Below are 56,995 nucleotides of genomic sequence, written 5' to 3'. Positions count from 1 at the left end.
GCGCGATCCGCCGCGGTTCGATCGACGTCGGTGGAGCGGTCACCGCGACCGCGGGCCTCGCGGCCCTGGTGTTCGCTGTGGTGCGTGCACCGGAGGTCGGCTGGGGCTCGTCCTCCACGCTTCTCATCGGTGCATCCGGTGTCGCCCTGCTCGCCGTGTTCGTGCTCCTGCAGGCCCGGGTGTCCGCACCCTTGATGCGTCTCGGGATCTTCCGCGCACCCAACCTGGCTGCGGCCAACCTCGCCCAGTTCCTGCTGGGGGCAGCGTGGATCCCGATGTTCTTCTTCATCAACCTCTACCTGCAGCAGGTCATCGGCCTGGGCGCCTTCGAAAGTGGCGCGGCCCTTCTTCCGCTGACCGTCACGATCATGGTCGGGATGATTTTCGCCGCTCCGAAGCTCATCGAGCGCTTCGGTCCCAAGACGATGACCGTCACGGGCCTCGCCGCACTGGCAGCCGGACTCGTCTGGCTGTCTCTCGTCCGGCCTGACGGGACGTTCACCGTCGACGTGCTCCCCGCCACGCTCGTCACGGCCGCTGGCATGGCGATGGCCTTCATCCCCTCGCTGGGCACCGCGCTGTCCGCAGCTGCGCCCGAGGAAGGCGGTCTCGCCGCCGGGATCGTCAACACCAGCTACCAGATCGGCTCGGCCCTCGGCCTGGCCGCCATGACCGCGGTCGCCGCCGCGGCCGGCGCGAACCAGCTCGGTGACGCGGTCGCCATCACGGACGGGTTCTCGGCCGGCCTGCTCGGAGCTGCTGGCATCGCGCTCGCGGGTGCGCTGCTCTCCGGCGTCCTCCTCAGAGGCCAGCCCGCCGCCGCGCCCACCGAGTCCGCCGAGCGCGTCAACGCCTGACCCCAACTGAAACAAGCTGCCGGGACCGTCCCGGTCCAACGAAAGGAACAACCCATGTGCACCGAGACCTACTCCGTCGTCGGAATGACCTGCGACCACTGCGCCCGTTCCGTCACAGCCGAAGTAGGCGCCCTCCCCGGGGTGACCGATGTTCACGTGGACCTCGCCTCCGGCCGGGTCACCGTGGCCTCCGAGGGCCTGAACCCCGACCAGGTTCGTAAGGCGGTCGAGGAGGCCGGCTACACCCTGGCCCCCTGAACCCCGTGCTCCGGTGGGTGTGAACCGCCGATCGGAGCGCGGACTCCACGAGAGAGCCGTGCCGGCAACAAGCCGGCACGGCTCCGTGGCGCGATCAGACAGACGAAGACTCCCGACTCCATGAAAGCAACAGACATGACCACGATCATCGACCTGAGCCACCCCATCCACTCCGGTCTCCAGACCCACCCGGGACTCCCGGCCCCCACCACAACACCGTTCCGCACGCGCGAGGACTACCGCGCCGCCTCCGGAACGGAGTTCCAGATCGACCAGGTCACCATGGTGGGCAACACCGGCACCTACTTGGACAGCCCGTTCCACCGGTTCGCCGACGGCGGCGACCTCGCCAGCGTCCCGTTGGCGTCCGTCGCCGACCTGCCCACCGTCGTCCTCGACGTACGCCACCACCGTGCGGTGGCACTCGAGTCCCTCTCGGGGCTTCAGCACGAGGACCTCACCGGTGCCGCCGTTCTGCTGCACACCGGCGGCGATCGACACTGGGGCACCGACGCCTACTCGGAGCAAGCGCCGTTCCTGACCGCGGAGGGCGCCGAGTGGCTCGCCCAACGTCAGCCCGCCATGGTCGGGATCGACTCGGTCAACATCGACGACCTCGACGACCAGAGCAGGCCCGCCCACACCGCCCTACTCGCCGCCGGCGTGCTGGTTCTCGAGCACCTCACCGCCCTGGGAGACCTTCCAGCGCGCGGCACCCGTCTGCACGCGGCCCCTCCGGCCTGGCGTGGCGTGGGAACCTGGCCGGTCCGCGCGTACGCCCTGGTTCCCGGTGCCGGGCGGTGATCCAGCTGTCGATCGAGCTCGCCGGATGGCTGGGGGCTGGAACTCTCCTGAGCGCCTACGTCCTCGTCTCGTCGGGGCACCTGAGTGCCCGGGGCCGCGGCTTCCAGCTTCTCAACGTGGCCGGCGCCGTGGGCCTGGTCGTGAATGGGGCGTGGCACCACGCGTGGCCCTCGGTAGGACTGAACGTCGTATGGATCGCTGTCGGAGTCGCGGCCATGGGACGGGTGCGGAGACCGGAGTCCACCGAGCTCTGAACCCGGGCGAGGTGCACACCAGCCGGACAGCGACAGGACAGCACCGGTGAACAGGCTTCCTCCAGATGCCAGTCCAACCTGGAGGAATCCATGTCAACGAACACCATCACCGAGGCCGAGACCGCCACGGAGGTCTGCACATTCGACATCGGCGGCATGACGTGCGCGTCCTGCGTCGGCCGCATCGAGAAGGCCCTGCTGAAGCTCGACGGCGTCGCAGATGCACGGGTGAACCTCGCCACCGAGGTCGCCTCCATCACCTATCAGCCCGAGCGCATCGAGATCGACGCGCTCACCGCGGCCGTTACCAAGGCCGGCTACACCGCGACCCCGCGGCACGGTGGCGACGGCCCCGCCGCCGCTCCTGCTACAGACGGCGTCGGCGAGCGCGACCGCGACCACGAGCTCTCGAGGATGAAGCGGAAGTGGCAGGTCGCCCTGGGGGTCGGTCTCGGCCTGATGGGGCTCATGTACGTCCCGCTCTACATCGACACCATGGACTGGCTGATGCCGGCGATCTTCGTGGTCGCCACGGTGGTCCAGTTCTGGGCGGGCAAAGACATCTACGCCTCAGCCTGGGCCGCGGCCAAGCACCGCTCCACCAACATGACCACGCTGGTCGCACTCGGAACCGGAGTCGCGTACGGCTACAGCACGTTCGTGACCCTCTGGCCCGGCCTGGCGGAGTCCTGGGGACTTCCGCTGCACGTCTACTACGAGACCTCGCTGATCATCGTGGCCCTCGTGCTGGCCGGCAAGTGGATGGAAGCGCGCGCCAAGAAGCGCACCGCCGAGGCGGTCACAGCCCTGGTGGGGCTCGCGCCCAAGACCGCCCGGGTACTGCGCGGTGAGATCGAGAGCGACATCCCGATCGACGAGGTCGTCGTCGGGGACATCGTCCGCATCCGACCCGGCGAGAAGGTGCCGGTCGACGGGGTCGTCACCAATGGCACCAGCAGCGTCGACGAGAGCATGCTCACCGGTGAGAGCTTCCCGGTCGAGAAGACCAACGGCGACACCGTCATCGGCGCGACCATCAACACCACGGGCACCCTGCTGATCCGCACCACCGCCGTCGGCGACGACACGGCACTTGCCCAGATCATCCGCCTGGTCGAGGACGCCCAGGGCTCCAAGGTCCCCCTGCAGCGACTCGCCGACAAGGTCTCCTCGATCTTCGTGCCCGCCGTCATCCTCACAGCGGCCGCCACGTTCGTGCTCTGGGCCGTCTTCGGTCCCCAGACCGAGAACCTCACCATGGCGATCACGACCACCATCGCGGTCCTGATCATCGCCTGCCCGTGCGCCCTCGGCCTGGCCACCCCGACCGCCATCATGGTCGGCACCGGGCGCGCCGCCGAGCTGGGCATCCTGATCTCGAACGGCGAGGCGCTCGAGCAGGCACAGCGGCTCACCGCCGTGGTCCTCGACAAGACCGGGACGATCACCCAGGGCCGTCCTGCCATGACCGGTATCAGCACGGTAGGCACGTGGGACGAGAGCGACATCCTCGCGCTCGTCGCCGCGGCCGAGACCGGCAGCGAGCACCCGGTCGGCCAAGCCATCGTCGAGCACTCCCGGTCACGGGGCCTCGAGCTGCCCGCCCTCGACGGGTTCGAGGCGGTGCCGGGTCACGGCCTAGAGGCGACGGTCCGCGGCCACGCGATCCTGGTCGGGAACCAGAAGATGATGGACCGGGGGTCGATCGACGTCTCCGAGCTGACCGGCGTGGCCCAGTCCGCCGCCTCGCGAGGTGCCTCGCCGATGTACGTCGCCATCGACGGCGCAGCCGCGGCCGTGATCACCGTTGCCGACACCGTCAAGGCGGAGTCCGCCGAAGCCATCGCACAGATGGAGGCACTGGGCCTGGAGGTCTGGATGATCACCGGCGACAACGCAGCCACCGCGCACGCGGTCGCCGCCCAGGTGGGCATCACGCACGTGCTCGCCGACGTGCTTCCCGCCGAGAAGGCCGCGAAGGTGGCACAGCTGCAGGAGCAGGGCCACGTCGTGGCGATGGCCGGCGACGGCATCAACGACGCCGCCGCCCTCGCCCAGGCGGACCTCGGGATCGCCATCGGCACGGGCGCCGACGTGGCCATCGCCGCCTCCGACGTCACCCTCATCGGTGGCGACCTGCGCGGCATCGTCTCCGCTATCGCCCTCTCCCGGCGCACCGTCACGACGATGAAGCAGGGGCTCGCCTGGGCCTTCGGCTACAACGTGCTTCTGATCCCGGTGGCGGCCGGTGCGCTCTACGGCTGGGACAGGCTGATGCTGGACCCGGTGCTCGCCTCCGCGGCCATGGTCATGAGCTCGGTCAGCGTCCTGAGCAACGCGCTGCGGCTGCGGCGGTTCCGCCGGCCCGCATCGATTGAGGAGATCCTGCACCCGCCGCTGCGGACCAGGGTCGGCCAGTACGCCTACCTGACCGGTGTTGCCGTCCTGGCGCTGGCCATCGGAGGAGGGTTGACGGCCGTGAGCCGGATGGACTTCGCCGAGCGCGGCATGAACGGGCAGCTCGCCTGGATCCAGACGACGGGCATGCCGATGCGCCCGGCGATGAGCGTCATGATGACCACCGACGCACCCCCGGCTGAGGCGGCCGAGGCAGGATTCGACGTGCAGCTGCACGTCCCGGACGACACCCGCGCCGGGAGCCCGACCACCGTGACCGCAACGGTCCTGGACGCCGAGACCGGCGAGCCCGTCGAGGACCTGTCCCGCAGCCACGAGGCGTGGATGCACCTGATCGCCACGAGGGAGGACCTCGGCAGCTTCGCCCACGTCCATCCCGAGCCCACAGGACGCGCCGGTGAGCTGGCCGTCGAGGTGACCTTCCCGACCGCCGGCCGATACATCATCAACACCGAGTTCCGGCAGCGCGGCGAGATGCGTGACGTGCACCAGCGGCAGCTCATCACCGTTCGCGGGACCTCGCCCACTCCGATCTCCCTGCAGGCTGGTCCGAGGTCCACGGTCGTCGACGGAGTCGAGGTCGAGTTGGGTGGCGAAGCCCGTGTCGGGGCCGCGAGCGACCTGCACTTCGAGTTCACCGACGCTGCCACCGATCGCCCGATCGACGACCTGCAGCCGTTCTTGGCCGCGGCTGGCCATGTGGTGGTCATGAGGGCGGACGGCGCGACCTTCGCCCACGAGCACGCCGAGGTCGAGGACGAGCGCGGGCGGCCTGTGTTCGCGGTCCCCGGTCAGACCTTCGGACCAGAGCTCGACGTGCACGCCACGTTCGACGCCCCAGGGATCTACCAGCTGTGGGGACAGTTCCGTCTCGCCGACGGAGAGGTCCTGACCGTGCCCTTCACGGTCGAAGCGCACTGACAGCCACGGTTGCCGGCCCGCCTCGGCGCGGGCCGGCGGCGACCTCTCCCAAAACACGGCTTCACCCCTTTCGCACCACCTCTTCCACACCATCCCTTCGACACCCGAGGAGCAACCATGACCAACGTTGACGTCGTCGTCATCGGCGCCGGTCAGGCCGGACTCGCCGCCAGCCACGCACTGATGGACACGGGCCTGAGCCACGTCGTGCTCGAGGCCGGCGAGGCAGTCGGCGGATCGTGGCCGCACTACTACGACTCGCTCACCCTCTTCTCCCCGGCTCGCTACTGCGAGCTGCCTGGGCTCCAGATGCCCGGCGATCGGGATCGGTATCCCACCAGGGACGAGGCAGTGGCCTACCTCCGGCGCTACGCCGAGCACTTCGAGCTGCCGATCCGCACCCGTTCCCGGGTTGTGGGCGTCCGCCCGACCGCTGGGAACCTGTGGGAGGTGGAGCTCGCCAGCGGGGAGACCGTGCAGACCCGCGCGGTGATCGCCGCGACCGGCAGCTTCGAGCGTCCCCACCGGCCGCAGCTGCGTGGTCAGGATCGATACGGCGGCCGGCTGATGCACGTGTCGGAGTACCGACGCCCGGCGGAGTTCGTCGGCCAGCGGATCGTGGTCGTGGGTGCAGGGAACTCCGGGGTCCAGGTGGCCGTCGAACTCTCCGAGGTCGCGGACGTCACCCTGGCCACCCGTGCCCCCGTCTCCTTCCGGCCGCAGCGACCGCTGGGCATCGACGTGCACTACTGGGTGGCGAGGTCCGGCGTGGACCGACTGCCGCTCGGGCGACGCGCTGGCTCGTCTGTCGGCGTGCTGGACGCGGGCCACTACGCAGCGGCGATCGCCGCCGGCCGGCCGGACAGGCGCGAGATGTTCTTCGGGCTCACTCCCGACGGGGTCGAGTGGTGGGAGGGACCGCGCGAGCGCGTGGACACCGTCATCCTCGCAACCGGCTACCGGCCCTCACTGGACTACCTGCCCACGGCGGCCTTCGCCGCGGACGGCTATCCCCTGCACCGCCGAGGAGTCAGCACGGCACTGCCGCGGCTGGGGTACGTCGGGCTTCCCGGCCAGACGAGCCTCCCCTCGTCCATGCTGCGCGGGGTCGGGCGGGACGCCGAGAAGGTGGTCCGCCACCTTCGGCGGGAGCTGCGCACCCCGCTGCCCCTTCGCCTCGAGCGGCCGCTCGCGGAGGTGAGGTCGTGACCGAGGTGGACGCCACACGGGGCTCCGCAATTCACCCGGCGGTGGCCAAGATCATCGGAGGCAAGCGGGGGATCATCGACGGGGGGCTGCCCCCCATTGTCTTCGTCGCGACCAACGCACTCAGCGGACTTGCGACGGACCGGTCCACTTCCCTGACCGTGGCGGCATCGGCCGCCGTAGGGGTCGCCGCCGTGCTGGTGCTGATTCGCCTCGTACGACGCGAGTCGCTCAAGCAGGCTGCCCAGGGACTCGCCGGGCTCGCGATAGCCGTGGGCTTCGCAGTCTGGTCCGGTGAAGCGAGGGACTTCTTCCTCCCCGGCATGTACGTCGACGCCGTATACGGCATCGCGTTCGCGGCCTCGGTGCTGGTGGGCTGGCCACTCGTCGGAGTCATCTACGGCCTGTTGTTCCAGACAGGCAGCTCCTGGCGTCACGACCGACGGCTACGGCGGATCTTCACCGTCGCGACTCTCGCATGGTCCGCCGTGTACGCGCTGCGGACCGGTGTCCAGCTCGCCTTCTACGGCGCCGACCGCCCCGAGCTATTGGCGGTGGGCAAGCTGCTCCTGGGCTGGCCGCTGACCGTCATGGTGGTTGGGCTGACCCTGGCCGCGGTCAGACGGGCAGAACGCTGAGCCATTTTCTCTACGCGGGCCGCTGACGGTCATAGCATCGAACCTATGAGCGCGAACGGAGCCCCGGACGTGAGCTTTCGGCTGCTGGGGCCGATGGAGATCGCCGTGGGTGGCACGCCGGTGGCCGTCCCAGGTTCCGCCGAGCGCGCCTTGCTGGTGCAGCTGTTGCTCACCCCGGGCCGAACAATTCCGGCGACCATGCTGGTGGACCGGCTCTGGTCGGAGTCCGCGTTGCCCGTGGACCCCATGAATGCCCTGCAGATCCGGGTGTCGAAACTGCGGCGGAGCCTCAAAGCCCACGGCGTCGAGGACCTGGTCAGCCGCGAAGGCGTCGGCTACCGAGCGACGGTGGATCCCTCTGCCGTCGATGCCGTCGACTTCGCCACCCGGATCCGAGAGGCTCGCGCCGGTGCGACAGCGGCTGGGGACGCCTACCGCAGCGACCATCTCCAGGCGTACGACGACGCGCTGTCGTTGTGGCGGGGAGAGCCGCTCTCGGAGTTCTCCGGCGATCAGTGGGCCAGCATCGAAGCGGCCAGGCTCACCGAGCTCCGACTGGCGGCGCTGACCGAGCGCGCCCACATCGCTCTCGCGCTCGGGCGGCATCACGAGGTCGTCGGCGACCTGGAGCCGCTGGTCGCCGCAGATCCGACCCTGGAGTCCATGGCTGGACTGCTGATGATTGCGCTGTACCGCAGCGGCCGTCAGGCCGATGCGCTCGAGGTCTACACCCGATCCCGCACCGTCCTCGACGAAACTCTCGGACTCGAGCCGTCCGCGTCGCTGCGCTCGCTCCATGAGCGCGTGTTACGCCAAGACGGCTCCTTAGGCACCCAGCCGGAACTGACTCCGCCCACCCCGGTCGTGGTTTCCAGCGGGAAGCGGCGTACCGAAGAACAGCAACGAGCTGCCACATCGAACCTGCCCACGGTGGTACGTCCACTCATCGGGCGGGACGGGCAGCTCGACTCTCTGCTCGAGCTCCTTGCCGGATCGCGGCTGCTGTCGCTGATCGGTCCTGGTGGAGCGGGCAAGACGTCACTCGCCGTGGCGACCGCAGTCCGTGTCGGGGAGACCTTCGCCGATGGCGCCATCGTCGTGCGGCTCGCCTCGGTTGATGCTCCCGACCAGGTGCCCCTTGCCGTGGCAGACGCGCTCGGGGTCCCCCTCGACGGCGCGGCCGCGGACCGGGACGTCCGAGAGAGGGTCATCGCCTACCTGTCGCGACGCCGCATGCTGGTGCTCATCGACAACTGCGAGCATGTCGTGGACGCTGCCGCGGCTCTCATCGACGCGGTTCTCAACCGGTGTCCCGACGTCACCATCATGGCCACAAGTCGTGAGGCGCTGGCCGTCCCCGACGAGGTGCAGGTCACGGTCGGTCCGTTGGAGACTCCCCCCGAGGGCACCGAGCCTGGTCGCGTCCTGGATTATCCGGCCGCCCAGCTGTTCGCGGAGCGAGCCCGCGCAGTTCGATCGGGCACCTCCTTCTCTGAACCGGACCTCGAGGCCGTCGGACGGATCAGCCGCGCCCTGGACGGGATGCCGCTGGCCCTCGAGCTGGCCGCCGCACGGGTCGCGGCGATGTCGCCCAGGGAGATCTCCGAACGCCTGACGCAGCGGTTCAGCTTCCTGACGTCCGGCGCCCGAACAGCCGAAGCCCGGCAACAAACTCTCCGAGCGACCGTTGACTGGAGCTACGCGCTACTCAGCGAGCTGGAGCAAAAGGTGTTCAACCGGCTGGCGGTCTTCCAGGGTGGATGGACGCTGACCGCTGCCGAAGCGGTCGTCAGCGACTCAGCAATGGCACTCGGAGAAGTGCTCGACACGATCGGTCGCCTGGTCGAACGGTCCATGGTGGTCGTCGAGCTCGGCCCGACGACGCGGTATCGCATGCTCGAGACGCTGCGTCAGTACGCCGTGGAGCGACTGGCGGCCACGGGCGAGGACGAGACCTTTGGCCAGCGCCATGCGGAGTACTTCCGCGACTTCGCAGAGGCCTCCGAGATGGAGCTGCGCGGGCATGGACAGCGAGAGGCCTTGCAGAGATTGCGCCAGGAACAGCCCAACGTGCGGGCCGCATTGGCCTGGCTGGAGACCCATCCCGGGAACCTGGACTCAGCACTGACGATGGCCGGTTCACTCGGTCTGTTCTGGCACCTGGGGCGGCACCTCGAAGGCCGCGAGATCCTCGCCAGACTCCTCGAGGAAGGTGGCGCCTCGCCGGGGGCGAGGGCGCGCGCCCTTCAAGCGGTCTCCGTGGTGGAGCGACCCCGCGCCTGCCTAGTTCATCCCAGTCCGCGCTGCGCGGAGACAGCCCACGAGAGTCTGGCGATATTCGAGGAACTCGGCGACCGTTCGCGCGCGGCACTGTCGCGAGTGCTTCTGGCTGTGGAGGGCGTCACGGGCGTCAATGCCGAGCAAGCCGAAGAGCTCTTGGATGAGGCGGAGGCCCAGTTCAACCGGGACGGAGACCATTGGGGAAAGGCAGTCATCGGGTTCGTTCGCATGGAGACTGCGCTCAAGAGCGGCGACGAGGAGACCGCGATCACGGTCGGCCGTGCGACAGCCGCTGCTTTCCGACAGCTGGACGACCCGTGGGGACTCTCCGCGATCCTCTACCACCTCGGCTGGGGACTGAGGCAGTTCGGGCGGTACGAGGAGGGTGCCCGGGTGCTGGAAGAAGCGATCGACGTAGCCACGAGCGCGGGCCTCTACAACACCGTGCAGTGGGCGCTGGCCGACCTCGGCGTAGCACAGCTGCACCTGGGCAATCCGGACCTGTCCGTGGAGCTCTTCGAGAGAGCGACTGCGGCTTCTGAGTACATCGGCGATGGTGCCGGGGCTGTCCTCGCTACATACGGTCATGGACTCTTGGCGCAGGTACGCGGTGATTGGGTCGAGGCGCGAACACGATTCGTCTCGGCCCACAAAGGTTTCCGGACCCTGGGCACGCCGGTTCCCGAGGGACTCGCCTTGGCCGGCGTGGCCCGCTGCGACGAAGCTGAAGGAGATGTGGTCCTTGCCCAGCAGCGCTATGAACAGGTCCTTGCCACGGGGCGGTCGGTGGGAGAGCCAGCGCTGATCGCGACCGCACTCGAAGGTCTCGCCCGGTCGGCGGCCTCCAAAGAAGAGGGTGATGAGGTCCAGCGCCTGCTGAACGAGGCGCGTGCTGTCCGGGAGCGGACGAGGAGACCGCCGCCGCCCCATGAACTCCGCGATCTCGAAACGCTGAGATCACGCTGAGGTGTCTGATGATCTACAGGCTGTGGACCACCGGAGTCGACCCGACCCAGATCGACCGCTACCGCGAGTTTGCCGATTCGCGATCCCTACCGATGTTCCGCGAACAGCAAGGTTTCAGGGAGGCGTTCTTCCTGCAGGACGGCGACGAGCACTGGGTCCTGACGGTGTGGGACTCCCTTGAGGACATCGAAGCCCTCGGTGCTTCCGACACGTACGCCGCAACTGTTCGCGCCCTAGGTGAGAGCGGGATCCTCACCGGGAAGCAGACCGTTCGCATCTTGCGCACGGAAGTGGTCTGAGCCCGCGCGATCGTCCGATTGCTCGGCGAGCGTGGGCTCGTCCAGCTGGCCGCGGAGTGCGCCAGCGCCCTCCACCGCAGCTTCGGCGGCGACTTGCCTGCGACGTAGCTGTGGCAGCACACCTTGGGCCGCAAGAACGCTACCGAGCGCTAGAGCTAAGCCCAGCATCTGAATCAGCGTCAACGCCTCGCCCAGAGCCACCCAGCCGACAACAGTGGCCGTGATCGGTGAAAGAAGCCCAAGATAGGTGAGCTGCGTTGCCGGAAGTTGGCTGATACTCCGCATCCAAACGACGTACGCCAGTGCGGTGTTCACCAGGATGAGATACCCGAATCCCATCGCGTTGCGTCCGTCAATGGATTCAGGCGTGCCCTCCAGTGCGGCGACGATCGGAACGAGGACGGCGCCCCCCAGCGTGAGCATCCATCCCGTGTGCGCCACGTTGCTCATGCCGGGCGGCGGTCCCCACCTCTTTGCCAGGACGACACCCGTAGCCATCGAGGCCGCGCCCGCCAGTCCGGCGACTGCCCCGGTGACGTCGAGCGCGGCATCCCCCCGTAGCACCAAGATGGCGATGCCGAAGATCCCGACGACTCCGGTCACGAGAGCCCTCCTCGTGATGCGTTCGGCGAGGACACCGTGCGACAGCGCGGCGACCATCAGGGGCTGAACGGCTCCCAGCGTGGCAGCTACGCCTCCCGGCAAGTGGTACGCGGAGACGAACAGCAAGGCGAAGAACGCCCCGATGTTGAGCAGCCCGAGCGTTGCCACACGGAACCAGGAGATAGGACTGTCAGGAAACTGCCGCGTAGCAACGACGAGGAGAAGACCGGCCGGAAGCGCCCTCACGGCAGCTGCAAGAAGGGGCCGATGACTGGGCAACCACTCGGTCGCGACGTAATAGCTCGTCCCCCAGGTCAGGGGAGCAAGTGCGGCGAGAAGGACTGCCGAGGAACGCAAGGTGGTGGCCATGACTATCGACCCGGTGCTTCCAGGACCACGAATGGCCCGTCCACCCGAGCGGTAGCCCGAGCGCCCGGGACGTCGCACAAACCCTTGACGATCGGACCACTGAGGTCGATGCCGGCTCGAGGTGCGTACAGTCGCATGACGTCCTCCGTAGGTGTTGGCTGGGACTTCGAGGTATGTCGAGGTTGCTGGCCATACCTGTCGAATCTCTGTCGCGCTGCTGTCAGCTCGTGGGGCGAATCGGATGAAGGGTGGTCATCGGCTCGGGCGAGCCCTAGGCCCTGGACCAGATAGGCGCCCTCGCCCTCATGCTGAGCGCCGGGCACCGCGACCTACCAGTTGGTGCTGGGGCCGCAGTGCCCGGCTCGCGACTATCGCGCGATGAGCAGGTCGTACGTCGACCGTCAGCGCCGCCAGAGAAGCGCCTCGGGCCAGTCGTACATGTCTCCATCGACCAGGTTGTCGGCGTAGGTGACGTAGGCGAGGGTGTGACCGTCGCCGCTGATGGCAACGAAGCTGCTTGCGCTGCGGTTGTTGCCGCCAATGCCATCCGGGCGCTGGGACGCTCGAGTGATGGTCTGGGTCTTCAGGTCCGCAACGAAGGCGTCCGACATGCCCACGTCTCCGCGAACGACGTTGTCGGCGTCGGAACCGAAACCGACGTAACGTCCACTGCGCGACAGGCTGGGGAGGTACGAGTGACCGATGCCGGCGGTAACCCGTGTGATCTTGCCGCCGTTCAACTCCAACCGGTAAACGTCGGTGGAGGTGTGGTCCTCGCCCGGGAGGTGGGTGGCGCACGACGCAAAGGCGACGAACCTGCCGTTGCCGGAGATCGTCGGGCGGCCAGCGCTGCCGGCGGGGAACGGCTGGCAGGGCGGCATGTCCGGCTCCCGGTGGAATCGGATGGTGGTGCCCCGCGAAATGTTCCTCACCCAGAGTCGGTTGTCGTTCCCGAAGGTGATGAGGTTGCCGTCGTCGGAGATGTCTCCGTTGAGCACCGAGCCCTTGACGTCCTTGCTCGTCCCCGGCAGGAGGGAGACCTGCTTCGTCTTACCGGCGACGAGGTCCCGCACGTAGACGTCTTCCGCGACGTCGTCGTCCTTGGCGCCCAGCTTGCCGAAGGTCTGGAAGGACACGAAGCGGCCGTTGCCGGAGATCACTGGGGAGAAGCTATTGCGGCCGACCTGACTCCCGTTGGACTTGACCGAGACGCGCCGGAGCCTGTCCGTGTACATGTCCTTGACGAGAACGTCCAGCGTGCTTCCGTTGGCATCCTTCTTGAGGTTCGTGGCCCACGTAGTGAACGCCACATAGCGCCCGTCGGCGGAGATAGTGGGTTCGAGACTGTGATCATTCCCTGGAGTGCCGCGCACCGAGCTCACCAGGATGGTGATGCCATCAGCGGTGTCGCGCAGGTAGATGTCGTCGACACCGTTCGTGTCCCAAGGGACCAACCCAGCGCCGGTCGAGAACACGGCGAACTGGCCGTTGTGGGAGGTCACCTGAGCCGTCCCGTTCAGCTCGCTCTCACCGTCTGCCTGCCGGCCGGACTCGTTGATCAACGCGATCTGCTCGTTGAGTGGGGCAGCGCTGGAGGTTGCCGGCGGTGCATGGAGGGCTGTCGCCGCAATGCCGGCGGTCAACAGTGCGGTTCGCGCGATGCGCGGCAGTTCGATCTTCAATGCGGTGTGCTCGTTTCTGATGATGGGTGGACGCCAGACTCCGACACGCTTCGAGTCGGTATCGCCGTATCCCGAGGCGGACGCTGGGTGCTTCGCCGGCACCGCCTGCGTCGGCATTCGGTGATGATGTTCTGGCGGCCCGTGGGGCGTTCGCGAGGCCGGGCGGACTCGGGGCGCGTTGACAGGGCTGCTGGCGAGGAGTTGCAGGAGACTCGAGGTAGTGCCGAGTCTGCGGCTGTGTGACTTAGTTGTCGTCGTAGTCGCGCACGAGGTAGTAGTGGTACGACATGGCACGTGCCCCTTTCGGCTAGTTGGTAGGACCACGTTCCGTTGCCCGCCTGTCGACGGCCTGTCTCAACGCTGTCCGCCCGCGACGACCAACCGTGTAAGCGACGCGGCTTCATACGTTGTTCAGGTCGAGAAGCGACCAGCCGCACGTGGGGAAGTCGACCGAACCAGCGCATGGTCGCAGCGCGGGCGAAGCAGCCATGGCGCCCGTTGCCGACAAGCAGGATGGCCGGCTGCGGGCAGGCAGGGAGGGGCGCCGTGGGCGCGCGCGGCGGGGTTCTTCGCGTGGGGGCAGCACTTGAACATGACGGTGGCGCGGCGCCGTGGTCGAGCCGTATGTGAGTCCCGGCTCGCACGCCACCGAACGAAACACTCGAGCCACCAATGTCTTCGGTACCGAACCTATGTGCAGCCGCCGGCGCGGCGGACGGTCGCGGTCTTCTCTTCGCCACGCCTCGGGCGGATCCAACGTCCCTCATCGAAACACCCTGCGGACAGCAGTTCGACAGACGGCAACGAAAGCGTATGAGCACTACACCCCCAGACACGCGGCGCGAGCCACCGCATAGCGCAGCGCCAGGTCGCGTTACCCAAGGAGCACCCATGAAACGAACCGAAGAAGACGAGCACCCCCGTCCTGCCATCAACGTCACCAATGTCGAGCACCTCGCCCGGCACATGTTCCAGCGACAGGCGGACAGTTATGACTCCGACCCCGCGCTGGTCGAACTGGCTTGGGTCGATCCAGACATCCGCGCCTTCTGGATGGCCGAAGCGATCTCCGTACTGGCTTACCTCGAAGAGCTGGCCGCTTAGACCGGATTCCACAAGCTTGGGTCTGCTGCACGAGCTGGTGACAAGTCGACCTGGTGGCAGACGCCGCCGGAACAAGACGTCCGACCGGGGGAATCGAAATGCACTCAACGTCCCTATGTTGTCGCCCGCCAAAGTTCATTAGGGAGAGTGCAAAGGCCGCCCCAACTCACGCAGAGCCTGCCTCACCGTTATCTGTCACCCGTTCGTGCAGCAGTCCCGACCGGGAGGCGGGTGTTAGCGGCGCCAGGCGGCCATAGACGAGGCCGCGATCGCCACCTGTACGCAACGCCTGTGCCGCGTGCGCCGCAACGACGTTCGTCAGTAGTCAGCCTGGACGCTGATGCCGGCGTCGACGACGAGTTCCTCTCCCGTGATCCCGCCTGCTTCTGCCAAGAACAGGCATGCTCCGCCGACTTCGTCAGGCTGGATGGGTACGCCGAGGGGGGCCTGCCGCCGCCACGACGCGACTCCGTCGGGCCAGGCTGTATCGAGTCCCTCGCGCCATACGAGGCCAGGGCTCACGGCGTTGACGCGGATCCCCCGGTCGGCGAGCGCGAGCGCCGCGCTGCGGGTCAATGAGAGGAGCGCGGCCTTGCTGGCTGCGTAGGGGCCATGTTCGGCCGGGCTTCGGTGAGCGGCGATCGAAGCGATGTTGATGATGGCGCCGCCATGCTGCATCAGGAGCACAGCCTGCTGGATGCAGGTCACGGCCGAGACCACGTGCAGCGAGTATGACGCCAGCCAGTCCTCTGGCGTGGAGGCAAGAAAGTCGACAGGGGCATAGGTGCCGGCACAGTTGACAAGGACATCGAGCCGGGAATCTCCAAGGGTCGCGAACACGCGACGGATCTCCGCAGGTTCCCGGAGATCCGCCTGCACGCTCTGAGTCGCTGCGCCGCGCCGTCCGGCCTCCTCGACGAGCGCATGGAACGCTGGGGACGAGGCGCGGTGGTGCAGCACCAGGTCGTAGCCCGCGGACGCGAAGGCCAGCGCGATCGCCGTGGCAATGTTCCCTGCTGCCCCGGTGACGAGCGCGACCGGGCGTGACCCTTCAATCACCGGGGCATCCCAGCTCGTACGGACCGGCGTCCGGATCGGCCGGGTCCCATGCTGCATGGCTGAAGCCCTCGAAGCGAGCGCCCTCGAGAATGCACTCGCCCATGAGCGATCGCTCGTAGAACTTCACGTGGGTGTAGTCCTCGAAGAGCCGGTATGCCGGACGGCATCCTCTGCTCTGGAACTGGCGCCCTGTCAGCACCTCGACGTGCCGATCCACGAACCGCTCCAGGTCCGGGCCCACGACCAGGCCGACGTGTTCGGGCCCCATCGCGTAGACCCGTTGATGGAACGGCGGGATCAGCTCGATGAGCTCGACCTCGTGCGGCCCCAAGTCCAGCGGTGTACGTAGCACGATCTTCGAGATGGGCCGCCCGTTCCAGACGTTCTCGACATTCGATAAGGCGAACTGCTCGAGGCCCGCGCGGGCGAACACATACTCAGTCCACGTCGGTGCCCGGACAGCCACGTGACTCACTGCGTAGCCGCCAGCATCGATTCCGAGGTCGGCGAGCCGCGCGATCTGTCGCAGGTAGAAGCGCCTGCCCAGCGTCGCGAGCACCGTCGGGTCTACGAGATCGCGCGACCAGCCCATGGTCCACTCCTTCCTCTCAACAAGGTCGCATCGAGGTGGTCGATGACGCGGCGTTCGTATTCCGCGACTTCCTCGGAGATCGCGGTGATGTGGGTCGCCCGCGGGAGGGTCCACAGCTCGACGCGGTCCCCGGCGTCCTCGGCGTAGCGCCGGTTGAGCTCGATCTCTCCTGGAATGGAGCCCGCGGCGATCAACAACAAAGGCGTCGGTCCGACGCGGGTGACCAGGTGACGCAGCGGTTTCCCTGGAACGGCACCGGAGAACACCTGTGCCGCAGTGAACATGGGCCAGGCGAAGGCCGCGTTGAGCGCACCTGGGAGCCGGTCGGCGAAGGATCTGCCCGTCGCCCCGTCCGCGACGACCGCGCGCAGAGCCCGGTTGGTCGCGGCGACCTCGATGAGCACGTCGGCGCCAGTGGACAGACCGAGACCGCCGAGTCGGTCGGGGTCGACGTCGGGTTGTCGTTGGAGGAACGCGAGGGCGCCCTCGATGTCATGTCGCCAGTCCCAGCCCCAGCCGTTCGGGCTTCCTTCGCTCTGCCCGGTGCCCCGCGCGTCGTAGAGGAGCACTCCGTACCCATGGGCTGCCAGAAGTGCGGCATGCCTGCGCGAACCGTTCCGGTCGCCCGCGGCACTGTTCGCGATGACGACGGCGGCCCGGTTCTCAGAGGGGTGGTACCACCCGGCAAGCTCCAAACCGTCCGCTGAACCGAACGTCACGTCTCGGAACGCGGTTGAGGGCGGATTCCCTACTGCCCGCCGCGAATGATGAGTCTGGACCAGGCCGACCCCGACCGGGATGACGAAGAACTGCGCCACCACGGTGAAGGCAACGGCAGCGGTGACACGATTTGCCCATCTGCGTCGCGATGTGACGCCGCTTTCGCCTCGATGCAGCACCGGGATGGCTGCCCCGAGCCCGATCAACAGCAGACCGCTCGCCGCGGCCAGGACCCCCGTGAGGTCGCTGTCCGTGGCGCGCACGGTGGCCACGTGCATGACGTGCATCGCACCGTTGGTCAAGGTCACGGCCCCGATCACGACGGCGAGCCCGGCGCGCAGCCCCGGGCGCAGCCGCGTGAACAGCACTACTGCTGCCAAACCCACCACAGTGACGGCCGCCAAGGCCGTCAGATGCTGGGCGTGTGCGACGCCCGGCTGACGGTTGAGCACCGAGTCGTCTACCGCATGCAGGAGCCCCACCGCCACCGCACCCCGGAACACCCGGCCTTCAAGGACGGCTCGGGCGGACGTCGTCCTCGTGACGGCCCCTTGACGACCTACACCGCCGCGACCTGTCGACCGACCGGGCGCCCCGGGGCCGGTCACCTGGACCTCGGCAAGGCCTCGATGAGGTGGTCGAGCTCGTCGTCGGTGTTGTAGTAGTGGACCGACGCCCGGACGAGGTCTGGCAGGCGGCGCGTCGGCAGGTCGAGGCGGGCATAGTCGACGAGGGACACGCTGACGTTGACACCGCGCTCGGAGAGCTGGCGCTGGACCTCCTGGGCGGTGACGCCCTCGACGGTGAAGGTGACGATGCCGCACTGTCGCTGACCCTGATCGTGCACGCGCACGCCCTCGAGCCCGTTGAACTGAGCACGCAGGCGGCCCGCCAGACCGATCACGCGTGCCTCGATGGCATCGACACCCCAGGAAAGGGCGTAGTCCACGGCAACGCCGAGGCCGATCTTGGCGGCGTAGTTGGTCTCCCAGTTCTCGAAGCGCCGGGCATCGCGGCGGATCTCGTACGTGTCGGGGGCCGTCCAGGTCGCCGCATGCAGGTCCAGGAATGGCGGTTCGAAGTTCTCGATGAGGTCTCTGCGCGCGTACAGGAATCCGGTGCCCCGTGGACCGCGCAGGTACTTGCGTCCCGTAGCCGAGAGGAGGTCGCATCCGATTTCCTCGACGTCGACAGGCATCTGGCCGATGGACTGGCAGGCGTCGAGCAGGTAGAGGACCCCGGCCTCTCGCGTGAGGGCGCCGATCTCTGCTGCGGGGTTGACGAGGCCCCCTTGGGTGGGGACGTGGGTGACGGCGACGAGCTTGACCGGGCCAGGCCCGTCGTCGAGGCGGCGACGCAGGTCAGCGATGGACAGCTGGCCCGTGTGGTCGTTGTCGATGACCTCGATGGTGGCGCCGGAACGTTTCGCTACCTGGAGCATGGCGATGACGTTGCTGGCGTACTCCGCATGGGAGGTGAGGATGCGGTCGCCGGGCTGGAAGCGTGTTCCGTAGAAGGCCATGTCCCAGGCACGGGTCGCGTTCTCGACGACGGCGATCTCGTCGCTTCCGGCGCCGATCATCGTGGCAATCGCGTGGTAGGTGCGTTCGACCTGATCGGCGGCTGCTTCGGCTGCTTCGTAGCCGCCGATGTCGGATTCTCGGCGCAGGTGTGCGATCACGGCGTCCGTCACCTGGACCGGCGGTAGCGCCGCGCCCGCGTTGTTGAGGTGGGTGACGTTGCGGGTGCCCGGCGTGTCGCGCCGGGCCCGTTCCACGTCGAAGGTCGGGTTGGTCGGTCTTGTTGCTGTGGGGGCTGGGTTCAGTGCCATGTCAGTTGTCCAATCTGGGTGAAGAGCTTGTCGACGTCCCATGCGGCAGTGGTGTTGGTCATTGCCACGATCGCCAGGCGTCGTTGTGGATAGATCCGCATGGCGTTCCAGTAGCCGCCGCCGGTGCCGTAGTGCTCGACGAACGTAGGCGAGCTCGCGGAGTCGGCGGGCTTGCGGAACCACCCGGTGCCGTGATCGAACCGCTTGCCGGGGGCGGTGATCGTCCGCATCCGGTCGATGTCGGCGTGGGGCAGCAGCTCGGTGACGTCCGTGGACGCGGCAGCGTGGGCGGCGGCGAGCGTTGCGGCGTCGGTGACGGTGCCGATCAGCCCGCCATAGGCGGCACCGTTGATCAGGAACGGGTGGAGCTGGGTCCATCCCTCGACCTGAGGACCTACCAGGTCACCGGGCAGGAACCTGCGCAGGATCGGTCGGAACACCGCGGGCAGGCGCACGTGGCCGGTGGCCCTCGGTCGTTCCTGGACGTAGCGGTATCCGGTGGCAGACATCCCAAGGGGCCGAAGCACGGTCGCGGTCACGCGGTCCTGCACGCTCTGGCCGGTGACTGCCTCGATGACGTCGCCGACCAGGAGGTAGCCGACGTTGGAGTAGTGCGGCTGGGCACCGACGGTGTGGCGTGGGGTTCCGTACTTCGCGACGATGCGTCGGTGCTGTTCCCGGTCCTCGGTTTGGTCTTCGGGGCGGACCCAGCGCACCGGCAGGGGGTTGGGCAATCCGGCGGTGTGGGTCAGCAGTTGCCGGGTGCTCGGGTGACCGTGCACCGGGTGGGGTCGGTAGGAACGCAGATAGGTGCCGATTGGTGCGTCGACATCGAAGTGCCCTGACACGTGCAGCTGCATGGCAGCGGTCGCGGTCGCGATCTTGGTCATGGAGAACCACGGGTACTGGTCCGTGACCGTGGCTGGTCGACGGGCTGCCAGGTCGGCGTACCCGGCCGCCACGGCGGACAGGTGCCCCTCAGGGCGCGCGATCGCCAAGGACATCCCCGGGATCCTTGACTCGTCGACGAACTGCTGGACGACGCGTCGCACGCTTTCGTCCGCGGGGTCGTGCGGAGCACTTGTAGCGGCTGCGTCGGGATTGATGGTGGTCATGACTGATCTCCTGTGCGGGTGATGTGCTCCGGGTCGGGAGCCGGGGTGGGTCGCGTTGCGGAGCTCCAAGGGCTGGGTCGATGACCGAGCCGGCGGCGGGTGCCGGCGATGACGAGGATCCCCACCACCGCGAGCAGGGGGATGGTGATGCCACCTTCGCCGGCGCCTGGGTAGAGCCGGTCCAACAGTCCGGTTCCAAACGCGCTACCGACCCCGGTGGCGTTGGCTGCGGCGTGGACCAGGCCCACCAGGAAGAGGCTCGCCGTGCTGTTGTAGACCCACCCGAGCAACGCCCGGAACGGGATGCTGATGATCAGCAGGAGGATGAGGAAGGTGATGACGGTCGAGGGCGAGTCCTCGATGACGAGGGAGACGTGTCCGAAGGCGAAGGGCACCCCGGTGATCGCGGCGGCGCGCATGGGCCCGTGTCGTTCCTGCAGTCGCGCCTGGACGAAACCCATCCAGGCGGTCTCCTCCCACCAGTTGACGGTCACCAGCACGAGGACGAGCTGCAGCAGATAGCCAACGGCGATGACCGAGCCCCACATCGTCGCGCCCGTCTCCGCCGGCGGGCCGCTCTTGGCCACGGTGGCGGCAAGGGCGATCAGCGGGGCGCCAGCCACAGCGAACGCGTACCACCGAAGCGGAGCCCTGAACGTCAGTGCCCGTCGGCGCAGGGCCCGCAGCCCGGCCGGCCCGTCGGTGATCGAGGTGATCACCATTGTGGGCAGCAGCAGCCCGATCGGGGTCGCTGCAACAAGGAACGGCAGCGTCGGCAGGTCGAGGCCGAGCTGGGTCCGCCCGATCACCGGTGTGAACGCGATGGCCTGGCCGACGGTGAAGAACCAGACGTAGAAGGCGCCGAGCGGGTGACGGCGAATCCGCGCCTTCACTCCTTCGAACCGGGACCGCCCGGGAGTCGTCGACTTCCCCGGGAGTCGAGCCGTGCTGTCGATGGTCATGGTCCCTGACTTCCCGGCCCTGGTGGCCCAGGGACCTGTCGAGTGCTGCGAGTTCGCAGTACCCCGATACTGCGACTTCGCACTAACTCTGTCAAGGCCGGTCCAGTCCTCGGCAGACAAGTGCTCAACCCCATTGGGGGAGCCGGGGCAGTCCCCGAGCACCAAGGCAGGGCCGGGCAGCGCCAGCAGAGAGGGCGGCGTATGCCCTTGCTCGTGGCGGTCGTCCGACGCGCGAGGCGAGGGCTACTCGAGCGCGCCCGGGGGGGTGTGACGGATCTCATCCAGGACCGATCGGAGGGTGAGCAACGCTTCCCGCACCTCGCTCCCCCGGGGCCCGAGTCCTTCCTCGACACGCGTTCGCATCGGGATGAAGAGCTTCGCGGCGGCACGGTGCGCTCGCCGTCCGGCGGGCGTCAGCTTGATGCGATAGGAGCGACCATCGTCTGGATTCGGCTCCCGTTCCACGTGTCCGCGAGCTTCGAACCGCTTCACGTAGCTGGACACGGTGGTGGGCGGAGCTGCCATCCAACGCGCGAGCTCGGTCGGGGTGATCGAGGGTGCCGCGGTGAGCACCGAGTAGATGGCGAACTCGTCGCCGTCCAGGCCTGCGGGCGCCAACACGGAATCGACGAGATCAGTCGTCGCCCGGGATGTCAGCCACACCATGAAGGTCACATCGACGTCCTCGTCGCGCACGTCAGCTGGAGTCAGGCCCTTGACAGACGTACTGCGTTGTCGCACCATCCTTCCATGGTACTACGATATCGCAGTTTTTCGTCGGAGGCATGCGCCTCGGTGAGTCGCACGAGTGCCACAACGCTGGTGGACGGTGGCACTGATCGCCTTCTCACGGTCCGGCACCTGCGGGTTGCCGGCAGCAACCGGTACATCGGCCAGATGATGGCTCAGGCGGCTGTAGCGGTTCACGGCGCAGACGCTGGCCCGCACGCAGCTCCCGACAACACTGTGCAGCGAGCACGTGCCCGCTGGTTCAGCACCCACCATCCGGTGCTGGACGAGCGAATGCGCGGCATCGGTGACGTCTTCGGCGTGGATCCGGACGATGAGCGATGGGATCTCGGGCGGCTCGGGCCGATAGAGACGTCACCCGGATGCTCCGCGGTGTTCCACCCCGGGGACCGGACCGCGACCGGACACGCTCTCCTCGGCCGCAACTTCGACTTTCCGACAGGCACCTACAGCGAGATCACCGGTGGTCCGGCGCGAACCGGGGAACGCCCCTTGGCCGCCGACGTCTGGGTGACCGAGCTTCGCCCCGACAACGGCTACGCCACGATCGTCGTGGGCATCATGGACATGCTCGGGGGCATCGACGGACTCAACGAAGCGGGACTTGCGGTCACCCTCCTGGCGGACAACGAGTCTCCGGCACCCGAACCGTCGGTAGTACCCCAGGCGGGGCTCTCCGAGCAACAGGTTGTGCGCTACATCCTGGAGACCTGCCAGGACGTGGAGGAGGCCAAGCAGGCGCTGCTGCTGGCCAAGCAGTACTACCTCTTCGTGCCATGCCATTTTCTCGTGGCCGACCGCGCGGGCCGCTCCTTCACGTGGGAGTACTCCCCCGGGCACAACCGTGAGCACATCGTCGAGACAACTCCCGGCGAAAGCCTCGTGTGCACGAACCACCTGCTGCACCGTTGGCCAGACCCGGCTCACCTGCCCGATGATCGAAGCTCGGCGGGCACCGCCGCATTCACCTACGACCGCTGGCGCGCACTGGATGCGCAGATCGGCCGGGGTTCGGCTCCAGATGTGGCCCAGGTCAGGAGCCAGATCGACGGAGTGCGGTTCACCTATCCCGCGCCCGGCGTCCGAACCCTGTGGCAGGCGGTGTACGACCTCGAAGAGACGGCGATCGAGGTGGCCTTCTTCGCCGGCGATCGCGACGGCACCAGTCGCTACACCGAACCCATCAGGTTTCAGCTCGCCAGTCAGGACCAACCCTGCGCGACACCCATTGCCGCGGCAGCCCCAAGACACGGCGTACGCGAAGCTGCGCACTCCTACCAGCCCGGACCATCGACCCCTTCGCCAAACCCACCTGGCTCAGCAGACACCGACTACGCTGCGGCGGTGGGATGATGGTGCGCCAGCTCGCCTCCTCCGGTTCACCGCTCGAACCAGAGATCGGATTCTCACGAGCGGTACGCGTCGGAACACACGTCGTAGTCGCAGGAACCGCACCCATCGGTCGCGATGGCGAGAGCGTCGGCGAAGGAGATGTCGAGGCACAGACCCGACGCTGCCTGGAAGTGTCAGCCGAAGCCCTGGCCACAGTCGGTGCGAGCGTAGAGGACGTCGTACGGACCCGGATCATGCTCACCGACATCACCCGCTGGCGCGAGGCCGCGGCCGTCCACGGTCAGTACTTCTCCGACATCCGCCCGGCTGCCACGTTCGTGGAGGTGTCCGGCTTCATCGACCCCCGCTGGCTCGTTGAAACCGAGGTAGACGCGATTATCGGCGCACATCACTGAGCGGTCCACACACCGGGCAGGTGCGCTCGTCGGTGCGTCACTCCGTCGTCTGTGGGCGCGCGTCCCACGTACTGGCCCCTCACTTCTCAAGGCACGGTGAGTGCGTCCGGCAAAGGCGTTGCGAGGTCTACCTGCATTGCCGCCCAGCGGGAGACCCGATCTGAACCGGTGTCCGTGCCGGATCATCGCGAACCTCGTGGGATGGCGAGCCAATCGGCCCAAGTGATATCGCGACCCACGAATCGGGGCGCCTCGAATGGCCACTCCTCAGCGATCCACGTTGGGACGAACCCGTCCAGTTCAGACTCCACCGGTGACCCGACGTACTCGTCCCTGACCCACCAGGAGATGTCGGCGTCGCCGCCCGCCTTGTCGGTCGGGTCGATGTAGACGCACCCGACCAGCTCGGTTTCCGCGCTGTCGAATACTGCGTAGTTGAAGGACTCGTGTGCTTGGACCTCGTCCCAGTGGTGCTGTAGATCTTCTCGGTCCTGCTCCGCGCTCATCGTCGCGGGCGGCCACCCCCACGCCTCCCCATAAATCGACCACAGGCGCTCGCGAGAGCCCATGACAGCTGGCATGTCGAGTTCGGTGTCATCCGGGTGGATCGGGCGCAGGTGGTAACCCTCGCAGAGCCGAGTCTGGGTCGGGTGCTGCCAATCAGCAGGAAGCCAAAGGCCGGACATGTTCCATCTCCTTCGATGGTTGAGAGCGGCTGTCACCCCGGTCCGATCGTTACCCGCAACGGTTGTCAGCGCAATGGCGATCGAGGAGGACCGGACCAGGACGCTCGACGCGCGGGTGCTCTGAATCGCGCAGCCACACGACCGGCCACGGCGGCCAACCGCGGGCGCCCTCGGAGAGGTCTACCGCCTGGATCGCCGGCGAGGCCGCCATGGTCACCGGGCTGCGGCATCACCTCGTCAGCGAGCTGGGCATGGACCGGCGCCAGGTCGCCTTCATGGGCTACTGGCGCCGGGTGTCGCGATGCGGTCCTGAGGTCAGGCGCGGCGACCGGTGGCGACCCGCGGGTGGCGGCGGGTGCGCTCGGTGATGTGGTGGCGAGCGATGAGCTCGATCTCGGTGAGTGCGTAGGGCATGTCGGTCCTCCTCTCGGTCCTCATCGCTGTTCGAGGGTGACGGTGCAGTAGGTCGCGGGGCGGAGCCGCTCCCCCGGCCTCGGGTGTTCGGCGTTCCGGAGGTAGGCCGCCACCATGGGCTCCGCGCCCGACACCTGGAGGCGAGCTCACAGGGCGTCCTCGAAGTGCGCGACGACGCGGCGTTCGTACTCCGCTGCCTCGTCTCGGATCGCGGCCGTGTGCCTTGCGTTCGGGAGCGTCCACAGATCAGTGGTGGGTCCGGCGACTTCGGCGTACCGGCGGTTCACTGCGATCTCGGGTCCGATGGAACCAGCTGCCACGAGAAGCAGGGGGGTGGGCGACACGTCCGCGACCAGGTCGACCAGCGGCGCGCCGGGCGACTCGCCCGACATCAGCTGGACCGTGGCCAGCACCGGTGCCATCAGAACGATGTCGGCGGGCTGACCCGGCGGGATGTCGGACAGGGACCGGATGGTGGCTCCGTCCGCCACCACCGCCGCCAACCGTCGGTCCCGGGCGGCGACCTCGATGAGGACGTCGGCTCCGGTGGACAGTCCCAGCCCACCGATCCGTGACGGATCAACGTCCGGGCGCTCCTCGAGGAAGTCGAGAGCACCGGCGATGTCGCCTTCCCATCCCCAGCCGTAGCCGTTCGGGGTGCCCTCGCTCTGACCGGTGCCGCGTGCGTCGTAGAGCAGCACGCCGTACCCGTGATCGGCCATCAGGACGGCGTGGTCCACGGTGGCGCTCCGGTCCCCGCGGGCGCTACTCACCATCAAGACAGCGGCCCGGTTCTCCGATGGTGCGTACCAGCCGGAGAGCTCGAGCCCCTCGGCAGAGGTGAAGGTGACGGACTCGAAGCGTCGGTCCGGGGGGTCCCCCACGGGGCTCCGGTAGAGGTGCGTCTGTCCGATGCCCACCCCGACGGGGAGCAGGACGAACATGGCCACACCGGCGACGGTGGCCGTCACGAGCACCCGGACGGTCCAGGTGCGGCGTCGGGTGGCCCGACGTTCGCCACGGTGCAGGAACGGCAGGAGCGCCGACATCCCCAGCAGCACCACGGCGAAGGCGGCCGCGACCACCCCGGTGACGTCGCTGCCCGAGACGCCGCCGCTCACGGCGACGTGCATGACGTGCATCGCCCCGTTGGCCACGGTGACGGCACCCACGACGAGAGCCAGGGCGGCTCGAGCCCCGGTGCCGGCGCGGCGGAAGTACCACACCGCAGCCAGCGCTGCCACGAGGACCGCGGTCAGTGCGGGCAGGTGCTGGTCGACCGGCACGCCAGGCTGGCGGTTGATCACGGCGTCGTCCAGTGCGTGCAGGATCCCGGCTGCCGTGCCGGCCGAGAAGACGAAGAAGGAGCGGTCGGTGCCCTGAAGGGGCTTCGACGAGGTCATCTGGTTCTCCTGCGTTCAATGAGCTGGGACTGTCCTCGGCTCTACTTCTGAACGCTAGGTACCGCTCCAGTCCGGCGGGACCGTGGTGCCCGCCCGCGAGGGCGCCGCGACCGCACTCCCCTGGGTGGGAATCCGCCCCGCGCCGTGCGGGAAACACTCCTGCGTCCGCGGCGCCCGATCCGGCAGGCTTTGGGTAGGAGGTTCGGATGGCGGACGTGCGCGTGGTGGTGGTCGACGACCAGGAAACCTTTCGTCGCGCCGCCGGAGCCCTGGTCAGAGCCACCGAGGGGTTCGTGCTGGTGGGCGACGCCGTTGACGGCGAGGACTCGCTGGCAACGGTGTTCCGGCACCAGCCGGACCTGGTGCTTATGGACGTCAATCTCCCCGGCATCGACGGGCTGGAGGCAACGCGCCGGATCCGTGCCCTCGACAACGCGCCGATCGTGGTGCTGCTCTCGACGTACGAGCTGGGTGAGCTCGGCGCGGACCCTCTCGACTGCGGGGCCCACGCCTACGTTCCCAAGGCGGAGTTCGACTCGGCGCGGTTGCGTCAGGTCTGGAGCGACGCGGCGGGCTGATCCACGGGCAGGCCCATCGTCACGGTGCTTGCGCCGTTCTCGTCGGTGATCGCGAGATGTCCGGACAGCGCCGCGGCGCGGTCACGCAGGTGCAACAGCTCGAGCGAGTCCGGCGCGGGGCTGGACAGGCGGACCGTCAACCTCAGGTACCCCACGACCTCTCGCAGGCGCACCTTCAGATGGGGGTCGGAGAGGCGGGCCAATTCGGCCACGCAGAAGTAGGCGGCGCTCTCGACCCGGGGTTCGAACCGTCGCCCTGGTGCCAGGTCCGTGTCGACGTGGCCGTTGCCGGTTCGGACGAGCAGCTCGGCGAGCGCGGCCGGCAGGCCTTGCCTCGCCAGCTGCGCGGGGAAGACGCCCCGGGTCAAGGTCCGCAGCCCCTCCAGTGCCAGCTGAACCTCACGGTGCAGCTCGTCCAGCCGTGATTGCGACGCGGTGAGGTTCTTGTCTGTTCCAGGAATCTCCCTGAGCTGTCGCTCCACCGCCCGCAGGTGTGGGAGGACACTACGGGCCAGCTCTGACTCGAACCGTTGTCGCTCCGCGTCCTGAGCGAGGTCGAGCCGGCGGGCGGAGGCTTCGAGCGCTGCCGTGCTTGCGCGCAGGTCCGTGAGGCGTTGGGCCAGCGTCGACTCCAGCCTGATGTTGCGGAACGCGCGTCCGAGCTGGACGGCGAAGTCGGAGAGCAGACGCTGCTCCTCGGCTCGCAGAGATCTGCCGGGAGGCGTGGTCACCGACAGCTCACCGAGAAGCTCGCCCTGCTCGACGATGGGCAGCGCGTAGGCGGGGCCGGCGCCACCGGGAGAGCTCTCCGGCCAGCTCACCCGGCTTGTCAGTCCGCCCGGCAGGTCCGCCCGGATCGTGGCGCTCCGCGCGTCGACCGCACGCCCCACCGCCTGACCGACGCGGCGGAGGAGCTCGATGGTGCTGGGCGCCTCCTGCAGGCGCTTGCTGAAGCTGGCGAGCTCGAGATAGGGGGCAGCTCGGGCTCCGTACACGATCCGGCCGGCCAGCCATGCAGCGCGTTCGCGCACAGGCTGGATGGCCACGGACACCAGCGCAGTGGCCAGCAGCGAGGGCCAGAACTTGCCCTGGGTCATGGGAAACACCCTGCTGATCACGACGACGAGTCCCACGTAACCCACCGTGACGAACCCGGTGAGAACGGCGAGGATGATGGCTCGGTTGAGGAAAAGGTCGATCTCGTAGAGCCGGTAGCGCAGGATGGCGATTCCGAGGAAGACGGGGACGCAGACGTAGCCGAACATGACGGGCAGGGGCTGGACCCAGAGGGGTGCGCCGAAGACGAAGAGTGCGAGGTTGGCTACGACCCCGGCGGCAAGGCCGAGCGCGGCCAGTGCCACCCAGCGGAGCTGCTGTCGTTCGTCGCCTCGGGCGCGTCGCACCCGTAGCCACAGGGAGGCGACGGCGGCGAGCACGCCGGCGGAGATGAGCACGAATGCTGCGATCAGGGCGGTCTCCAGCAAAACGCTGGGTCCGCCGACGAGCTGAGCGTCGGCATCGAGCTGTCCAGGCGAGATGGTGCCGACCGCAGCGGTGCTGATGATCAAGCCGCTCACTGGTAGGGCCAGCGCGAGACGCCAGCGGGGCGAGGCGGGCTTTCCGTCGGGCGCCAGGAGGAAGAGCACGGCCAGGAGCGCTACGACGAAGAGTCCTCCCGTCTGGATCGACAACCAGGTCGCGAGCTCGCCGCCCGGGGCGTCACCGAGCTCGCCGGCCAGCGCGCTGTGGCCGTAGGCCCGCAGTGCGAGACCCAGCTCGCTCAGCAGCTGCCCGACCACCAGCAGCCAGCCGATCGGGTGTCCGGGGTATCGCGAGACGATCGCAGCGCCGATTCCTGCGCCGGCGATGGCGCCGATGGTGACGAGGGGGAACCCGTCGCCGATGACCACGGGGTGGACCATCGACCGGCTCGAGGCCGCCAGGAGGACGACGTGGGCGATGCTCGCAAGCACCGTGGCGCCCAGGAGCGCCCACGCCAGCCGTGTCCGGGTCACCTGAGCACCTCGCTCGTGACGAGCGTCGTGCGCGGGACCGTCAGCTGGACCGTGGTGCCCTTCCCGGGCGTCCCGTCGAGGCTGAGCTGGCCCCCCAGGGCAGTCACCCGCTCCTTGAGGTTGCCCAGGCCGCTGCCGGGCTCCTGGTCAGGCCTCAGGCCGCGCCCGTCGTCGTGGACGTTCACAGTGATCCTGTCGCGTTCCTCGACGATCCGAACGTCGATCCGGTCCGCGTCGGCGTGCTTCGTGGCGTTCTGCACGGCCTCCAGCGCACAGAAGTACAGCGCTGCCTCGACCGCCGGCGGATGCCGGCTCAAGGTGGCAGCATGGACCGCGACGGGCACCGGGTTGTTGGTGGTGGCCACGCGTACCGCCGCGGCCAGCCCCTGGTGTGCCAACGACTCGGGCAGCAGGCCGCCGGAGAGGTCCGACAGCGTCCGGGTGGCGTGGGCGGTGGCCTCTGCCTGCTCCTGGAGGACCCGGGCCGCCTGGCTGGGGTCGCTCTCGAGCAGGGCGCGGGCAACCTTGAGGTTGATCGCGAGCGCCACGAGTTGTTGTTGAGCCCCGTCGTGGATGTCTCGCTCGAGCTGGCGACGTTCACGGTCCTGGATGCTCACGAGCACCTCGCGGGCGCGACGCAGTTGCTCCTCGCGCAGCGTGAGCTCCTCCACTCGAAGGGAGATCTCCGCCCGCAGCTGCGCGGTCTCCATGACCATGCCCGCCTGGGCGGCCAAACCGCCCAACAGTCTTTCCTCGACCGGCGTCATGGGCCGGGACCGTTTCTCCCCGACCCGAAGAACGCCAAGAGGTCGGCTGGCATGCGCCACGGTGACCGAGCGGACGCCGTCGCGCGGCATGCTGTCGTAGAGCCGGGGCTCCGGCTCATCTGCGGCGGCGCCCGGCGGATAGGTCGCCACCAGGCGCAGCCGCTCCCCGACCAGGACCCACACCTGGGCCCATTCGACCCCCGTGCCCACCGCGAGCATGCGGGCGATCACCGCCGGCGCTTGCTCGCCGCCCTCGCGGCCGGCCAGCTGCCGCGGGAAGTCGGCCAGCAGGTCGTAGGCCGAGGGATGTGCGCGCTTGAGCCGGCGGGCCGCGATCGTCTCGGCACGGACCCGGACGGGCTGCAGGACGGCTGCGACCACCGCGGTCGCCAGCACGGACAGAACCAGATCGGGCGCCCCTGAACGACCCAGCAGTCGCCCGCCGCCCACGACGACGATCACGTAGATCCCGAGCGCCGCGCACGCGGCGGCGGCCCACCCGGCGAGCGACTCCCAACGCACGGCGCTCACACGCACAGCCCCGTCCCGCTTGCTCATCCCCCCAGTCTGGCCCTTCACCCGGCGGTCGGGTCAGGCGATTGACCGCCCCACCGGGAGGCGGGAATCCGCATCGCAGGGGTGCGGGTGGCCGCTGCGCGCACGCAGGAGTGTGCGGCTGACCGTCAGAGCGGTGCGCGGGACCCCCTGCCCCGGCGGTGCCCGACTGCCTGCAATAGGACAAGACCCGGTCGAGTGGCCGGTGACTTCAACCCAGGAGCTGAGAAATGACCTCAACCGCCACCACCAGCCCGGCCGTCACTGCGATCGCGGCCCGGGCCACCGGTGTCACCAAGGCGTACGGCACGGGCGACGCCCGCGTGCTGGCGCTCGACGATGTGGACGTCGCCATCGAAGCCGGCAGGTTCACCGCCATCATGGGCCCCTCCGGCTCCGGCAAGTCCACGCTGCTCCACGTCCTGGCCGGCCTAGACCGGCCCAGCGCCGGGACGATCACCATCGGTGACGCCGACATCACCGAGATGAGCGACAAGCAGCTCACGCTGCTGCGCAGGGATCGGATCGGCTTCATCTTCCAGGCGTTCAACCTGCTCCCCACGTTGACTGCCGCGGAGAACATCGCGCTGCCGTCCAAGATCGCGGGTCGCCAGCCCGACCCCCTCTGGGTGCAGTCCGTCGTCGAGACCGTCGGTCTCGGGGACCGGCTCTCCCACCGGCCCTCGGAGCTATCCGGTGGTCAGCAACAGCGCGTTGCGGCCGCCCGGGCACTGGCCGGAAAGCCGGACATCGTGTTCGCCGACGAGCCCACGGGCGCGCTCGACTCGCGCTCCGGGGAGGAGCTGTTGCGGTTCCTGCAGCACGCCGTTCGGGAGATGAACCAGACCGTCGTCATGGTCACGCACGACCCGGCCGCGGCCGCTCACGCCGACCGTGTGCTCTTCCTCAGCGACGGCGACATCGTCGACGAGATGCACAACCCCACCTCGGACGAGGTCCTCGAGTACATGAAGAAGCTAGGAGCCTGAGCCATGTTGAGTGCAACGATCAAGGGCATGCTGGCGCACAAGCTCCGGCTGGTCCTCACCGCCACCTCCATCGCATTGGGGGTGGCCTTCCTGGCGGGCACACTCATGCTCAGCCACAGCATGCAGACCGCCTTCGACAACCTGTTCGCCGACGCCAGCTCGGGGACCGACACCGTCGTGCGTAGTGAGATTGACGACGCGCAGCCACAGGCGGAAGCCAATCGCGCCACGGTGCCCACTTCGCTGCTCGACGAGGTACGCCGCGTCGATGGCGTCGCCGTCGCCGAGGGCAAGGTGGAGGGCTACGCGCTCCTCACCGACTCCGACGGCAAGCCGATGCAGCCCAGCGGCGCGCCCGCCCTCGGCACGCACCTCGCCGAGAGCACACAGCTGCGCGGAGTCACCGAGCTCCGTGCCGGGCGTGCACCCGAGGCGGCCGATGAGGTGGCCATCGACGCCACGTCCGCGGCGAAGGGCGACCTGGACATCGGGTCCCGGGTGAGAGTCCTCTTCCAGGGCCCCGCACGGACGTTTACCGTGGTGGGAATCGTCGGCTACGGCGACGCCGACGACCTCGGCGGTTCCACCATCGCCTACTTCGAGGCCCGAACCGCGCAGCGGCTCATGGGCCAGGAAGACGGTTACGACACCATCATCGCCGCAGCAGCCGACGGCGTCTCCGACGACGAGCTGGCGGATCGCGTCACCGCGGTCCTGCCGGGTGAGGTCGAGGCGGTCACCGGCGCCGCAATCGCTGAGGAACGCGCCGAGGCAGCCAAGGAGGGACTCGGCTTCCTCACCTACGCGCTGATGGCCTTCGCCGGCATCGCGCTGTTCGTGGGATCCTTCATCATCTGGAACACCTTCTCCATGCAGGTGGCCCAGCGCACCCGCGAGCTCGCGCTCTTCCGCGCCATCGGCGCCACCCGGCAGCAGGTGATGCGCACCATCCTGGCCGAGGCAGTCCTCCTGGGGGTCCTCGCGTCGGCCATCGGCATCGCCCTCGGCGTCGCGATGGCGCGTGCTCTCAGCGGGCTCATGGGAGGTCTCGGGTTCTCCCTGCCAGGCGCCCCGCTGGAGATCCGCCCCATCACCATCCTCGCCGGGCTCGTGGTCGGCACGGTCATCACCGTCGTCTCAGCGACCGCCCCGGCGCGGCGAGCGACGAAGGTCCTTCCCGTGGAAGCCCTGCGAGATGCCGCCCCAGTTGCTCCGCGGTTCTCGGTGCTGCGGTTTGCCGTCGGCGCTGTGCTGACTGTCGGCGGCGCCTCGGGACTGCTGCTCGCCCTCTTCGGGCCCGCCCACCCGGCCTTCATCGGGATCGGTGTGGTCGGAGCGGTCCTGGGGATCACCACGCTTGCGCCGCTGTTCATGCGGTCGCTGGCGGCCGCTGTGGGATGGCCGCTCCGCATGCGGGGCGTGTCCGGTGACCTGGCCCGACAGAACGCCATGCGCAACCCTAGGCGCACGGCCTCGACCGCGATGGCGCTGGTGATCGGACTGACCATGGTCGCGGCCGTGTCGGTCTTCGCGGCCTCATTGAAAGCGTCGTTCACCGACGTGCTGGAGAACCGCACCAACGCCGACCTGTACGTCATGACGCCGAGCAGCGACACCGCGGGCTACAGCCCTGAGGTCGTGGACATCGTCCGATCGGTCGACGGCGTGGACGTGGTGTCACCCACGTCGTTCGGCGCAGGTCTGTTCGACGGCAAGAAGGGGCAGTTCACCTCCATCGATCCCGGGACCGTCGAGAGCTCGCTCGAGATGGGGATGCTCGAGGGTGAGGCCGCGGCCCTGACCGATTCCGGCGTCCTGGTCAAGGAAGGCCTGGCCGAAGCGCATGGTTGGGAGGTCGGCGACACGATCTCCGGCGCGTTCCCGGGAGACCAGGCTGCGACTCTCGAAGTGCAAGGGATCTACGACGGCAAGGGCTTCGTCAACACCGACTACGTGATCTCCGGCTCCGCGCACACCGCGTACTTCCCTGACCGGCTCGAAGGTACGTCCATGGTGCTCGTCGAGGACGGCGCGCGTGTGTCCGTCGTCAAGGAGCTCATCGCCGACGCGCTGGCGAACCAGCCCGACGCGACGGTGATGGACCAGGAAGAGTTCCAGGGCGCGATGGGGAAACTCATCGACCAGCTGGTGAGCTTCGTGACCGTGCTGCTGCTCCTGGCCGTGGTGATCGCGCTGCTGGGCATCGTCAACACGTTGGCCCTCTCGGTTTTCGAGCGGACCCGTGAGCTCGGGTTGCTGCGAGCGGTGGGCATGACACGCGGACAGGTCCGAGCGATGGTCCGCTGGGAGTCGGTGATCATCTCTGTCATCGGAGCGCTCCTCGGTGCCGTGCTCGGGATCGGCCTCGGCCTGTCGCTGAGCAGGGCGCTCGCCGACATGGGGATCGACCAGATCGCCGTACCTGTGCCGCAGCTGCTGCTGTACGTCGTCGCGGCAGCCGTCGCGGGAATTCTCGCGGCGGTCGGACCGGCGCGCAGGGCGTCCAAAGTGGACGTGCTCCGGGCGGTCGTCAGCGAGTGACCCCACGACGGAGGGCCTTCCCGGCAAACACACCCGGGAAGGCCCTCTCACGTGGGCGGCGGATTCCCGATACCGCCAGCCTCGAGGTAGGCCAGCACGGCGGTCACCCGGCGGTTCACCTCCGACTCCTCGCTCAGCTGGAGCTTCTGGAAGACCGCCGTGATGTGCTTCTCCACCGCCCGCTCGCTCATGAACAGCGTCTTGGCGATCGCTGAGTTGCTTCGCCCCATCGCCATCTGCTGCAACACCTCCGACTCCCGCTCCGTCAGACCCAGCAGCGGAGACGCTGCCTGAGCGGTGCTGCGCCTGAGCAACCCCTCCACCACCTTCGGGTCCAGCGCAGACCCGCCACGGGACACCTCGTGCAGCGCCCTTACCAACTCTTCGACCTCAGACACCCGCTCCTTGAGCAAGTAACCCAGCCCTGCGACACCGTCCTTCAGCAACTCGAATGCGTAGTCCTCCTCGACGTACTGCGACAAGACGACCACGCCGGTGCCCGGGTGCCGTGCCCGAATCTGCCGCGCTGCGTCGATCCCCTCGGTCGTGAACGTGGGAGGCATGCGGATGTCGGTCAGCACGGCGTCCGGCTGGTGCTTGTTGACCGAAGCCATCAACGACGCCGTGTCCGCAACAGCCTCGAGGAGCTCGACCTGGTCGGATGTGGCCAGCAAGGCTGCTGTTCCTTGGCGCACCAAGAAGTTGTCGTCAGCGAAGACCACGCGCAGCCTCATGGGACGACGGTATCCCGGCCCGATCTGCCCCGCAGGTCAATGTGTCTCGCCGACCGGCAGAGCGACCCCCTCCCCCGCAGAAAGTTGATCCCAGCCGGGCGCCCGCACCTCCAACGGCGACGGTCAGCTCTCCGGCGCGGTCATACCCGCCGCGAGCGGAATCGTTGCGACGATCCGGGTTCCGTGCGGACTCGCTTCCGAGACGAGGAGTTCACCATGGAGCGCTTCGATGCGGTCCCTGATGCCCTCCAGCCCCCCGCCGCGTGTGACCTCCGCTCCTCCGACACCTTCGTCGGAGATCTCCACACGCAAGGTGTCCTCCGCCAACGTCGTGGAGACCGAGCACCGGCACGTGCCGGCATACTTCGCGACGTTGGTCAACGACTCGGCGCACAAGAAGTACGCGCCGATCTCCACCGCCTCCGGCAGCCTTCGATCCACCTCGCACCGCAAGGCGACCTCCAGGGTGCTGCGCGCCGCAAGGCTCTGCAGCGCAGCCACCAGGCCGAACTGGGTCAGGGCGGCCGGGTGAATCCCCCGCGCGACATCACGAACGACGTCCACGGTCTCCTCCACGTCTCGGATCAGATCCTCCACCATCTCGACCGCCCTGGCCGGGTCGCTGAAGACGAGGCCGCTCACCAGCCGGAGGCTCATGAGCTGGGTGATCAACTGCTGTTGCACGCCGTCATGCAAGTCTCGTTCGATCCGACGGCGAGCCTGGTCGCCGGCAGCCACCAGACGTGCCCGTGATGCAGACAAGGCCTCGCGAGCCTCGACCATCTCAGTGATGTCGACACCGAAACCACCCATCAGGTCATCACGGATGGGAAAGTAGAAGGCTCGAAACCACCCCATGGCATCGGGACCATGCTCGGGCCGAGGTCCGCGCGCTGTGATCGCCTGCGTCTCACCAGTGGTCCGGGCTTGGTGCAGCGCTTCTCGGTACGGTCCGACGAACTCCGCAGGGACGAGATCGAAGATCGGCGCTCCCACCTGCACCTCCTCCAGCGGCCAGGGCTCGCTCGCGTAGACCAGCCTGTCCTCGCCATCGACCACCGGTCGAGGAGCAGTTCGTAGACGAGCTCACGACCGTCTTCCTCGTCCCACTGTTCACCCCCGAGGGCGAAGGGAAACCGCGCGAGGGTCGCCAGCGACGCCCCATTCTCGGGACTGATCGTGGCTCGAACGATCGGGATCCGCTCAGCGTGGGCCCAGGCGAGCGCGGCCGCCAACATCGCTCGACCGTATCCGCGCCGCCGGTGCGCCGGATCAACTGAGTAGGCCACCTCGACCATGCCGCGGCCATCTGGCGGACCGTGGAAGCCGACGTGGCCAACGACCACGTCCCCATCGACTGCAGCACGGGCAATCCAGTCCGCTACTGAACGATCGCGCTCGATCTGGGGGACACGGATGTCCCACAACCACCCGTGCTCGACGAAGTACGGCGTCAACGAGAGACCGGCGATGGTCGAGGCCGACTCGAGATTCCCTTCGAGCAGCGCCCGTAGAGCGCCGACCGGGAGGGGCACGAGGCGTATCGAACCGGCCGTGGCAAGCTGTGGCGGAACGCTCATGGTGAGCTCCTTCAGGCGGGTCATGATCCACGCTACGCGCGGAGGCCTGTGAGTGAGATCGGGGCGGACCGCCCTGGAGCGGGCGACGGCCGAAGCGCCCCGGGCGGCAATCCACGCCGGACGTGCGGGTGGCCCTCTTCTGCTGTGCGAGCCCGCGCCGCCTATGTGAAGGAATCATGACGACGATTGGTTCCGCTCCGCCCTTGCATCTGAGAGATTCGGCAGGTGACGGAGCTGCCTGGAGACGCCGAGATCCTCTTCAGGGCATTCATGGACAGGATCCCTGTCGCGGCGTGGGGAGCCCACCACCGACAAGCCTGGAACCACGCTCGGCGATGGCATTGCTCCACTCCTCGGGAGCAACCAGGAACCGTCCTGAGCGGAGCGCAGTGAGGGCAATCCTGGCCACGTCGTCGGGGTCGTCGCCGACCACGGACATCGCGGTTCGGACCAGGGCGGGGCACAGCAGCGTCACGGAGATGTTGCTGTCGGCGAGAGCGATTGCGGTCTGCTCGGCGACAGCCACTACTGCGTGCTTCGTAGCCGCGTAGGCCCCGCCGCGCGTCACTGCCGACTAACTCGGCCCCTCCGCGACGTATCCGACGCCGAGATCAGCATGCGTTGAGCGCAAGCCCGGCAGGTCACAGAACGCAACGCCCGGTCGGCTCGGCTCGCAGACCCTCGGCCGGTTCTCTGATCAGCCGACCGCTCCCTGGAATTCTGTGCATGGCTCAGCCAAGCCGAAGACGACGCAGCCCCTCACAGGGCGCGTGTGAGGTCGTCCACCCGGTCGGGCGGCAGACGGTGCAGCTCGCCGACGCGGGGTACGCCCGGGTCGTCGGTGCCGTGGTCGTGGACCTCACCCCCGAGAACGGCCGGGTGCCAGAATCGTGATGCGGTTGTCGTGGCGTGGCACCAACGCCTGAGTCCCAATCGCTCGGCACGACTCGGCTCTGCAGCAGCCCCGGACGCTCCTCATCGCGTCCGCGCGCACAAGGCCTCCTGGACGCGACCGAGCGCCTCGTCAAGATGCCGGGAGGGTCGCTAATCCGGCCTTGGAAGCGCGTCAATCAGTCCTCGGCGAGATCTCACGTCGAGTTTGGCGAAGACCTTGCCTAGGTGCCACCCCCAACGTCCGCGCGATGAGGAACGGTCGTGCCCCAATCTCAGGGTTGGTGAGGCCGTCGTTCGCGAGCTGGGCTATCTCGGGTCGGCTCGCTCTCAAGAGCCCCGGCCTGGTGCGCTCGCCCCAAGGTTGTCCGGCTCAAGCTGACCCGCCGGCGGCGAGGCGCATCAGCTCGCTGCTGAAGTCCACGCCGTCGATTGATCGTTGGGCCTGTGTCGCGTTACCGCCGAATCGGTGCTGATATCCATCCCAGTTGCTGGCGGCTATGTCGCGAGGTGCGCCGCTTCGCACAAGCAGGGCGAGCTCGGTGGAGGCGCGGGCGATCCGTTTGCCGAGGTCGGCGGATCCCCAGTCCTCTGGCGCGGCATAAAGCGACGTCGGCGTCGCGATGGCGCGAAGGAAGGCGAAGAGCGGGCGCAACTGTTCGTCCACCACCATGGCGTGCCGAGCGGTCCCGCCGGTCGCGGCGAGGATCACCGGCTTGGCGATGAGCAGGTCGTTGTCGATGAGGTCGACAAAGGACTTGAACAAGCCGCTGATCCCGGCCTTGTAGATGGGCGTGCTGGCGATAATCGCGTCGGCCGCGGCGAGTCGCTCGATCGCTTCTTGAACTTGCGGACTCGGAAAGCCTGAGACTATTGATTGGGCGATGTCGACGGCAATGGGGGCGAGGTCGATCACGCTGAGGGTTGCTTCGAGTCCAGACTCCCGGAGGGTGTCGACCGTTTTCTGGGCGGTACGATCCGCGAGCAGTCGAGTCGATGAAGGGTCGCTGACGCCCCCGTTGACGACCACGACGCTTGCCGTGGCCAGAGGGGTCGGGTCATTCATGAGCGGTTCCTTTGGGTGCTGGTACGACTGGCGGATGTGAGTGCGCGGCTGAGCGCGGTGAGGGTCTCGAGCTGGGCAGGCTCAAGAGCGCGGGTCATTGCGGTGGCGACGTGCCGCGCGTGGGCACGGCCCAGACGGTGTTGCTCCTCCATCCCCCGGGCGGTGAGGCGGATCCTCCGCGCCCGCGCGTCGTCCGGGTCGTCGCTCCGCTCCACCAGGCCTCGCTTCTCGAGCCTGCTGACCAGGCGTGAGATCCCGGCCTGGGTCAGCAAGACGTCGTCGCACAGGTCGGACATCCGGAGCCCGTCGGCGGCCGCGGACAGGGCATAGAGGACTCCGTACTCGCGGGGCAGCAGGTCACCCCAGTCGCCTTCGCGCTCGAATTCGATGCTGAGGGTGGCCTGCGCCCGAAAAAGGGCCTCCCAAGCCTCGTTGGCGAGTCGGATGTTGGGGTGTCTCATCACAGGGCCACCGGGAAATGGGCTTCGATGCTCGGGTCGCTGTCCTGGTAGGGCGAGGTGCCCGACAGGTTGTCGCCGCGGTTCGGGTTCGGGCGCGGTTGGCGAGCTTCCCCGTCGCCGTACTTGGCCGCCACCAGGGATGCGTGCGTGGGCGCGTCCGGGACGTTCGGGCCACGCCGAGACTCAAGTTCCTCGCGGAGCAGGGGAACCACCTCGGTCCCGAGCAGCTCGACCTGCTCAAGGGCTACGTCTATCGGCAACGCGAGACCGTCGACAGCGAACAGCTGTCGCTGGTAGTCGCCGAACCCCTCCTGGAAAGTGAGGACCTTGTCGATGACCTCCTGCGGGCTGCCGACCGTCAACGGCGTGGAGGTCATGTAGTCCTCCAGCCGCATGCCTCGGAACACCGGGTAGTTCTCGAAGTACGGACGGAACGCGTTGACCGCGTCCTGCGAGCGCTTGGCGATGAACGACATGCCGCCAAGGCCCACAATCGCCTGGTCCGCCGTGCCATGGCCGTAGTGCTCGAACCGCTGTCGGTATAGGTCGACCAACGGCTTGAAGTGAAAGTTTGGCGCCAGGATGTGGTTGGCGAAGAAGCCGTTGCCGTAGAACGCGGCTTGCTCGGCGATCTCGGGCGTGCGGATCGAGCCGTGCCACACGAACGGCGGGACGTCGTCCAGCGGTCGCGGGGTCGACGTGAAGCCCTGGAGAGGAGTCCGGAAGCTTCCCTCCCAATCCACCACGTCCTCCCGCCACAACCGGTGCAGGAGGTTGTAGTTCTCCAGCGCCAGCGCAACACCTCGGCGGATGTCCTTGCCGAACCAGGGATAGACGGGCACCGTGTTGCCCCGACCGACCATCATGTCCAGCCGGCCCTGCGCCACGTGCTGCAGCATCGCGTAGTCCTCCGCGATCTTCACAGGGTCATTGGTGGTCATCAGGGTCACCGACGTGCTCAGCGTGATCCGCTTCGTCACCGCGGCTACGTAGCCCAGCAATGTGGTCGGTGACGACGGGACGAAGGGCGGATTGTGGTGCTCGCCGAGTGCGAACACGTCGAGCCCGACCTCATCGGCCCGCTGCGCGACCCGGATCATGTTGCGGATCCGCTCTGCCTCGCTGTAGGTGTGGCCGGTCGTCGGATCCGGGGCGATGTCACCGACCGTAAAGACTCCGAACTGCACTGCTTCTCCTCTCGGCGCGTCCGCAACATGCATGACTGCGCGTGTCTGTACAACAACTTGACTGCGCAAGTATTCCTTCTATTCCTGTGTCCACACGGGGCCCGGGCGGAGTACCAACGCGCGGCAAGCCACCCACGAGGTTGCAGGGTGGAACCCGAGCCAGGTCCCGGCTGTTGCCGGAAGGTCGCCGTGGAACATGTGGCCTGACACGAGTTCTCGCGCTCTATTCGGCCCGTTGCCCGGCCTCAGAAGTCACCACCGCCGCCGTCGAAGTGGCTGCTGTCGTCGCTGTGGCTGCCGGCGCCGCTGGTCTCTGCAGGTGCGTCGTCCCCAGAGCCGCCTTCTCCGAAGTCGTTGAAGGCGAGGCTTCCTATGAACAGCCACGTCAGCGCGTCGACACCGAAGTACCCGGCGGCGTAGGGCGCGTAGGCACGACCGCCCTCCCAGTACGGAACTCGAGATGCTCCAACCAACACTTTACGCGTGTCGGGTTCGGCGCCGGCACGAACGCGCTGGGAGTCGAGGGCGCAGGCCGGCACCTGACGTTCCATGCCGTCGGCCGGGGTGTAGGGCACGTCGGCGACCGAGAGCCCATGCCGTGGGTCGAAGAAGCACGGCGGTCGCCTCCTCGGCAAAGGCTCGCCCGACACGCGGGCGCGCACGCAGGCGACCGCATAGCGACCGTCCTCGATGATTTCAGTGAGATGCCGGATGTCGCCAGGCCCGGTCAGCGCATCGCCAGCGATCTTGGCCGACTCATATGCGTCCAGCGCACGCTGGTAGTCGGCAGTGGCGCCCTCGTCGAGTACATGACCGCTGATCTCGGAATCCAGATTCGTAAGGTCCACGCCGAACGCGGTGACATCCTCGAACGCCAACATCCGCACTGGAGCCAGCGCCTGTTCGCGCTGAGTCATCTCGCGATGCTTGATGCGATTACGCACCAGGAAGGCGACGATCGCGATCGCTGCTAGGACTGGAATAAACTGCAGTAGATCCATCTCGGCCTCCTCGTTCCTAGCGCGATCGTCATCGCAGATACCCCTGGACCTGCGAGGCGGGACGTAGCTTGGCCGCATCGGGACTTGCGCCGACCGCCCGGAGCGCGCGCCGTTGATTCAGCAAGTCCCAGCACTGGTCTAACTCCGCCTCGAGCTTCTGCAATCGCTCACTGTGCGTGGCGGGGTCGCCACGAGACTTGACGTGCTGCGTCCGCAGTTCACGTTCCTCGCCGACAAGCGAGCTGATCGCGGTCAAGATGGAGGCATCCCTGCTCATAGCAACTCCTGTCGCGTCTCAGGGTGGGTGTTTGGTGCGGTTGGCGGTGCCGAGGACGCGCGGATCTGGCAGGTTGCACGGGTGCTGTGCGGCGACGCGCCACCACGCGGCGACAGCCTTCGTGGAGTGGTGCCGTCTACGAACGGCTGCCTGACGTCGGCAGCGGGCTGCTCGCCGATACTCATCATTGGACCGAGCCTTCCGAGTGCGAATTCGGTGGCGCCAATCGGTGCCCACCGAGCCCAACTGTGCGCCGGAGCCTGGCCGCCTCGCGCCAGTGAGACCCCTGGCGGTGGTACGGGCCCGACGCCGTGGAGCGCTTCTGCGGGAGCAGTCGAAGCGCGTCTGGGCACTCTTGTGCGAACTGGCGCTTGCACGTGGCACGGCTCAGGGGACGGCGCACCACACGGCGGCCCGGGCTCCTGAAGGAAGCACATGACCACTGGACGGGCGGCATCGCTGGAATGCAACGCGTTGCCTTTGCCCGCTCCGCGGCGCAGGGCCGATCCCCGTCACGACCGAGAAGGAGGTGAGGCGAACCCGATCGCGCAAGCTCCCGCACTGAGTCCGGCCCGGCTCGACTGCGGCCCGGCGATCAGCAAGGTTCGATGCGAGACGCATGATTACCGCGACCGACCCCCACCGCCGGGTGAGCCGCTTCGGATGTTCACTCGAACCGGACATCATCCAGGTCGATGGACACGACGACCGGCTGCGGCATTACCGACCCATTCTCGTCGACAAGATGGACGCGGCGCCGAGTGGGTACTGAAATTCCGTTGAACTCTCGATGCCTTGTCCCATAGTGCGCGGCGGGACTGGTCGAGCCGAGTACCTCAGTGGTGTAGTCATGGCGGCGGATCAGTCCACGATCGTCAAGGTAGTAGACGTTCTCGCGCGAGTGGGTTGCTATCCCCGCAGGAAACAACACCCGCAGCCGGCGCCACTCCTCCCCGTCCTCCTGCCACGGAGTGAGCTCCTCGATCTCGACCCCGGGTCGGGTCCAGGAGAAGGGCTGGGTGAGATATGTCCACATCGCGTACCCCGCGAAGTAGGCCAGGTGCAACCGGTCCCAGGGTGTCTCCAAGGTGTGACCAGTGAACGAGGACCTCGGGTTCGCGCGCTGGTCGATAACGGTTCCGTCATCGTTCTCGATGGTGACCAGATCCGGGGTGTAGACGTCATGCAGGTCCGGCGCTCCGAAGGGAGCATGGCTCACGAGCTGACGATGCAGTTCGACACGCACCCTGGAGTCGTTGATCACTCCATCCTGGCCCTTGATCGCCCAAAGTGCTCCACCGGTATGCATGTGCATAGTGACGACGCTCAACTGGTTCCATTTGTCCAACCCGCCGTGCGCTGCCACGGCCAGTTCTCTCAGGTCGTCCATGTCTCCTCCATCGTCGTGTCTTGTGGCGGTCCCCGAGGCGAGCCTTCCGATCACTGTCGGCGCTCGCGTGGGTAACCAGAACTGGCCCGGCCAGCTCGGGCCAGGCGGGCAGCGTTCTTCGTGCTACAACGTCGCCACGCCTGAGTCCCGTAGACCCGGAGCCACTTGACGGGGCGGAGCGGCTGCGTATGCCGGCACGACGCCCCGCCAAGGGGAACTGCTGCTTTGATGGCTTACTAACCCGCGATGAGGGAGTCGGTGCGCGAACCGAACGGAGCCAGGAACGCGCTCAGCGCTGTCAGCAGCGCCTCCGGTGCCGCCTCTGCCACCCAGTGGCCCGTCCCCGGCACGACCACGGTCTCGACATTGTCGGCAATCGCGGACAACGCCCCACCGACCGCTCCGCCCCAGCTCGCCTCGCCACCGATGCCAAGGACGGGCATCGTCAACTTGTGCCCGCCTCGTTCCCCGTTCTGCGCCATGGTCTCGTCCCAGGATCGATAGAACCCGAAGCTGCCTGAAAGCACGCCGGGGGCGGAGAGGACCTGAACGTAGTAGTCAATGGCCGCGTCAGGGACCTGGCCGCCCTGGATGGCGAACTCGTAGCCGAAGAAGATCGCCTCACGGCCCTGGACGAGTTGTTCGGCGATGTCGCCCGCCCGGTTGAAGGCGATGTGCCACAACTTGTTGTTGATCTCGCGCGGGGCGAAAAGGGGCGGCGAGTGGTCCGGCGTCGGTGGCCCCGGCACCTCGGCGAGTGCCACCCGGTCGACCCGGTCGGGGTAGTCCGCGGCGAGTGCATAGCTGATCACCAAGCCGGTGTCGTGGCCGACGACGGCGAACCGATCGTGGCCCAGTTCAAGCATCAACGCGGCCAGGTCACTGGCGAGCGTTTCGGAGTCATATCCGTCTACGGGCTTGTCGCTCAGACCCATGCCACGCTGGTCGACCGCAACTACCGTGTACTGCTTCGCGAGCTCCGGCATCAGGTGGCGCCAGGCGTACCAATTCTCGGGCCATCCGTGAACCAGGAGCAGCGCTGGTCCGACACCCCCGATGACCGCGTGCTGGCGAATGCCGTTTGCCTCGATCAGATGGCTCTTAAACGTGGCGGTGAATCCGTCCGGAAGGTCGGGCGCCTGGGAGACCGAGCCGGGGGCCGTTGATTCCGCATACGGCGGCAATGCGTTCATGAGGGGGTTCCTTTCTCAACATCTCTGAAGAGTCGGCACCGGTGCGGTGTCGACACTTGAACCTTGGCCGTGGTTGGCCCTGACTCGCGCCAGGGAGCCGACGGGTCCGCCACCGGGCCTGCTCCCCGGTGCGGCCTACGGCGCCAACCAGCCACGTCCTTCACGCCCGGGACCGGATCGCTCGACGCTGAGTGCCTGGCTCCCGGCGGGCTCGCGCCAGCCTGCCGCTGATTCCCAGGACGCACTGAGGGGACCGACGGCTGGATGCCAGATCGGTCCCCGCAGAGCAATGGGGTGACGTTGGAGATGGACTCAGTCCGTGCGGCGCCCCGCCGCCGTGTGGTACGGGGCGAGGAACTCCGACAGGACCTCGAGCAGCTGCGTGGGAGCCTGCTCTGCGACCCAGTGTCCGCCGGGAACTACCGCGGTCGTCACGTTGGTGGCGGTGAGCTCCATGCCGTGTCCGACGTGTTCTCCCCAGCTGTCAACTCCCCCGATGCCGACGACCGGGATCGTCAGCTTCGTGGCCTGGCGCACTACACGGTTCTGGGTCAGGGTTTCGTCCCAGGCCCGGTAAAGCCCGAAGCTAGCCCGCAGGACGTTCCTGTCGCGCGTGTAGAGCTTGATGTAGTAGTCGATGGCCGAGTCGGGCAAGGTCGCCTTGCCGCCCTGGATCGCGTACTCGTATCGGTAATAGGCGTCGGCGTTGCTGCTGACCATGTCGAGAATCAGATCGTCGTCTACCCGGTTGAACGGGATGTGCCAGAGCTTGTCGTTGAGCGGCTCAGGCACGAACATCGGCGGCGCCGGGGGGGCCTCCAGACTGCCGACTCCGGGAGGGCCGGGAATCTCGGCAAAGGCGAGGCGGGCAACCCGGTCGCGGTGGTCGGAGGCCAGCGCGTAGGAAACCACGGCGCCGGTGTCGTGTCCGACCACTGCGAACCGCTCGTGGCCGAGCTCGGTCATCAGAGCGGCCATGTCGTCGGCAAGGGTTCCCGCGTCATATCCGTCTTCGGCCTTCTCCGTCCGACCGATGCCGCGCTGATCAACGGCGATGACGGTGTAGTCCTTCGCGAGTTGTGGCATCACGTGCCGCCAGGCGTACCAGTTCTCCGGCCAACCGTGCACGAGCAGAAGGGGTGGACCATCGCCGCCGATCACGGCGTGCTGGAGGATGCCGTTCGCATGTACGAACCGGCTCTTGAAGGCCGACTTGAATCCGGCCGGCAGGTTCGGTGCCGTGGAGACCACGCCGATGTTGGCGTCTACCCTCTTGTGAGCCGACGGGGCCGAGGTCGCGCTGTTGGCTGACAGGGTCGTGCTGGCAAGCACTGCGAGTCCGGCGAGGGCAGTGGCTGCAGCACCGGCAACCGCGAGAAGTCGCCGTGCCTCGTACCTCGTCTTCGAGGACTGGTTCATGTGAATCTCCTTTGGAGTGCGCACCAGCGTGATCTGGTGATGCACAGGAACCCTCGTCTCCCCGCCGTCGCATCGCGCCCGGGAATCCCCGGGTCCGGCCACCGGGCGACGGCGTGAGGCAGGCGTCCACCGGGCTCGCAACGTGCCAAGGACGATGGATGGCGACCGTTGGGATGCCGAACCCGAGCACCGTAAACGTCCAACGTTGGAAGCGACGCTTGGACGCCAGTGCTGGACACCACGCCACTCGTCGATCTCAGAGTGAAAGTGAATCCTGAGCCTTCGCGGAACGGCCTAGGGGGAGTCGCCGCGAAGAACTGGCGACTCCCCCTGAGGGCCTCCGGGCAGTCACGTCGTGCTGCCACTTTCCCGCTCGGGTCGGACCGTTTGCTCCGATGCGGTGCCAGCGGTGTCCGGCGGCTGTCCCGCCGGTCAACGTGACGGAGCGCGCCGAGGACTCTTGTGCTGGCCTTACCGCAACCCAGGGGTGGCTGGGCCTTGCGGCCGCGAGTCCCGTGACGCCAGTCCAGGGTGCGCGCCAGGGACCGGACGGGCGCGAGACCGACGGATTCGAAGCAGTGTGTGAACACCCGATCGATCACGAGGGCTCTCAGGCGGGAACACCGGGCCGGTGCGGACCGGCAACAAGGACAGGAGGATCCGTCATGCCGTACATCAATTCAGGGCGCGAGAAGCTCCTGCCCGACGCTCCCCTGGGCGCCCCACTCGCTTTCGTCCCTGTCACACCGCACATAGACCCGCCCGAACTGCCGATACCGCCGTGGACGCGGCCAGTGGACGCCCGCTACTCATCGGACGTCGACGATCTTCCCCTGTCCAGGCTTCTGGGTGACAGCGGGCCTGTCCCTGCAGCCTCGGACCATGAAGCCACACATGTCGCGACGATCGGGTTCCGCTCCACTGCTCGGCCTGCTCCCGCGGGAGCATGAGTGACGAGTCGTCGCATGGCCACACGTACAAGCGCCTCACTACACATGGGGAGCCACCCGTCGGCGCCCGCCTTGCGGCTGAGGCGGGTCCACCAGCGTGAATGTATGCCAGCATGTAGTCATGGCACTCCCTCCGCCGCCTCACGTCGGCCCGGGAGAGGTCAGCGCCAGCTTCCGTCGTGCCTCGACGCCTCCGAACATCGTGAGTTCAGATTCAGCGGCTCACTTCTTGGCTACCGGGGAGACGACGCAGGGCGGTTTCGCAGCCTTTCGGTGGGACATCGGAGCGGACGAGATGAGTGCGGCCCCGCATTTCCATCGGACCTTCAGCGAATCGTTCTTCGTCCTCTCGGGCGCGGCTTCGCTGTACGACGGGAAGCGTTGGTTCGACGCTGAGCCAGGTGACTTCCTGCACGTGCCCCTGGGAGGTGTGCACGCGTTCCGCAGCGTTCTCGGCGCGTCGGTGTCTCTCCTCATCCTGGTTGTCCCCGGGGTCCCCCGGGAGACCTTCTTCGAAGGTCTCGCCGACTTGATCGAGAGACGATGGAACCCGAGTCCACACCAGCTGGCCGCCTTCTACTCGTTGCACGACACGTTTCCAGTTCCGACCTGAGCGAGCGTCCCGGTGAGTGCTCGCGGGCGCCAGACACTGATTCCAGCCCACTGTTTTTGCGCTAGGGTGAGCCGGAACGACGCACTGCTGATACTCGGGCGGTAGGGCCAGGTCGAGGTGGTCCGGAATGACTCGCTCACATCAGCGCGCAGCGTTGGGGTGGTCGTGGGCAGCGCTTGCGCTCAACGGGTACGGCATCCTCGTTTTCGGCGCCGCCGTGCCTGTCATGCTCCGCTCAGGTGTCTGGGGATTGACTCGCGAGGACTACGCGCTGCTCGGCTCGATCACCTTGGCGGGAATGCTCGTAGGCGCCTTCGCGGCGGGAAACCTCGCCGACCGTCGCGGGCGCCGCCCCGCGCTCTTGACGAGCGTCGGCGTGATCGCCTGCGGCATGCTCGCCTGCGGCTTGGCCCCCACCTCGACCACCTTCGGGCTGGGTCGATTCGTGGTTGGCGTAGGTGCAGGACTCATGCTGCCGACGGCGGCTGCCCTTGTATCCGAGTTCGCCCCCGACGGTCGTAAGTACTTGTACCAAGGAGCCGTTTTTGGCGGTGTCGGCCTTGGTGGTGCCCTGGGCGCCGTCATCGCCCTGGCCACTCATGATCTGACGAGCTTCAGATTCCTCTTCCTCTGCGGCGCCGCTCCGGCGCTGGTCCTTCTGCCAGCCATTTACCGTGGTGTGCCTGAGTCGGAGGAGTATCTGCGGGCGCGCGGATCGGGTACGCCTGCCACTACGTCGACGTCTTGGCGGCTGCTGCTGAGCTCGGACTATCGCACTCGGACATTGCTCTTCTGGGGTACGACGTTCATGAGCCTGCTGCTGTTGTTCGGCGCCTTCACGTGGCTTCCGGTGATGATGAACAACGCGGGCTATGACCTCGGGTCATCGCTTGCGTTCCTGCTCACGTTGAGCTTAGGAGTGATCGCTGGTTCGTTGAGTTCGTCATGGCTGGCGGACCGCATCGGCAAGCGTCACGTGATCATCGGATCGTTTGCCGGGACAGCAATAGCATTTTGCCTTGTGGGGGGAGCGCCCCCACCAGTCATCGGCTACGTCCTCGTCGCGGCAATTGGGGCCGGGGCCGTCAACGCCCAGTTCCTGATCAACGGCTATGTTGCGGCCTCCTACCCGACGATGCACCGAGGCACTGCTCTGGGTTCCACGCTCAGCGTCGGGCGACTCGGCGGTGTCATCGGACCCCTCTACGGCGGCTCGCTGCTCCGCGACGACTGGTCGTCAGCCATCCCCTTCTATGGTTTCGCAGTTCCCGCCGTTGTGGCGGCACTCCTCACAGTGGCGATTCCCGTGGAGCAAGTGCGTCAGTGGGAGTCAGTGTGAGCCCCGGCCTGGCGGGGTCACGTCCGTGTGAAATAGCCCTTCACGGAGACCGGGGATGACGACCACCTCTCTCGTTGGCCGCCAGGCGGAGATGGGGCACGTGGCCGGTCTTATCGCTGGGGTTTCGCAACGGGGCGGTGCACTTGTGCTCTGTGGCGAAGCAGGCATCGGCAAGTCTGCCGTCTTGGCAGCATCTGTTGCGTTGGGTGAGTCAGCCGGCATGCGGATTCTCGCGGCCAACGGCGTGGAGTCGGAAGAGAGTCTTCCGTATGCGGGTCTGCACCAGCTTCTCCACTCTGTGCGTGCGGAGATCGCCTCCCTCTCAACACAGCAACGCGAGGTGCTCGAGCGGGCGTTCGGGTGGACGGCCTTGCCCGCCCCGGATGTTTACGTCGTTGCACTCGCCGTTCTCGACCTCGTCACGGAAATGGCCGAACGAGTCCCTGTCTTGATCGCAGTAGACGACGCGCACTGGTTGGACAGTGGCAGCCTTGACGTACTGACGTTCGTTGCTCGGCGCTTGGAGCACGAACCTGTGCTCTTGATGGGAGCGATTCGAGACGGGTCGTCGTCGCCCCTGGAGGACGGAAGGATTCCCCTGCTGAGGTTGAACCCCCTCCCCCGGACCGAGGCTGTGGGACTTCTGAACACGCTGGCTCCCGAACTGCCCGCCTCGCTCCGAGACATGATCCTTCGCGAGGCCGCGGGCAATCCTCTGGCGCTCACCGAGCTCCCGCGCAGCGTGCCGTCGGCAGAGGCGCTTGCTGGTGCTGAAAGCGCCATTCCGTTGACGGCTCGACTCGAGCGAGCCTTCGGAGCCAGAGCAGTTGGGCTGCCGCCCGCCACACGCTCGATCCTGTTGGCTGCAGCGTTGGAAGACGATGCATCACTGGGCGAGTCGTTGGCGGCGGCTCAGATCGTGCAGAACGCCGATCTGACCGAGTCGGACATGGAGCCCGCTATTAGGGCGGGCCTGGTACAAAAAAGTCCCAGGCGAGTGGCGTTCCGCCACCCGCTCATGCGTTCCGCCATCCTGCAGTTGGCGACGCCCGACGAGCGTCGGGCGACTCATGTGGCTTGGTCGACCTTACTCTCGGAGATGCCCTACCGAGCGCTGCGACATCGCGCCGCAACCGCGACTGGTCCGGACGAAGCGCTAGCTGTCGAACTTGAGGTCTCTGCAGAGCATGCCCGAGAGCGGGGCGGAGTGGTCTCGGCCGTACTGGCGCTCGAGCGCGCAGCGCAACTCAGCCCGAGCCCCGGGCAGCGCGCGGAACGCCTTCTGCGGGCCGCTGACCTCTCGAGCGAGACAGGCCGGACCGAACTTGTGCTGCGCCTGCTGGAACAGGTACCGACGGACGCCTTATCACGCAACCAACGAGCCATGCAGGGATGGATTCTGAGCACGTCCGATGACGGAATGCGTGAAGAACCAGCGCGGGCCGTCGAGCTGGCGAACCTCGCGAGGTCGGTGGCAACAGAGAGTGGCGTGGACCTCGCGCTACGCATTCTGTGGAGCGCGGCGCTGCGCTGCTTCTGGTCCGAGCCCGGCGAAGAAGCGCGGCGAGTGATTGTCGGCGTCGCGGAGAGCCTGCCCGTCGATGATGACGACCCTCGGCTACTGGCGATCCTGGCTTATGCCGCCCCGATCGAACGAGGAACGCGGGTGCTCAAAGGTTTGCAGGACCTCACTCCCCGGGCTACCTACGACTCCCAGCAAGAACGTCTCATCGGATCTGCGGCGGTTCTGGTCGGAGCGTTCGACCTAGCTGCGCGGCTCTCAGCTGCAGCCCTGGCCGGCCTGCGTCACGACGGGCGGCTGAGTCTGTTGGCACGCGCATTGGCCGCACAAGCGTGGAGCAGCGCCAGGCTTGGAGACCTGGACGTCGCCATTCCGGCGGCCGAGGAGGCCGACCGCCTCGCGCAGGAGACGAACCAACCGTTTCTCTACGCGCTTGTCCTTGCAACCGAGGCCGAGATCGCCGCGTTGCGTGGCGACTACGACCGCTGCAAAAATCTTGCAGCGGAGGCGGAGCGGCGAAGTCTGACAGTGGGCGCGCGACCAGTGCTCGCGACGGTCCAGCTCGCTCGAGGCTTGGCTGCCATGGGACAGGGGCGCTATGCCGACGCCTATGACCACCTTCGGCGGATGCACGATCCAACGGACCACTGCTATCAGGTAGCGCTGCGCTGCTACGCGGTATCGGAACTCGTCGAGTCAGCGGTCAGACAAGGAGATGCTCCCGGTTGTCGCGCCCTCCTAGAGGATCTCGAGGAAATCGCACAAACGACCGCGTCGCCCGCGCTGCACACGGGCCTACATCTAGCTCGCGCTCTCGTCGCTTCAGATGACGAGGCCGGTGGGCTGTTCGAGGTCGCGCTGAGTGCGAGCTCGACGACGAACCCCTTCGCCAGAGCTCGCGCACAGCTCGCGTACGGCGAATGGCTACGCCGCCGGCGCCAACCAGCTGAGTCACGAGCGCACCTTCGTACTGCCCGAGAAGCTTTCGACGCCCTACGCCTTGTCCCCTGGAGCGATCGAGCCCGCCAAGAGCTGCGCGCGGCCGGCGAGACCAGCCCGAATCGAGGTCCCGACGCCCGCGACCAGCTCACCGCCCACGAGCTGCACATCGCTCAGCTTGCGGCTGGCGGGCTGACGAACAAGGAGATCGGACAACGTCTGTTCCTGTCTCATCGCACAGTCAGCTCACACCTGCACCGCATCTTTCCCAAGCTCGGCGTAGTTTCGCGAGCAGAATTGGGCAATGTCATCGCGCAACGGTGACTCGAGCGCGGAGCATCTGTGCCCAGCTCGCGCACGGGGCGCGTGAATGATCACCCATAGCGTCAACTGACGCTAGCCGACTATCGGTGCGCCTCGTAGCGTCACACACGTGAAGTCAACCCAGGCCCCGACAGCAGGAATGGTCGGCGGACTGGCAACCCCCTAGCGACGCCCGCCTGGTGACCACGGTCCGCCGTCAACCGAGAACCGCGTGCGCCCTCGTGAGGTGCGTCGTTCGAAATCCCGCACCGCCAGGCGCTTCGCGCGTAGATCGTCATTTCTGGAGAACGGACCCATCCCATGCGTGACATTCCTCTCGCCGTAGCCGACGTACCGCCACTGGCGGCATCATCCGCCTACGGCACCAGCGCCAGCACCGCGATCGTGGCTCCCGACCGACGTGATGTCCGTTCGATCAACCCCGTCACCGTTCTTGGAGTGTTCAACGACCTGGCTCCCGGTCCGGGTCCCGACGTGTCTCCTGCGCTGAGCGGATCCGGCACCGGTCTGGTGGGACGTCACCGCGAGTGTGCCGTCCTGGACGGACTGGTCAGCAGCGTCCGCGGGGGCGAGAGCAAGGTGCTTGCCCTGCGCGGGGAGGCGGGCATCGGCAAGAGTGCCCTGCTGGACTACGTCGCGGGGAATGCAGGCGGCTGCCGAGTTCTGCGGATCGCCGGGATCGAGTCCGAGATGGAACTGGCGTTCGCTGGGCTCCATCGCTTGTGCGCTCCGATGCTGGAACATCTGGAGCGCATTCCCGAACCACAGTCCGAGGCCCTCGCAGTGGCGTTCGGCGTTGCCGTCGGCACGACTCCGGATCGGTTCCTCGTCGCCATCGGCGTCATGAGCATGTTGGCCGAGGCCGCTGGTGAACAGCCACTCGTGTGTCTGGTGGACAACGCGGACAAGCTCGATCAGGCTTCTGCTCGGACCCTGGGCTTCGTGGCACGCCGACTGAAGGATCAGGCGATCGGATTGGTCCTCGTGACCCACGATGAAGACGATCAACCTGCGCTCACGGGTCTGGACGAGCTAGTTGTGCACGGCTTGGATCACGAAGAATCTGAGTTGCTGCTGGACTCGATCCTGCGTGGTCCGGTCGACGCGAAGGTCCGTAGCCGGATCATCGGGGAGGCCCGGGGCAATCCGAGGGCACTGCTCGGGCTCCCTCACCAATCCGGGGGCGCGGGTCTTTCATTTGGTTTCGGCACTAGTGGAGTCAGCGCCCTGCCCACACGGCTCGAGCAAGACTTCCAGCGGCGCCTCGGTCTGTTGGCTCCCGAGACCAGACGGCTGCTTCTTGTAGCCGCCCTCGAGCCCGCTGGCGACGTCACCATGCTCTGGCGCGCCGCAAGAGGGCTCGGCATCGGATCCGAAGCAGCAGTTGCTGCACGAGCCGCGGGTTTGATCGAAATCGGCCCTCAGGTGAGATTCTGCCACCCGCTCGTTCGGGTCGCCGTGTGCCGCACTGCCAGTCGCGAAGAGTTCCGCGAGGCCCATCATGCCCTCAGCGACGCCACCGATGCCGATCTGGATCCGGACCTCAGGGCATGGCACCGCGCTCACGCCGTGACCAGCCCGCACGACGAAGTCGCCACCGAGCTCGAGCGCTCCGCCGACAGGGCTCGCACGCGAGGTGGAGTGGCGGCCGCTGCGGCCTTTCTCGAACGTGCCGCGGAGCTTGCTGGAGACCCGCAGCGGGCTGGTCGGCTGGGACTGATCGCAGCTCAAGCTCGTCACCGAGCCGGCGCTTCGGAAGCTGCCTTGGGCTTGCTTGCCATGGTCGAGGCGTGGCCGTTGGAGTCGGCTCAACGGGCCCAGGTCGAGGTCGTGCGCGCTCAAGCAACATTCGCAGCTCGCCGAGGATGCCAAGGCCCACGGCTTCTCCTGAACGCCGCTCAACAACTGGCGCCATTCGACCCCGACGGGGCCCGGCACACCTATGCGGATGCCTTCGTCGCCGCCTTCTTCGTAGGACGGCTGGCAGCAGACGTCAACCCAACCACGATTGCTACCGCAGTTCGCAGCGGCCCTAGCTCGGCTCAGCCCAACCTCAGCGATCGCGTGCTGGACGGCTGCGCCGACCTCTACGTGGACGGCCCGAGCAAGGCCGCGCCGGTACTGATCGAGGCGCTGGATGAGTTGTGCGCGGACACCGCGTACGAGAACCAGCACCTCAGGAGTCTTCCGTTGGCGTCGGCCGCCGCGATGAACGTATGGGACGACCATGCGTGGGACGTTCTGGCCGCTCGTCACCTTCAATCTGCCCGCGAGACCGGCACAGTCGGCGAGCTCCCGCCCGCCCTTACCTGCGCCGTTCTCGTCAGCATTCTCAAAGGAGACCTGGCGAGCGCCGCGGTGCTGGTCGATGAGACCAAGACCGTGATCGAGATGGCCCAGTTCGGGCCCTCACCGGCCGGAGCCGTCGCTCTCGCCGCGTGGGCGGGCGCTCAAATCTCACCAGATGCCATCGCGAAGGCTGAGCTGCACCGCTTGGCAAGCGGCGGCGCAGGCATCGCTACGACTGTCCTCAACTGGGCCGAGTCGGTGGAGGCGAACGGCCGAGGCCACTACTTTGACGCCGTCGTCGCCGCCGAGAGAGCGACGGATTCGCCTGGAGAGCTCGGAGTGAGATGCTGGGCCATGGCCGAGCTCATCGAGGCTGCCTCCCGCACCAACATGTCAGAACTCGCAGCTGAGGCGCTGGCGGAGCTAGCCTCGCTCACTCAGGCGACGGCGACCGACTGGGGCCGCGGCATCGAGGCGCGCTGCCGGGCGATGCTGAGCCCCGACACCGATGCGGAAGGTTTCTACCGCGAGGCGATCGAGCGGCTCGACCGCACAGTGATCCGCGTTGAGAGCGCTCGTGCCCGCCTTGTCTACGGCGAATGGTTGCGCAGGCAGGGCAGGCGGATCGACGCACGAGAGCAGCTACGCGCGGCCCATGCCATGTTCGCGGACAACGGCTTCATGGGCTTTGCTGAACGGGCCCGCCGAGAGCTCGGAGCTACCGGCGAGACTCCGCGTCGCAGGTCCGACGAGGGTCCTCGTGGACTCACCGTTCAAGAGTCGCGCATCGCACGTCTCGCGGCAGACGGCCTCACCAACCCCGAGATCGGCACGGAGCTCTTCATCAGTCCTAGAACCGTCGAGTGGCACCTCGGAAAGATCTTCGCGGAGCTGGGAGTGACCTCCCGCCGCCAGCTCCGCGACGCGCTACCGCAGTAGCGACCACACCCAGCCCCGTAACCCGATGTACCTCCGCCACGTCCACTTCCCAGCATCGTCCACCGGACCTGAGAACGGACCACAGTGCACACCTTGATTGTGGAAACGGCGTAGATCCCCGAGGGCGGGCAACAGGCAGGTGGCGCTGGGCGCTCGGCGACGAGGTCGCCCCGGGCCGCATGCCTCCCAGTGGGCTGCGAAGGCCGTGTGGGGATAACGGTGTCGTTGACGGTGCCCTGCGCCCTGCGCCCTGTCGGCGCGGGGCAACCGCGATCCGCCTGCTAAGCAGGCGTCCTACGAGCGCCGAGATCCGGCTGGACGAGGCCTGTTGGCACGCCACACGTCGACTGGCAGCCCTCCGATGCCCCAATCCTCAAGATCCACCTCGTCAATCACCACGAACGTGGTGTCTGGGTCCTTGCCGAGAACGTCGGCCAGGACCTGCGTGACTCCGGCGATGACCTGTTCCTTCTGCTCAGGCGTGTTGCCCTCGCGCGTGATCTGCACGTTCACGATGGGCATGTCAACGCCTACCCGTCACGAAGCCGCCGTCGACATTGAGAACATGGCCCGTGACGAACTCCGCCTCGGCGAGCCAGGCCACTGCGCTCGCGACCTCCTCGCTCTCACCGACGCGGTTGAGCAGAGCAAGGCCCGCCAGCCCGTCGACCCCGTCCGCGGGGTGGAGAGGCGTGCGCACCACCCCAGGAGCGACCATGTTGACGCGGATGCGGTCGTCGGCGAGCTCCGCTGCAAGAGCCAACGTCAGCGCCTGCACGCCACCCTTGGTGACCAAGGGGGCGGCGGCTTGGAAGCCGGTGACCGCATGCTGGGTCAGAACGGTGCCGATGCTCACAATGCTGCCGCCGGTGCCCTGGTCGAGCAGGCGGCGCACAACCTCTTGCGTGACCTGCCATGTGCCGCGCAGGTTCACAGCGATGAAGCGCTCCAGTTCCTCGGCACTGACATCGACGAACGCGCTGGCGCCGAAGATCCCGGCATTGTTGACGAGGACGTCCACGCTTCCGAAGGTCGTCACCGCACCGGCGACCAGACGCTTCGCGGTGACCGGGTCAGCAATGTCCCCAGCGACAGCCAGAGTCCGATCGGGGGCGCCGAGCTCCGAGACCGCGGCTGCCAACTTGCCGGTATCGCGTCCGCCGAGGACGACGTTGGCACCGTCCTTGAGCAGCCGCCGGGCAACCTCGAGTCCGATGCCACTGGAGGCACCGGTGACGATGGCGGTGTTGGACATGTGTTTCTCCTTCTGTCGGTGATGTCTTGTGCTCGTACAAACGGCCCTGACCCTTCCCTCGATTCCATAGCCGCAAGAACGAATTGACGCACTTCGATAAGGTGAAGTTATGTATGTGGAACTCCGGGACCTGGAGCTGCTCGACACGCTTGCCGAGGTAGGAACCCTCACCGCCGCTGCCGACCGTCTCTACGTGAGCCAACCAGCGTTGAGTCAGCGGCTCGCGCGACTAGAGGACCGGCTAGGCGGCCCGCTGTTCCAACGTGAAGGCCGCAAGCTTCTAGTGACCCCGGCCGGGGTGAGGATGCTGTCTTCCGCCAGGACCGTTCTCGCCGAGCTCAGATCGGCCGAGCGCGACATCCGCGAGATCCGCGCCGGACGCGACCAGCGGGTCCGATTCACGGCGCAGTGCAGCACGACCTACCAATGGCTGCCGCCGGTGATCTCCGCTCTCCAGAGAGAACACCCAGGCACGGAGGTGCGCATCGAACAGGTGGCAGGCGACGAGCCTTTGGCAGCACTGCTCGATGATCGCGTGGACGTGGCGCTTGTCACGAAGCCTGATCGACTCATGGAGCGACTGCACGTCGTCCCGCTGTTTCGCGACCAAATGGTCGCCGTTGTCGCTCTCAACCATCCCTGGACCAGACGCTCCCACGTGACAGCCCGTGACTTCACCGACGTCCACTTGGTCTTGTACGACATCTACGACCAAAGCCGATCCCCAGCACAGCCCCTCCCGCTGCCGGCTAGCTCTCGGCCGGGCCGAGTGAGCACCGTACCCCTGGTAACAGACCTCGTCATCGAGATGGTGGCCGCCGGCGAAGGCATCTCGGTGCTTCCGCAATGGGTGGCCGCTCCCTACACGGAAGGGCCGAATGCGCGGGTCGCCGCCGTTCGGATCGGGGCCCACGGCAATTGGCGTACGTGGCACCTAGCCACCCGCGTCGGTGATCACGCACCCGCTGTCGTTGACTTCGTTGAGCTCGTGGCGGCCCGTTTCAGAGCAGGGACGTCCGGGGTACAAGACGCGCCATCGATGTTGCCGGCGCTGGTAGGCCTGGGCTCAAGCAGCTAGGGACAGGAGGCGTCAAGGAGCACGCGAACTGTTCGTCGGGGCTGGTGACCCACTCGCGCTGCTCGCCGCGCCGACTCCCGCGGTCATGCCGTTCTGGGAATGAAGCCGCGAGCACGTCTGTTCGTCCGCGGGAGCAACAACGAGCCCGAGCACGCAGTCCCACTGCTGGCCCTGGCCATCGATTGGCGCAAGACAGAAGGAGGAACCGTGACCGCCGACCAACAGACTCTCGAGGACGTCGCGCGACTGATCGCTCCCGTCGGCGCGGAGGTGCGCCACCTGTGCGAGGCCGGCGTCGGCACGTTCAGCATCGAAACGCCTGAAGGCAGCGACAACGTCGTCTATGCACTGAAGGTGAACGACGAGCCGCAGCATGACGCGGGACGCAGTGCATCAGAGTTCGCCGCGCTTCTTCGGATCAACGATCCCAATGTCGTCAAGTACCGCGACACCGGGACGCAGCGGCACGGCAGTGGTGACTATCGGTGGCTTGCCATGGATTTCGTCGACGGTTCATCGCTAGCCCAGTTGCTGGCCGAGGGAACTGTTTTCGACTCGCCGACAGCTATTCGCTTGTTGCGGGAAGCCACCTCCGGTGCGGCCGCGTTGTGGGATGCCGGAACAACACACCGCAACCTCGCCGCAGACAACGTGATGATCACGCCGTCGGGAGGCCTAGTCATCGTCGACCTCGGTCTAGCTGCATCGGACGGCACGCAGGGCACCGTCCCAGCTCAGCCAGCGCATGGCAGCGCGACTCAGCTAGGCGACTGGCAAGCGGACCAGTTCGCCCTAGGTCTTCTCGGCTATCAACTCGCGACCGGTGCCGAGCCATTCGTCCATCATGACGGGCACCAGGCACCGCAGACCGACGTGAAACCGATCGTTCGCCTGGCGCACGACGTCAATCGAACTGTGCCACGAGAGCTCTCTCACGTTCTGGCGACGATGCTCGCTTCGCAACCCCAGGACAGGTATCCCGAGCCGAGCGCCTTGCAAGCAGATCTCGCGAGAATCGCTGGTGCAGTCGGCTCCGCCGGAGCTCCCCTAGTCCCGATCCAGTCGCACGGACGGCCCTGTCGGCTGGCGTAGCGAGTCCAGCACCAGTCCGAGAGCGTCCAGAGACGGGCGCGGCAAGCACTCAGGCCACTGGTGGACGAGAAG

At 67.4% G+C, this 56,995-nt stretch carries 48 protein-coding genes and 2 pseudogenes (1 of these 50 running past the window's edge); 23 read left to right on the top strand and 27 right to left on the bottom strand.

Going from position 1 to position 56,995, the window contains the following annotated elements; all coding sequences use genetic code 11:
• The 9 genes from J3P44_RS19385 to J3P44_RS19345 form a co-directional block, all read left to right on the top strand.
• On the top strand, nt 1–857 hold the 3' portion of the coding sequence (locus tag J3P44_RS19385; RefSeq protein ID WP_255892109.1) for an MFS transporter. Its footprint begins 589 nt before the window's first position; the window shows 857 of its 1,446 coding nt (coding positions 590–1,446); its start codon lies off the left edge, out of view; it ends in the stop codon at nt 855–857.
• A 54-nt stretch (nt 858–911) separates the two neighbouring features.
• Nucleotides 912–1,115 (top strand): heavy-metal-associated domain-containing protein, encoded by a 204-nt coding sequence (locus J3P44_RS19380; RefSeq protein ID WP_255892108.1) that lies wholly within the window; start codon nt 912–914, stop codon nt 1,113–1,115.
• Nucleotides 1,116–1,250: 135 nt separating this feature from the next.
• Complete coding sequence (locus J3P44_RS19375) at nt 1,251–1,919, top strand: cyclase family protein (protein ID WP_255892107.1); 669 nt, start codon at nt 1,251–1,253, stop codon at nt 1,917–1,919.
• Nucleotides 1,916–2,173, top strand: a complete 258-nt coding sequence (locus J3P44_RS19370) for a CBU_0592 family membrane protein (RefSeq protein ID WP_255892106.1) — start codon at nt 1,916–1,918, stop codon at nt 2,171–2,173. Before J3P44_RS19375 ends, J3P44_RS19370 begins: the two co-directional genes overlap by 4 nt.
• 90 nt (nt 2,174–2,263) lie before the next feature.
• Nucleotides 2,264–5,512, top strand: a complete 3,249-nt coding sequence (locus tag J3P44_RS19365) for a heavy metal translocating P-type ATPase (protein WP_255892105.1) — start codon at nt 2,264–2,266, stop codon at nt 5,510–5,512.
• Nucleotides 5,513–5,629: 117 nt separating this feature from the next.
• Entirely contained in the window at nt 5,630–6,721 is a 1,092-nt protein-coding gene (locus J3P44_RS19360; RefSeq protein WP_255892104.1) for a flavin-containing monooxygenase, read from the top strand.
• Nucleotides 6,718–7,356, top strand: coding sequence for a DUF3159 domain-containing protein (locus J3P44_RS19355; RefSeq protein WP_255892103.1), 639 nt, complete (start codon nt 6,718–6,720; stop codon nt 7,354–7,356). Before J3P44_RS19360 ends, J3P44_RS19355 begins: the two co-directional genes overlap by 4 nt.
• A gap of 45 nt (nt 7,357–7,401) precedes the next feature.
• On the top strand, nt 7,402–10,602 hold the full coding sequence (locus J3P44_RS19350) for an AfsR/SARP family transcriptional regulator (protein ID WP_255892102.1): 3,201 nt from the start codon (nt 7,402–7,404) through the stop codon (nt 10,600–10,602).
• A gap of 8 nt (nt 10,603–10,610) precedes the next feature.
• Nucleotides 10,611–10,901, top strand: a complete 291-nt coding sequence (locus tag J3P44_RS19345) for an antibiotic biosynthesis monooxygenase family protein (RefSeq protein WP_255892101.1) — start codon at nt 10,611–10,613, stop codon at nt 10,899–10,901.
• Here the strand turns inward: J3P44_RS19345 and J3P44_RS19340 are convergent.
• A complete protein-coding gene (locus tag J3P44_RS19340) occupies nt 10,836–11,873 on the bottom strand; it encodes an EamA family transporter (protein WP_255892100.1) in 1,038 nt (345 codons plus the stop codon). The genes J3P44_RS19345 and J3P44_RS19340 overlap by 66 nt on opposite strands.
• Before the next feature lie 401 nt (nt 11,874–12,274).
• The gene (locus J3P44_RS19335) at nt 12,275–13,672 is read right to left on the bottom strand and encodes a TolB family protein (RefSeq protein ID WP_255892099.1); all 1,398 of its coding nucleotides are present in this window, start codon (nt 13,670–13,672) and stop codon (nt 12,275–12,277) included.
• Between the two features lie 774 nt (nt 13,673–14,446).
• Here J3P44_RS19335 and J3P44_RS19330 point away from each other — a divergent pair.
• Nucleotides 14,447–14,659 carry a hypothetical protein gene (locus tag J3P44_RS19330; RefSeq protein WP_255892098.1) on the top strand — a complete coding sequence of 71 codons (213 nt, stop codon included), beginning with the start codon at nt 14,447–14,449 and terminating at the stop codon, nt 14,657–14,659.
• 318 nt (nt 14,660–14,977) lie between these two features.
• Here the strand turns inward: J3P44_RS19330 and J3P44_RS19325 are convergent, their stop codons facing one another.
• From J3P44_RS19325 to J3P44_RS19295, 7 genes are all read right to left on the bottom strand, one after another.
• Nucleotides 14,978–15,718: an SDR family NAD(P)-dependent oxidoreductase gene (locus J3P44_RS19325; RefSeq protein WP_255892097.1), complete on the bottom strand. Its 741-nt coding sequence runs from the start codon at nt 15,716–15,718 to the stop codon at nt 14,978–14,980.
• Nucleotides 15,711–16,310 carry a VOC family protein gene (locus J3P44_RS19320; RefSeq protein WP_255892096.1) on the bottom strand — a complete coding sequence of 200 codons (600 nt, stop codon included), beginning with the start codon at nt 16,308–16,310 and terminating at the stop codon, nt 15,711–15,713. The genes J3P44_RS19325 and J3P44_RS19320 overlap by 8 nt, the downstream gene beginning before the upstream one ends.
• Entirely contained in the window at nt 16,286–17,410 is a 1,125-nt protein-coding gene (locus tag J3P44_RS19315; RefSeq protein ID WP_255892095.1) for an alpha/beta hydrolase, read from the bottom strand. Before J3P44_RS19315 ends, J3P44_RS19320 begins: the two co-directional genes overlap by 25 nt.
• A gap of 224 nt (nt 17,411–17,634) precedes the next feature.
• Entirely contained in the window at nt 17,635–18,861 is a 1,227-nt protein-coding gene (locus J3P44_RS19310; RefSeq protein WP_255892094.1) for an aminotransferase class V-fold PLP-dependent enzyme, read from the bottom strand.
• Nucleotides 18,852–19,976 carry a serine hydrolase domain-containing protein gene (locus tag J3P44_RS19305; protein WP_255892093.1) on the bottom strand — a complete coding sequence of 375 codons (1,125 nt, stop codon included), beginning with the start codon at nt 19,974–19,976 and terminating at the stop codon, nt 18,852–18,854. The genes J3P44_RS19310 and J3P44_RS19305 overlap by 10 nt, the downstream gene beginning before the upstream one ends.
• Complete coding sequence (locus tag J3P44_RS19300; protein WP_255892092.1) at nt 19,973–20,938, bottom strand: CPBP family intramembrane glutamic endopeptidase; 966 nt, start codon at nt 20,936–20,938, stop codon at nt 19,973–19,975. Before J3P44_RS19300 ends, J3P44_RS19305 begins: the two co-directional genes overlap by 4 nt.
• 243 nt (nt 20,939–21,181) lie before the next feature.
• Entirely contained in the window at nt 21,182–21,634 is a 453-nt protein-coding gene (locus J3P44_RS19295) for a MarR family winged helix-turn-helix transcriptional regulator (protein WP_255892091.1), read from the bottom strand.
• Between the two features lie 54 nt (nt 21,635–21,688).
• Here J3P44_RS19295 and J3P44_RS19290 point away from each other — a divergent pair, with 54 nt between their 5' ends.
• Both J3P44_RS19290 and J3P44_RS19285 read left to right on the top strand, forming a co-directional pair.
• A complete protein-coding gene (locus tag J3P44_RS19290; RefSeq protein ID WP_308212281.1) occupies nt 21,689–23,041 on the top strand; it encodes a C45 family autoproteolytic acyltransferase/hydrolase in 1,353 nt (450 codons plus the stop codon).
• Entirely contained in the window at nt 23,038–23,436 is a 399-nt protein-coding gene (locus J3P44_RS19285) for a RidA family protein (protein ID WP_308212280.1), read from the top strand. The genes J3P44_RS19290 and J3P44_RS19285 overlap by 4 nt, the downstream gene beginning before the upstream one ends.
• A gap of 182 nt (nt 23,437–23,618) precedes the next feature.
• On the opposite strand, the gene J3P44_RS19280 is transcribed toward J3P44_RS19285, so the two are convergent.
• Complete coding sequence (locus tag J3P44_RS19280) at nt 23,619–24,122, bottom strand: GNAT family N-acetyltransferase (RefSeq protein ID WP_255892089.1); 504 nt, start codon at nt 24,120–24,122, stop codon at nt 23,619–23,621.
• A 62-nt stretch (nt 24,123–24,184) separates the two neighbouring features.
• On the opposite strand from J3P44_RS19280, the pseudogene J3P44_RS25835 reads away from it, so the two are divergent.
• Nucleotides 24,185–24,355, top strand: a pseudogene (locus J3P44_RS25835) (hypothetical protein); the annotation flags it as partial.
• A 327-nt stretch (nt 24,356–24,682) separates the two neighbouring features.
• Here J3P44_RS25835 and J3P44_RS19270 read toward each other — a convergent pair.
• On the bottom strand, nt 24,683–25,939 hold the full coding sequence (locus tag J3P44_RS19270) for an alpha/beta hydrolase (RefSeq protein WP_255892087.1): 1,257 nt from the start codon (nt 25,937–25,939) through the stop codon (nt 24,683–24,685).
• 206 nt (nt 25,940–26,145) lie between these two features.
• On the opposite strand from J3P44_RS19270, the gene J3P44_RS19265 reads away from it, so the two are divergent.
• Complete coding sequence (locus J3P44_RS19265) at nt 26,146–26,517, top strand: response regulator (RefSeq protein ID WP_255892086.1); 372 nt, start codon at nt 26,146–26,148, stop codon at nt 26,515–26,517.
• Here J3P44_RS19265 and J3P44_RS19260 read toward each other — a convergent pair.
• Both J3P44_RS19260 and J3P44_RS19255 read right to left on the bottom strand, forming a co-directional pair.
• Nucleotides 26,490–28,532: a hypothetical protein gene (locus tag J3P44_RS19260; protein ID WP_255892085.1), complete on the bottom strand. Its 2,043-nt coding sequence runs from the start codon at nt 28,530–28,532 to the stop codon at nt 26,490–26,492. The two genes, J3P44_RS19265 and J3P44_RS19260, sit on opposite strands and share 28 nt — an antisense overlap.
• Nucleotides 28,529–29,857 (bottom strand): GAF domain-containing sensor histidine kinase, encoded by a 1,329-nt coding sequence (locus J3P44_RS19255; protein WP_255892084.1) that lies wholly within the window; start codon nt 29,855–29,857, stop codon nt 28,529–28,531. Before J3P44_RS19255 ends, J3P44_RS19260 begins: the two co-directional genes overlap by 4 nt.
• Before the next feature lie 227 nt (nt 29,858–30,084).
• Here J3P44_RS19255 and J3P44_RS19250 point away from each other — a divergent pair, with 227 nt between their 5' ends.
• Nucleotides 30,085–30,843: an ABC transporter ATP-binding protein gene (locus J3P44_RS19250; protein WP_255892083.1), complete on the top strand. Its 759-nt coding sequence runs from the start codon at nt 30,085–30,087 to the stop codon at nt 30,841–30,843.
• 3 nt (nt 30,844–30,846) lie between these two features.
• Nucleotides 30,847–33,384, top strand: a complete 2,538-nt coding sequence (locus J3P44_RS19245; protein WP_255892082.1) for an ABC transporter permease — start codon at nt 30,847–30,849, stop codon at nt 33,382–33,384.
• Between the two features lie 47 nt (nt 33,385–33,431).
• Here the strand turns inward: J3P44_RS19245 and J3P44_RS19240 are convergent, their stop codons facing one another.
• The 4 genes and pseudogenes from J3P44_RS19240 to J3P44_RS19230 all read right to left on the bottom strand — a co-directional run bounded on the left by J3P44_RS19240 (nt 33,432) and on the right by J3P44_RS19230 (nt 36,266).
• Nucleotides 33,432–34,118, bottom strand: coding sequence for a response regulator transcription factor (locus J3P44_RS19240; RefSeq protein ID WP_255892081.1), 687 nt, complete (start codon nt 34,116–34,118; stop codon nt 33,432–33,434).
• 123 nt (nt 34,119–34,241) lie between these two features.
• Nucleotides 34,242–35,177: a PAS domain-containing sensor histidine kinase gene (locus J3P44_RS19235; protein ID WP_255892080.1), complete on the bottom strand. Its 936-nt coding sequence runs from the start codon at nt 35,175–35,177 to the stop codon at nt 34,242–34,244.
• Between the two features lie 89 nt (nt 35,178–35,266).
• Nucleotides 35,267–35,698 (bottom strand): annotated as a pseudogene (locus J3P44_RS25830) (GNAT family N-acetyltransferase); the annotation flags it as partial.
• A 268-nt stretch (nt 35,699–35,966) separates the two neighbouring features.
• On the bottom strand, nt 35,967–36,266 hold the full coding sequence (locus J3P44_RS19230) for an SDR family NAD(P)-dependent oxidoreductase (protein ID WP_255892079.1): 300 nt from the start codon (nt 36,264–36,266) through the stop codon (nt 35,967–35,969).
• A 158-nt stretch (nt 36,267–36,424) separates the two neighbouring features.
• On the opposite strand from J3P44_RS19230, the gene J3P44_RS19225 reads away from it, so the two are divergent.
• A complete protein-coding gene (locus J3P44_RS19225; protein ID WP_255892078.1) occupies nt 36,425–36,592 on the top strand; it encodes a hypothetical protein in 168 nt (55 codons plus the stop codon).
• Nucleotides 36,593–36,962: 370 nt separating this feature from the next.
• On the opposite strand, the gene J3P44_RS19220 is transcribed toward J3P44_RS19225, so the two are convergent.
• From J3P44_RS19220 to J3P44_RS19185, 8 genes are all read right to left on the bottom strand, one after another.
• A complete protein-coding gene (locus tag J3P44_RS19220) occupies nt 36,963–37,655 on the bottom strand; it encodes a CE1759 family FMN reductase (protein ID WP_255892077.1) in 693 nt (230 codons plus the stop codon).
• Nucleotides 37,652–38,116: a MarR family winged helix-turn-helix transcriptional regulator gene (locus J3P44_RS19215; protein WP_255892076.1), complete on the bottom strand. Its 465-nt coding sequence runs from the start codon at nt 38,114–38,116 to the stop codon at nt 37,652–37,654. Before J3P44_RS19215 ends, J3P44_RS19220 begins: the two co-directional genes overlap by 4 nt.
• Nucleotides 38,116–39,303 carry a CE1758 family FMN-dependent luciferase-like monooxygenase gene (locus tag J3P44_RS19210; protein ID WP_255892131.1) on the bottom strand — a complete coding sequence of 396 codons (1,188 nt, stop codon included), beginning with the start codon at nt 39,301–39,303 and terminating at the stop codon, nt 38,116–38,118. Before J3P44_RS19210 ends, J3P44_RS19215 begins: the two co-directional genes overlap by 1 nt.
• A 245-nt stretch (nt 39,304–39,548) precedes the next feature.
• Complete coding sequence (locus J3P44_RS19205; protein ID WP_255892075.1) at nt 39,549–40,304, bottom strand: hypothetical protein; 756 nt, start codon at nt 40,302–40,304, stop codon at nt 39,549–39,551.
• Nucleotides 40,305–40,332: 28 nt separating this feature from the next.
• Nucleotides 40,333–40,581 carry a DUF2630 family protein gene (locus J3P44_RS19200; RefSeq protein WP_255892074.1) on the bottom strand — a complete coding sequence of 83 codons (249 nt, stop codon included), beginning with the start codon at nt 40,579–40,581 and terminating at the stop codon, nt 40,333–40,335.
• Nucleotides 40,582–41,248: 667 nt separating this feature from the next.
• Nucleotides 41,249–41,971: a hypothetical protein gene (locus J3P44_RS19195; RefSeq protein ID WP_255892073.1), complete on the bottom strand. Its 723-nt coding sequence runs from the start codon at nt 41,969–41,971 to the stop codon at nt 41,249–41,251.
• A gap of 236 nt (nt 41,972–42,207) precedes the next feature.
• Nucleotides 42,208–43,164 carry an alpha/beta fold hydrolase gene (locus tag J3P44_RS19190; protein ID WP_255892071.1) on the bottom strand — a complete coding sequence of 319 codons (957 nt, stop codon included), beginning with the start codon at nt 43,162–43,164 and terminating at the stop codon, nt 42,208–42,210.
• Nucleotides 43,165–43,476: 312 nt separating this feature from the next.
• Nucleotides 43,477–44,628 carry an alpha/beta fold hydrolase gene (locus tag J3P44_RS19185; RefSeq protein ID WP_255892070.1) on the bottom strand — a complete coding sequence of 384 codons (1,152 nt, stop codon included), beginning with the start codon at nt 44,626–44,628 and terminating at the stop codon, nt 43,477–43,479.
• A 1,026-nt stretch (nt 44,629–45,654) separates the two neighbouring features.
• Here J3P44_RS19185 and J3P44_RS19180 point away from each other — a divergent pair.
• The 4 genes from J3P44_RS19180 to J3P44_RS19165 all read left to right on the top strand — a co-directional run bounded on the left by J3P44_RS19180 (nt 45,655) and on the right by J3P44_RS19165 (nt 53,498).
• Nucleotides 45,655–46,146 (top strand): cupin domain-containing protein, encoded by a 492-nt coding sequence (locus J3P44_RS19180; protein ID WP_255892069.1) that lies wholly within the window; start codon nt 45,655–45,657, stop codon nt 46,144–46,146.
• A gap of 127 nt (nt 46,147–46,273) precedes the next feature.
• Entirely contained in the window at nt 46,274–47,485 is a 1,212-nt protein-coding gene (locus tag J3P44_RS19175) for an MFS transporter (protein WP_255892068.1), read from the top strand.
• 55 nt (nt 47,486–47,540) lie between these two features.
• Nucleotides 47,541–50,270: a helix-turn-helix transcriptional regulator gene (locus J3P44_RS19170; protein ID WP_255892067.1), complete on the top strand. Its 2,730-nt coding sequence runs from the start codon at nt 47,541–47,543 to the stop codon at nt 50,268–50,270.
• A gap of 300 nt (nt 50,271–50,570) precedes the next feature.
• Nucleotides 50,571–53,498, top strand: a complete 2,928-nt coding sequence (locus tag J3P44_RS19165; protein WP_255892066.1) for a helix-turn-helix transcriptional regulator — start codon at nt 50,571–50,573, stop codon at nt 53,496–53,498.
• Nucleotides 53,499–53,792: 294 nt separating this feature from the next.
• Here the strand turns inward: J3P44_RS19165 and J3P44_RS19160 are convergent, their stop codons facing one another.
• Nucleotides 53,793–54,020 carry a tautomerase family protein gene (locus J3P44_RS19160; RefSeq protein ID WP_255892065.1) on the bottom strand — a complete coding sequence of 76 codons (228 nt, stop codon included), beginning with the start codon at nt 54,018–54,020 and terminating at the stop codon, nt 53,793–53,795.
• 1 nt (nt 54,021) lies between these two features.
• Nucleotides 54,022–54,753 carry an SDR family NAD(P)-dependent oxidoreductase gene (locus J3P44_RS19155; protein ID WP_255892064.1) on the bottom strand — a complete coding sequence of 244 codons (732 nt, stop codon included), beginning with the start codon at nt 54,751–54,753 and terminating at the stop codon, nt 54,022–54,024.
• A gap of 109 nt (nt 54,754–54,862) precedes the next feature.
• On the opposite strand from J3P44_RS19155, the gene J3P44_RS19150 reads away from it, so the two are divergent.
• Together J3P44_RS19150 and J3P44_RS19145 are read left to right on the top strand one after the other, a co-directional pair.
• On the top strand, nt 54,863–55,831 hold the full coding sequence (locus J3P44_RS19150; RefSeq protein ID WP_255892063.1) for a LysR family transcriptional regulator: 969 nt from the start codon (nt 54,863–54,865) through the stop codon (nt 55,829–55,831).
• A gap of 207 nt (nt 55,832–56,038) precedes the next feature.
• Entirely contained in the window at nt 56,039–56,923 is an 885-nt protein-coding gene (locus tag J3P44_RS19145; protein WP_255892062.1) for a serine/threonine protein kinase, read from the top strand.
• Nucleotides 56,924–56,995: the final 72 nt, after the last annotated feature.

The sequence above is a fragment of the Nocardioides astragali genome (genome assembly GCF_024436375.1).
In the GTDB taxonomy this organism is placed as follows: Bacteria; Actinomycetota; Actinomycetes; order Propionibacteriales; family Nocardioidaceae; genus Nocardioides; species Nocardioides astragali.
The sequence above is the reverse complement of the archived record's forward strand: the minus strand, read 5'-3'. Positions and strand labels throughout refer to the sequence as shown.

Bases quoted from the DNA above. Each gene is read 5' to 3' on its own strand.
- J3P44_RS19380 (WP_255892108.1), top strand. From the start codon at position 912: ATGTGCACCGAGACCTACTCCGTCGTCGGAATGACCTGCGACCACTGC.
- J3P44_RS19375 (WP_255892107.1), top strand. From the start codon at position 1,251: ATGACCACGATCATCGACCTGAGCCACCCCATCCACTCCGGTCTCCAG.
- J3P44_RS19365 (WP_255892105.1), top strand. From the start codon at position 2,264: ATGTCAACGAACACCATCACCGAGGCCGAGACCGCCACGGAGGTCTGC.
- J3P44_RS19360 (WP_255892104.1), top strand. From the start codon at position 5,630: ATGACCAACGTTGACGTCGTCGTCATCGGCGCCGGTCAGGCCGGACTC.
- J3P44_RS19350 (WP_255892102.1), top strand. From the start codon at position 7,402: ATGAGCGCGAACGGAGCCCCGGACGTGAGCTTTCGGCTGCTGGGGCCG.
- J3P44_RS19345 (WP_255892101.1), top strand. From the start codon at position 10,611: ATGATCTACAGGCTGTGGACCACCGGAGTCGACCCGACCCAGATCGAC.
- J3P44_RS19340 (WP_255892100.1), bottom strand. From the start codon at position 11,873: ATGGCCACCACCTTGCGTTCCTCGGCAGTCCTTCTCGCCGCACTTGCT.
- J3P44_RS19335 (WP_255892099.1), bottom strand. From the start codon at position 13,672: ATGCCGACGCAGGCGGTGCCGGCGAAGCACCCAGCGTCCGCCTCGGGA.
- J3P44_RS19330 (WP_255892098.1), top strand. From the start codon at position 14,447: ATGAAACGAACCGAAGAAGACGAGCACCCCCGTCCTGCCATCAACGTC.
- J3P44_RS19320 (WP_255892096.1), bottom strand. From the start codon at position 16,310: ATGGGCTGGTCGCGCGATCTCGTAGACCCGACGGTGCTCGCGACGCTG.
- J3P44_RS19310 (WP_255892094.1), bottom strand. From the start codon at position 18,861: ATGGCACTGAACCCAGCCCCCACAGCAACAAGACCGACCAACCCGACC.
- J3P44_RS19305 (WP_255892093.1), bottom strand. From the start codon at position 19,976: ATGACCACCATCAATCCCGACGCAGCCGCTACAAGTGCTCCGCACGAC.
- J3P44_RS19300 (WP_255892092.1), bottom strand. From the start codon at position 20,938: ATGACCATCGACAGCACGGCTCGACTCCCGGGGAAGTCGACGACTCCC.
- J3P44_RS19290 (WP_308212281.1), top strand. From the start codon at position 21,689: ATGGTACTACGATATCGCAGTTTTTCGTCGGAGGCATGCGCCTCGGTG.
- J3P44_RS19285 (WP_308212280.1), top strand. From the start codon at position 23,038: ATGATGGTGCGCCAGCTCGCCTCCTCCGGTTCACCGCTCGAACCAGAG.
- J3P44_RS19280 (WP_255892089.1), bottom strand. From the start codon at position 24,122: ATGTCCGGCCTTTGGCTTCCTGCTGATTGGCAGCACCCGACCCAGACT.
- J3P44_RS19270 (WP_255892087.1), bottom strand. From the start codon at position 25,939: ATGACCTCGTCGAAGCCCCTTCAGGGCACCGACCGCTCCTTCTTCGTC.
- J3P44_RS19265 (WP_255892086.1), top strand. From the start codon at position 26,146: ATGGCGGACGTGCGCGTGGTGGTGGTCGACGACCAGGAAACCTTTCGT.
- J3P44_RS19255 (WP_255892084.1), bottom strand. From the start codon at position 29,857: ATGAGCAAGCGGGACGGGGCTGTGCGTGTGAGCGCCGTGCGTTGGGAG.
- J3P44_RS19250 (WP_255892083.1), top strand. From the start codon at position 30,085: ATGACCTCAACCGCCACCACCAGCCCGGCCGTCACTGCGATCGCGGCC.
- J3P44_RS19245 (WP_255892082.1), top strand. From the start codon at position 30,847: ATGTTGAGTGCAACGATCAAGGGCATGCTGGCGCACAAGCTCCGGCTG.
- J3P44_RS19240 (WP_255892081.1), bottom strand. From the start codon at position 34,118: ATGAGGCTGCGCGTGGTCTTCGCTGACGACAACTTCTTGGTGCGCCAA.
- J3P44_RS19225 (WP_255892078.1), top strand. From the start codon at position 36,425: ATGGCTCAGCCAAGCCGAAGACGACGCAGCCCCTCACAGGGCGCGTGT.
- J3P44_RS19220 (WP_255892077.1), bottom strand. From the start codon at position 37,655: ATGAATGACCCGACCCCTCTGGCCACGGCAAGCGTCGTGGTCGTCAAC.
- J3P44_RS19215 (WP_255892076.1), bottom strand. From the start codon at position 38,116: ATGAGACACCCCAACATCCGACTCGCCAACGAGGCTTGGGAGGCCCTT.
- J3P44_RS19205 (WP_255892075.1), bottom strand. From the start codon at position 40,304: ATGGATCTACTGCAGTTTATTCCAGTCCTAGCAGCGATCGCGATCGTC.
- J3P44_RS19200 (WP_255892074.1), bottom strand. From the start codon at position 40,581: ATGAGCAGGGATGCCTCCATCTTGACCGCGATCAGCTCGCTTGTCGGC.
- J3P44_RS19195 (WP_255892073.1), bottom strand. From the start codon at position 41,971: ATGGACGACCTGAGAGAACTGGCCGTGGCAGCGCACGGCGGGTTGGAC.
- J3P44_RS19190 (WP_255892071.1), bottom strand. From the start codon at position 43,164: ATGAACGCATTGCCGCCGTATGCGGAATCAACGGCCCCCGGCTCGGTC.
- J3P44_RS19180 (WP_255892069.1), top strand. From the start codon at position 45,655: ATGGCACTCCCTCCGCCGCCTCACGTCGGCCCGGGAGAGGTCAGCGCC.
- J3P44_RS19175 (WP_255892068.1), top strand. From the start codon at position 46,274: ATGACTCGCTCACATCAGCGCGCAGCGTTGGGGTGGTCGTGGGCAGCG.
- J3P44_RS19170 (WP_255892067.1), top strand. From the start codon at position 47,541: ATGACGACCACCTCTCTCGTTGGCCGCCAGGCGGAGATGGGGCACGTG.
- J3P44_RS19165 (WP_255892066.1), top strand. From the start codon at position 50,571: ATGCGTGACATTCCTCTCGCCGTAGCCGACGTACCGCCACTGGCGGCA.
- J3P44_RS19160 (WP_255892065.1), bottom strand. From the start codon at position 54,020: ATGCCCATCGTGAACGTGCAGATCACGCGCGAGGGCAACACGCCTGAG.
- J3P44_RS19155 (WP_255892064.1), bottom strand. From the start codon at position 54,753: ATGTCCAACACCGCCATCGTCACCGGTGCCTCCAGTGGCATCGGACTC.
- J3P44_RS19150 (WP_255892063.1), top strand. From the start codon at position 54,863: ATGTATGTGGAACTCCGGGACCTGGAGCTGCTCGACACGCTTGCCGAG.